The 55,863-nt window shown below is 62.6% G+C and carries 53 protein-coding genes, 2 tRNA genes and 1 pseudogene (1 of these 56 only partly in view); 28 read left to right on the forward strand and 28 right to left on the reverse strand.

The window, feature by feature from the left end:
• Positions 1-862: 862 nt before the first annotated feature.
• The gene (locus tag NAV27_RS07245) at positions 863-1,075 is read left to right on the forward strand and encodes an AbrB/MazE/SpoVT family DNA-binding domain-containing protein (RefSeq protein ID WP_102828787.1); all 213 of its coding nucleotides are present in this window, start codon (positions 863-865) and stop codon (positions 1,073-1,075) included.
• 431 nt (positions 1,076-1,506) lie between these two features.
• Here the strand turns inward: NAV27_RS07245 and NAV27_RS07250 are convergent, their stop codons facing one another.
• Together NAV27_RS07250 and NAV27_RS07255 are read right to left on the reverse strand one after the other, a co-directional pair.
• The gene (locus NAV27_RS07250; RefSeq protein WP_167138119.1) at positions 1,507-1,971 is read right to left on the reverse strand and encodes a hypothetical protein; all 465 of its coding nucleotides are present in this window, start codon (positions 1,969-1,971) and stop codon (positions 1,507-1,509) included.
• A 320-nt stretch (positions 1,972-2,291) separates the two neighbouring features.
• On the reverse strand, positions 2,292-2,984 hold the full coding sequence (locus NAV27_RS07255) for an SOS response-associated peptidase family protein (protein WP_102828788.1): 693 nt from the start codon (positions 2,982-2,984) through the stop codon (positions 2,292-2,294).
• A 101-nt stretch (positions 2,985-3,085) separates the two neighbouring features.
• Here NAV27_RS07255 and NAV27_RS07260 point away from each other — a divergent pair, with 101 nt between their 5' ends.
• Together NAV27_RS07260 and umuC are read left to right on the forward strand one after the other, a co-directional pair.
• On the forward strand, positions 3,086-3,469 hold the full coding sequence (locus NAV27_RS07260; protein ID WP_102828789.1) for a LexA family protein: 384 nt from the start codon (positions 3,086-3,088) through the stop codon (positions 3,467-3,469).
• A 29-nt stretch (positions 3,470-3,498) separates the two neighbouring features.
• Positions 3,499-4,755, forward strand: a complete 1,257-nt coding sequence (gene umuC, locus NAV27_RS07265; RefSeq protein ID WP_008569995.1) for a translesion error-prone DNA polymerase V subunit UmuC — start codon at positions 3,499-3,501, stop codon at positions 4,753-4,755.
• Positions 4,756-4,814: 59 nt separating this feature from the next.
• Here the strand turns inward: umuC and NAV27_RS07270 are convergent, their stop codons facing one another.
• From NAV27_RS07270 to NAV27_RS07300, 7 genes are all read right to left on the reverse strand, one after another.
• On the reverse strand, positions 4,815-5,267 hold the full coding sequence (locus tag NAV27_RS07270; RefSeq protein ID WP_102828790.1) for a cytochrome c: 453 nt from the start codon (positions 5,265-5,267) through the stop codon (positions 4,815-4,817).
• Positions 5,268-5,467: 200 nt separating this feature from the next.
• A complete protein-coding gene (locus NAV27_RS07275; protein ID WP_232249099.1) occupies positions 5,468-6,991 on the reverse strand; it encodes an efflux transporter outer membrane subunit in 1,524 nt (507 codons plus the stop codon).
• Positions 6,988-8,106, reverse strand: coding sequence for an ABC transporter permease (locus NAV27_RS07280; protein ID WP_010792190.1), 1,119 nt, complete (start codon positions 8,104-8,106; stop codon positions 6,988-6,990). Before NAV27_RS07280 ends, NAV27_RS07275 begins: the two co-directional genes overlap by 4 nt.
• Before the next feature lie 4 nt (positions 8,107-8,110).
• Complete coding sequence (locus tag NAV27_RS07285; protein WP_102828791.1) at positions 8,111-9,280, reverse strand: ABC transporter permease; 1,170 nt, start codon at positions 9,278-9,280, stop codon at positions 8,111-8,113.
• Complete coding sequence (locus NAV27_RS07290; protein WP_102828792.1) at positions 9,277-11,049, reverse strand: ATP-binding cassette domain-containing protein; 1,773 nt, start codon at positions 11,047-11,049, stop codon at positions 9,277-9,279. Before NAV27_RS07290 ends, NAV27_RS07285 begins: the two co-directional genes overlap by 4 nt.
• Before the next feature lies 1 nt (position 11,050).
• Complete coding sequence (hlyD, locus tag NAV27_RS07295; protein ID WP_102828793.1) at positions 11,051-12,091, reverse strand: secretion protein HlyD; 1,041 nt, start codon at positions 12,089-12,091, stop codon at positions 11,051-11,053.
• On the reverse strand, positions 12,088-12,663 hold the full coding sequence (locus NAV27_RS07300; RefSeq protein WP_439794564.1) for a TetR/AcrR family transcriptional regulator: 576 nt from the start codon (positions 12,661-12,663) through the stop codon (positions 12,088-12,090). Before NAV27_RS07300 ends, hlyD begins: the two co-directional genes overlap by 4 nt.
• Before the next feature lie 429 nt (positions 12,664-13,092).
• On the opposite strand from NAV27_RS07300, the pseudogene NAV27_RS07305 reads away from it, so the two are divergent.
• From NAV27_RS07305 to NAV27_RS07325, 5 genes and pseudogenes are all read left to right on the forward strand, one after another.
• Positions 13,093-17,130, forward strand: a pseudogene (locus NAV27_RS07305) (UvrD-helicase domain-containing protein); the annotation flags it as partial.
• Between the two features lie 497 nt (positions 17,131-17,627).
• Positions 17,628-18,947: a CHASE2 domain-containing protein gene (locus tag NAV27_RS07310; protein ID WP_180981430.1), complete on the forward strand. Its 1,320-nt coding sequence runs from the start codon at positions 17,628-17,630 to the stop codon at positions 18,945-18,947.
• Positions 18,944-19,300: a hypothetical protein gene (locus NAV27_RS07315; RefSeq protein WP_179484042.1), complete on the forward strand. Its 357-nt coding sequence runs from the start codon at positions 18,944-18,946 to the stop codon at positions 19,298-19,300. The genes NAV27_RS07310 and NAV27_RS07315 overlap by 4 nt, the downstream gene beginning before the upstream one ends.
• Entirely contained in the window at positions 19,297-20,757 is a 1,461-nt protein-coding gene (locus NAV27_RS07320) for a M48 family metalloprotease (RefSeq protein ID WP_180981431.1), read from the forward strand. Before NAV27_RS07315 ends, NAV27_RS07320 begins: the two co-directional genes overlap by 4 nt.
• A 104-nt stretch (positions 20,758-20,861) precedes the next feature.
• Positions 20,862-21,617, forward strand: a complete 756-nt coding sequence (locus NAV27_RS07325; protein WP_102828797.1) for a hypothetical protein — start codon at positions 20,862-20,864, stop codon at positions 21,615-21,617.
• A 521-nt stretch (positions 21,618-22,138) separates the two neighbouring features.
• Here the strand turns inward: NAV27_RS07325 and NAV27_RS07335 are convergent.
• Positions 22,139-23,053, reverse strand: a complete 915-nt coding sequence (locus tag NAV27_RS07335) for a hypothetical protein (RefSeq protein ID WP_102828798.1) — start codon at positions 23,051-23,053, stop codon at positions 22,139-22,141.
• A 404-nt stretch (positions 23,054-23,457) separates the two neighbouring features.
• On the opposite strand from NAV27_RS07335, the gene NAV27_RS07340 reads away from it, so the two are divergent.
• Complete coding sequence (locus tag NAV27_RS07340) at positions 23,458-25,296, forward strand: hypothetical protein (protein ID WP_146029396.1); 1,839 nt, start codon at positions 23,458-23,460, stop codon at positions 25,294-25,296.
• A gap of 505 nt (positions 25,297-25,801) precedes the next feature.
• Entirely contained in the window at positions 25,802-26,884 is a 1,083-nt protein-coding gene (gene dinB / locus NAV27_RS07345) for a DNA polymerase IV (protein ID WP_102828800.1), read from the forward strand.
• A gap of 215 nt (positions 26,885-27,099) precedes the next feature.
• Here the strand turns inward: dinB and NAV27_RS07350 are convergent, their stop codons facing one another.
• The 12 genes from NAV27_RS07350 to NAV27_RS07405 all read right to left on the reverse strand — a co-directional run bounded on the left by NAV27_RS07350 (position 27,100) and on the right by NAV27_RS07405 (position 36,041).
• Complete coding sequence (locus NAV27_RS07350; protein WP_008569946.1) at positions 27,100-27,507, reverse strand: META domain-containing protein; 408 nt, start codon at positions 27,505-27,507, stop codon at positions 27,100-27,102.
• Positions 27,504-27,938 carry a hypothetical protein gene (locus NAV27_RS07355; RefSeq protein ID WP_102828801.1) on the reverse strand — a complete coding sequence of 145 codons (435 nt, stop codon included), beginning with the start codon at positions 27,936-27,938 and terminating at the stop codon, positions 27,504-27,506. Before NAV27_RS07355 ends, NAV27_RS07350 begins: the two co-directional genes overlap by 4 nt.
• A 77-nt stretch (positions 27,939-28,015) precedes the next feature.
• A complete protein-coding gene (locus tag NAV27_RS07360) occupies positions 28,016-28,822 on the reverse strand; it encodes a dienelactone hydrolase family protein (protein WP_102828802.1) in 807 nt (268 codons plus the stop codon).
• Positions 28,823-28,953: 131 nt separating this feature from the next.
• Positions 28,954-29,550: a cytochrome c3 family protein gene (locus tag NAV27_RS07365; RefSeq protein ID WP_054095156.1), complete on the reverse strand. Its 597-nt coding sequence runs from the start codon at positions 29,548-29,550 to the stop codon at positions 28,954-28,956.
• A gap of 10 nt (positions 29,551-29,560) precedes the next feature.
• Positions 29,561-30,049, reverse strand: coding sequence for a nitrate reductase cytochrome c-type subunit (locus NAV27_RS07370; RefSeq protein WP_043299184.1), 489 nt, complete (start codon positions 30,047-30,049; stop codon positions 29,561-29,563).
• Positions 30,050-30,060: 11 nt separating this feature from the next.
• On the reverse strand, positions 30,061-32,565 hold the full coding sequence (napA, locus tag NAV27_RS07375; RefSeq protein ID WP_102828803.1) for a nitrate reductase catalytic subunit NapA: 2,505 nt from the start codon (positions 32,563-32,565) through the stop codon (positions 30,061-30,063).
• Positions 32,566-32,826, reverse strand: coding sequence for a chaperone NapD (locus tag NAV27_RS07380; RefSeq protein WP_102828804.1), 261 nt, complete (start codon positions 32,824-32,826; stop codon positions 32,566-32,568).
• Between the two features lie 73 nt (positions 32,827-32,899).
• Positions 32,900-33,076 (reverse strand): periplasmic nitrate reductase, NapE protein, encoded by a 177-nt coding sequence (gene napE / locus NAV27_RS07385; RefSeq protein ID WP_008569939.1) that lies wholly within the window; start codon positions 33,074-33,076, stop codon positions 32,900-32,902.
• A gap of 274 nt (positions 33,077-33,350) precedes the next feature.
• On the reverse strand, positions 33,351-33,845 hold the full coding sequence (locus NAV27_RS07390; RefSeq protein WP_102828805.1) for a SprT family zinc-dependent metalloprotease: 495 nt from the start codon (positions 33,843-33,845) through the stop codon (positions 33,351-33,353).
• Between the two features lie 41 nt (positions 33,846-33,886).
• Positions 33,887-34,558, reverse strand: a complete 672-nt coding sequence (locus NAV27_RS07395) for a Yip1 family protein (RefSeq protein ID WP_102828806.1) — start codon at positions 34,556-34,558, stop codon at positions 33,887-33,889.
• A gap of 149 nt (positions 34,559-34,707) precedes the next feature.
• Positions 34,708-35,307, reverse strand: a complete 600-nt coding sequence (locus NAV27_RS07400) for a Yip1 family protein (protein ID WP_008570765.1) — start codon at positions 35,305-35,307, stop codon at positions 34,708-34,710.
• A gap of 140 nt (positions 35,308-35,447) precedes the next feature.
• Entirely contained in the window at positions 35,448-36,041 is a 594-nt protein-coding gene (locus NAV27_RS07405; RefSeq protein WP_054095151.1) for a DNA-J related domain-containing protein, read from the reverse strand.
• Positions 36,042-36,174: 133 nt separating this feature from the next.
• On the opposite strand from NAV27_RS07405, the gene ttcA reads away from it, so the two are divergent.
• The gene (gene ttcA / locus NAV27_RS07410; protein ID WP_008569930.1) at positions 36,175-36,999 is read left to right on the forward strand and encodes a tRNA 2-thiocytidine(32) synthetase TtcA; all 825 of its coding nucleotides are present in this window, start codon (positions 36,175-36,177) and stop codon (positions 36,997-36,999) included.
• A 30-nt stretch (positions 37,000-37,029) separates the two neighbouring features.
• On the opposite strand, the gene NAV27_RS07415 is transcribed toward ttcA, so the two are convergent.
• Positions 37,030-37,722 (reverse strand): MOSC domain-containing protein, encoded by a 693-nt coding sequence (locus tag NAV27_RS07415; protein ID WP_054095150.1) that lies wholly within the window; start codon positions 37,720-37,722, stop codon positions 37,030-37,032.
• Positions 37,723-37,831: 109 nt separating this feature from the next.
• Between NAV27_RS07415 and NAV27_RS07420 the strand changes: the two genes are divergently transcribed.
• The 4 genes from NAV27_RS07420 (at position 37,832) to NAV27_RS07435 (ending at position 40,742) form a co-directional block, all read left to right on the forward strand.
• Positions 37,832-38,275, forward strand: coding sequence for an HIT family protein (locus NAV27_RS07420; RefSeq protein WP_102828807.1), 444 nt, complete (start codon positions 37,832-37,834; stop codon positions 38,273-38,275).
• A gap of 97 nt (positions 38,276-38,372) precedes the next feature.
• Positions 38,373-39,338 carry an ABC transporter substrate-binding protein gene (locus NAV27_RS07425; protein ID WP_180981432.1) on the forward strand — a complete coding sequence of 322 codons (966 nt, stop codon included), beginning with the start codon at positions 38,373-38,375 and terminating at the stop codon, positions 39,336-39,338.
• A complete protein-coding gene (locus NAV27_RS07430; RefSeq protein ID WP_102828809.1) occupies positions 39,335-40,096 on the forward strand; it encodes an ABC transporter permease in 762 nt (253 codons plus the stop codon). The genes NAV27_RS07425 and NAV27_RS07430 overlap by 4 nt, the downstream gene beginning before the upstream one ends.
• On the forward strand, positions 40,089-40,742 hold the full coding sequence (locus tag NAV27_RS07435; RefSeq protein ID WP_102828810.1) for an ABC transporter ATP-binding protein: 654 nt from the start codon (positions 40,089-40,091) through the stop codon (positions 40,740-40,742). The genes NAV27_RS07430 and NAV27_RS07435 overlap by 8 nt, the downstream gene beginning before the upstream one ends.
• A 3-nt stretch (positions 40,743-40,745) precedes the next feature.
• On the opposite strand, the gene NAV27_RS07440 is transcribed toward NAV27_RS07435, so the two are convergent.
• On the reverse strand, positions 40,746-42,011 hold the full coding sequence (locus NAV27_RS07440; protein WP_102828811.1) for a DUF445 domain-containing protein: 1,266 nt from the start codon (positions 42,009-42,011) through the stop codon (positions 40,746-40,748).
• Between the two features lie 217 nt (positions 42,012-42,228).
• Positions 42,229-42,627 carry a hypothetical protein gene (locus NAV27_RS07445; protein WP_008569921.1) on the reverse strand — a complete coding sequence of 133 codons (399 nt, stop codon included), beginning with the start codon at positions 42,625-42,627 and terminating at the stop codon, positions 42,229-42,231.
• A gap of 337 nt (positions 42,628-42,964) precedes the next feature.
• Here NAV27_RS07445 and NAV27_RS07450 point away from each other — a divergent pair, with 337 nt between their 5' ends.
• Positions 42,965-43,156 (forward strand): hypothetical protein, encoded by a 192-nt coding sequence (locus NAV27_RS07450; RefSeq protein ID WP_102828959.1) that lies wholly within the window; start codon positions 42,965-42,967, stop codon positions 43,154-43,156.
• 113 nt (positions 43,157-43,269) lie between these two features.
• Positions 43,270-43,707: a 3-isopropylmalate dehydratase gene (locus tag NAV27_RS07455; RefSeq protein ID WP_102828812.1), complete on the forward strand. Its 438-nt coding sequence runs from the start codon at positions 43,270-43,272 to the stop codon at positions 43,705-43,707.
• 48 nt (positions 43,708-43,755) lie between these two features.
• Here the strand turns inward: NAV27_RS07455 and NAV27_RS07460 are convergent, their stop codons facing one another.
• Positions 43,756-44,127, reverse strand: a complete 372-nt coding sequence (locus NAV27_RS07460) for a DUF6746 family protein (RefSeq protein WP_102828813.1) — start codon at positions 44,125-44,127, stop codon at positions 43,756-43,758.
• A gap of 227 nt (positions 44,128-44,354) precedes the next feature.
• On the opposite strand from NAV27_RS07460, the gene NAV27_RS07465 reads away from it, so the two are divergent.
• Complete coding sequence (locus NAV27_RS07465; protein WP_102828814.1) at positions 44,355-44,903, forward strand: glutathione peroxidase; 549 nt, start codon at positions 44,355-44,357, stop codon at positions 44,901-44,903.
• Positions 44,904-44,940: 37 nt separating this feature from the next.
• On the opposite strand, the gene NAV27_RS07470 is transcribed toward NAV27_RS07465, so the two are convergent.
• Together NAV27_RS07470 and NAV27_RS07475 are read right to left on the reverse strand one after the other, a co-directional pair.
• Positions 44,941-46,188: an OmpP1/FadL family transporter gene (locus NAV27_RS07470; RefSeq protein WP_102828815.1), complete on the reverse strand. Its 1,248-nt coding sequence runs from the start codon at positions 46,186-46,188 to the stop codon at positions 44,941-44,943.
• A 169-nt stretch (positions 46,189-46,357) separates the two neighbouring features.
• Positions 46,358-47,200, reverse strand: coding sequence for a sulfurtransferase (locus NAV27_RS07475; RefSeq protein WP_102828816.1), 843 nt, complete (start codon positions 47,198-47,200; stop codon positions 46,358-46,360).
• A gap of 144 nt (positions 47,201-47,344) precedes the next feature.
• Here NAV27_RS07475 and rnd point away from each other — a divergent pair, with 144 nt between their 5' ends.
• The 10 genes from rnd to NAV27_RS07525 form a co-directional block, all read left to right on the forward strand.
• A complete protein-coding gene (gene rnd / locus NAV27_RS07480; protein WP_180981433.1) occupies positions 47,345-48,472 on the forward strand; it encodes a ribonuclease D in 1,128 nt (375 codons plus the stop codon).
• Positions 48,469-48,762, forward strand: a complete 294-nt coding sequence (locus NAV27_RS07485; RefSeq protein WP_102828818.1) for a YcgL domain-containing protein — start codon at positions 48,469-48,471, stop codon at positions 48,760-48,762. The genes rnd and NAV27_RS07485 overlap by 4 nt, the downstream gene beginning before the upstream one ends.
• 89 nt (positions 48,763-48,851) lie before the next feature.
• The gene (locus NAV27_RS07490) at positions 48,852-49,247 is read left to right on the forward strand and encodes a hypothetical protein (protein WP_008569907.1); all 396 of its coding nucleotides are present in this window, start codon (positions 48,852-48,854) and stop codon (positions 49,245-49,247) included.
• A gap of 115 nt (positions 49,248-49,362) precedes the next feature.
• Complete coding sequence (locus NAV27_RS07495) at positions 49,363-49,812, forward strand: YcgN family cysteine cluster protein (RefSeq protein ID WP_054095138.1); 450 nt, start codon at positions 49,363-49,365, stop codon at positions 49,810-49,812.
• Positions 49,813-49,868: 56 nt separating this feature from the next.
• Positions 49,869-51,089, forward strand: coding sequence for a hypothetical protein (locus NAV27_RS07500; protein ID WP_102828819.1), 1,221 nt, complete (start codon positions 49,869-49,871; stop codon positions 51,087-51,089).
• 201 nt (positions 51,090-51,290) lie between these two features.
• Complete coding sequence (gene alaS / locus NAV27_RS07505; RefSeq protein ID WP_102828820.1) at positions 51,291-53,915, forward strand: alanine--tRNA ligase; 2,625 nt, start codon at positions 51,291-51,293, stop codon at positions 53,913-53,915.
• A 52-nt stretch (positions 53,916-53,967) separates the two neighbouring features.
• Positions 53,968-55,206 (forward strand): aspartate kinase, encoded by a 1,239-nt coding sequence (locus NAV27_RS07510; RefSeq protein WP_054095135.1) that lies wholly within the window; start codon positions 53,968-53,970, stop codon positions 55,204-55,206.
• A gap of 180 nt (positions 55,207-55,386) precedes the next feature.
• Positions 55,387-55,572 carry a carbon storage regulator CsrA gene (gene csrA, locus NAV27_RS07515; RefSeq protein ID WP_003283978.1) on the forward strand — a complete coding sequence of 62 codons (186 nt, stop codon included), beginning with the start codon at positions 55,387-55,389 and terminating at the stop codon, positions 55,570-55,572.
• A 62-nt stretch (positions 55,573-55,634) separates the two neighbouring features.
• Positions 55,635-55,725, forward strand: a tRNA-Ser gene (locus NAV27_RS07520).
• 106 nt (positions 55,726-55,831) lie between these two features.
• Positions 55,832-55,863: transfer RNA gene (locus NAV27_RS07525), tRNA-Arg, on the forward strand; it runs 45 nt beyond the window's last position.

Raw genomic sequence — 55,863 nt, forward strand, 5'->3', positions numbered from 1 at the left:
TTGGAAGCCCGTTTTCGCGTAAGGTGAAAGTGTGAAACCCAGCAACGGCGAGGGCTGCAGCCACTTTCACCCTTCGTGCACAGGCGGCCTTTCACTTTCACCCTTCGCCAGAAAAACGGGGTTCATGCCGTATAAATCTATTACGAATGGTGAATTTACGAGGCGAGTAGGAAGCCGTGTCGCGTAGCGGAAGTATGCCGATGCCTGGGTAACACCAAGCAGCCGGAAAAATGCGCCGGAGGCGATAGTGGATGCGCAGGCACCGAAAAAAGCGGGAGGAATATTTCCGAACGCTGATCGAGCTGATGGGAGGGAGCGTTTTCTCAGTACGGGTAGGTGCCGGTGTGTGGTAGAGAGCTATCACCATGCCCAAGAAGGCCTATAACTGGCACTGCAGCGTCTCTAGCAGCCTATAGCTACATAGCTAGCCGTAGGCTGCCGATCTCGCGCAGCAGGGCTGTCCTGGAGTACTCAGCGCGGTTACCTAATGACAAGCCAGCACTCTTCTTGGCTTGAAGCGAGGCAACGGTTGAAATCAGCTACTGTCGCACCAAATCGGAACGATAGGTCGCGCGACATTAAATTTGGAGATAGCGATAAATTTCGCCATTGAATACCAATTTTCCAAAAAAAAATCAGCAGAGCGATAACGAAAAATCGAATTATGCAACTTTATGCGAAAAAGCATAATTTGATGACCGGGCGGTCACATTACGACCGAAAGCTGCGGCGTGTGACAGGCTGCATGCTGATAGCAGCCTGTCGTGGGGGGCCACCATCGGCCAAATGCCGCCCCCATCGTACGAAGCGGATCTGTCCGAGATGAAGCTGCCATACTGTGCCCACTGTGTGAGGACGATTTATGACTACTACACCTGAGAGTTGGCGAGTTGTATGCCAAGACCCTGGGGATGGCAGCGGAGACGTCATCGTTGAGCTTCCATCCGAGCTACTTGAGCAACTCGGATGGAGTCTGGGCGATGAACTATCAGTTGAGGCAGGGGAAGAAAACGTCTGCCTGAAACTCAAGCAACGAGCGGGAGCGTATAGTTGTGGCAATCCAGACAATGTCTGATTGCGGTTGGCTACGTCACTTCATGAGCGGCTGCTAATGGCCCGTACGCTGATGACGGGCAAGCTATTGGCCAGAAGCCAGTCAGCGAGCTCGAACGGTTTGGTTTGAGCGACGGGTTGTTTAGAACGGGCGGCGCGAAGCTTAGAACGCAGACCTGCTTTTCTCGAAGCTTAGAACGGCAGAACCCAGCAACTATGCGGGTTTGAGCCCCGTTCTAAGCTTCCCAGCGAGTGTTAGAACGGGTTGTTTAGAACGGGCGGCCCGAAGCTTAGAACGCGGACCTGCTTTTCGCGAAGCTTCGAACGTGCAGAACCCAGCACCCATGAGGGTTTGAGCCCTGTTCTAAGCTTCGCGTTCTAATACTCGGCCGTTCTAAACAACGAAAAAAAAGTGGACCTCATTCCGTATAAATCTATTGCGAGATGAGATTTTCACAAAAAGTTGGGGATTTGTGTCGCATAGCGGATATTGGTGAAGCGAGTGCGCGAACTGAATAATTCACTGTGCCGTGTGGTGGCCTGATGGGGCCTGTTCGCAACCGACCGAGGTTCAGGCGTAACGGTATTGGCTGATCGTCCTGGACGCGTCAGAAGCGAGAGCGAGAATTGAATTTTCGAGAAATTGGCCCAGGACGGTTCTTTCCCCCGATTCTTCCGAACGGGAGATTTTTCGCACTTGCGATTGGCGGCCTCCGGATACAGGAAATCCTGCAAGTCACAGACGTTGGCCTTGAATGCGGCGGAGTGAGTTTCCGCTGGGGTGATATTTGCGGCTACGCCATCCAGGGAAATGAGGCTTGCCTGTTGAGCAAGAAGTACTCCTCGGGCGGGCTGAGGTTCAAGCTGGGTACTTGCTATTTCGTTGGCTCGGCTCAACCGCCCGAGCGGCACGTCCATGGCTATCCGGTTGAGCATTGCCTTATGAATCGCATCACGTTTGAGCAGCAGAGATTGCAGGTCCCTGCCTGTGGCTGAGAGCTGTCGCCATGAGAAGGCGCCAGAACGTCGCTGTGAGCTTTTCAGGTGGGTGGTGGCTATACCGTGGTGCTCAAAGCCTCAAAAACGCACCAAGCGCTATCGTGGCTCGTTGCGGGGGTAGATCCCGACATTCGTCGCGTGTTCGAGGGCTCCACTTGGAGCAGCTTCAGGTTGGTCATCGAGGCGCCGGACGGGGTCCAGGTTCTTCGAGAGGAGCTACTGACGGAAGGGCGATGAATTTAGCTGGTTGGCTCTATTAGCGAGAGGCCTTCGTTGCGGACGTTGCCCACGGCACGGTTGACCGGAAACCATTCGAACACTTCCACCGGTAAAGCTAGGTGTCTCACGATCTCTTCGGCTCGCTCAAGTGTAAGGTCCGGCTCAATCCATTCCCTTGCCAGATCCGCTTCAAGCACGACAGACCGGCGGTCATGGATGTCCACCATGCCCTGATCGCTGTTGGCTGTGATGATCACGAAGCCATCGCCTTCGCGATCGGTCATACCGGTGCGGTCCACCTGCGCCAATGCGGCAAACCATAGCGGCTCACCATCCTTGCGGCGGATGTAGTAGGGCTGCTTTTTCTTCGGGTCCGATGGGTCTTTGACCCACTCGTACCAGCCATCCGCCGCAACGAGCGTTCGGCCGGTCGCCCAGATATCTCGGAAAAATCGGCTGGTCGCAGCCGTCTCGACGCGCGCGTTGATCGCGGGCGAGCGCTTACCCACTGCCCAGAAGGGCTGATATCCCCAAGGCAAGCGGGCCATGCGCAGGCCTGTATCGGTCTCGTAGAAGATCATCACGCGTGAACGCGGCGCGATGTTGTACCGGTTGATCGGCTCAGGGTCGATCCCGCCCTGGATGGGCTTGTCATAGCGCAGCGCATTCAGGTACTCGACTGCTGTTCGGTACTGCGTGAATCGACCACACATATCCCCTCCAGCGTGCTATCGGATGGCTGCCTCTTCTACATTGACCGCATGATGTGCTCGCGGTTTACTGTACACATATACAGTAATCGCAGAGCAGTATTATGCGCGCCACCATTCTCGGCCAGCTCGGCCCAACATCAACATTCCTGCAGTACATCGATACCCGCGTGCCCGCCGGTTTCCCCTCGCCCGCCGCCGACTATGAGGAGGTCACGCTATCTATCGATGAGCTGATCGATCTCCGAACGCCGCACGTCTACCTGGTACGCGTCGAGGGCCCGAGCATGATCGGCGCCGGTATCTACGATGGTGACGTGCTGGTGGTCAACAAGGCACTGGAGGCGCGCTCCGGCCACATCGTGGTCGCATACGTCGACGGCGGGATGACAGTGAAGCGGCTGCAGATCACGCCGGCCGGGGTCTGGCTGCAGCCCGAAAACCCGGACTACCGCGCCATCCCTGTCACCGAGTCCCTCCATGTGTAGGGTGTGGCTACTCACAATCTGCATCAACTATGTTCGCGCTGATCGACTGCAACTCGTTCTACTGCTCGTGCGAGCGCGTCTACCGGCCCTGGCTAGACAGCGTGCCGGTGGTGGTGCTGAGCAACAACGACGGTTGCGTCATCGCGCGTACACGCGAGGCCAAACGCCTGGGCATTCCCATGGGCGCGCCTTACTTCCAGTGGCGCGATCAGATGCGCGAGTGGGGCGTGGTGTGCTTCTCCAGCAACTACGAGCTCTACGGGCAGATGAGTGCCCGGGTGATGACGACGCTTGAGGGTATGTTTCCGCGGATCGAGGTGTACAGCATCGACGAGGCGTTTGCCGATCTGACAGGGATGAACGGCGACCTGGTGCCGCTGGGGCATGAGGCGCGCGAGCGAGTGCTGCGCTGGACCGGCATACCGGTTGGCGTGGGCATCGGGCCGACGAAGACCTTGGCCAAGCTCGCCAACTGGGCGGCGAAGACGTGGAGAAAGTCCGGCGGGGTGATCGACCTGCGCGACCCCGAGCGGCGCGACCGGCTGTTGCGGATGACCGAGGTGGGTGAAGTGTGGGGCGTCGGCCGGCGGCTGACTGCTCGCCTGCGACCGCTGGGTATCCAGACGGCCTGGGACCTGGCGCAGTACGACTCGCCATCGCTGCGAAAGCAATTCAGCGTGGTGCTTGAGAAAACCGCCCGCGAGTTGCGCGGAATCTCCTGCCTTGAGCTGGAGGAGGCGGTACCGCCCCGGCAGATGATCTGCTCCTCGAAAATGTTCGGCCGCCGCCTGCGCGACATCGCACCGATCCGCGAGGCGGTCGTGGCCTACGTTACCAAGGCCGCCGAGAAGCTGCGCTCCCAGCAAAGCCTGGCCGGCGAGCTGCAGGTTGCCATCCGCACCGGCATGCACAACCCCAACCAGCCGCGCTACGCCAACGCCATCAGCTGCCCGTTGCCGTATCCGACTGACGATACTCGCGTGCTGGCCGCTGCAGCCGTGCGTGGGCTTGAGGCCATCTACCGGCAGGGTTACGCCTACAGCAAAGGGGAAGTGCTGCTGATGGATCTGCGGCAGCGCGGCGAATTCACGGGTGACCTGTTCGCCGCCGCGCCGCGCCCCGGTGCCGATCGTCTGATGGCCGTGGTCGATCAGATTAACGCGCGTGAGGGCAGGGGAACCGTCCGCCTCGGGCGAATCCCGGCCACCGCGGAGTGGTCGATGAGGCGCGAGATGATGAGTCAGCGGTATACGACGAGGTGGGATGAGTTGATGATTGTGCGGTGAGGCTAGCGCCGGAGGTGCGCTGCGTTATTGGATGACTGTTATCGGCCAAAAGCGGACATTCAATAGAAATGTTTAACGAACGAGGGACGGAAACTTTGGTGGCAGGCTAGGCAGCTTTGCTGTGTCTTGGCGAAGGCCACGATGACTGCTTGGCCGTCACTCCGCTTAGCAGCTTCACCCATGGCAGTCGCGGCATCATGCACCCTTCCATCAAAGCCTCGAAACTTTCCGGCTTCTGCTCCAAGCCAGGCGAGAATGCGCATCTTTTCCGAAATAGGTGGCTCGGCATGCTTGGCAATTCTTGGTGCCAACTCGGCAACCAATGACCAATCTTCTTTGGAGATCGCGCCCGTGACGGCTTGCATATCATGGTCAAGTCTTTTCATTATGGTCCGAAGCCCCATTGGCTTTGCCGTCTCTACGGACTGCGCACCAAGTGACGTGGCGAAGGTTGCCAAAATCACGGAAAGCGAGACGGCGAAGAACGATCCTAGTTTTAAGGGCTGACTCACGAGTTTCTCCGTTGATGTTGTTGATGAAGACTTTGGGTATGACGAACGGTTGCTATGTTCGTGCAAGAAGCATTCAGGCTTGGGAAGCTCGATGTCTTCGTACGCAAGGCGCTACGTTGACAACTCGCGCATGGTGAAGAGGCGCGAAATCCTTGAGATGTTCATCGCCCATTCGCTAAACAATCCAGCCAACGCAGCGCTTAGCCATCCTCGGGCACCGTGGCGAGCCAGCTGACTTGCTGCTGCACAGCCATGGACTCGCCCCAGCCACCCCCAAGGGCCTTGTACAGCGCCACCAATTGCACGGCGGCGTTGGTATGCGCCCGCGCGGCTGCGGTTTCGGCCTCGTGCAGGCTGCGCTGGGCTGCCAGCAGTTCGACCAGGGCGATGTCACCCGCGGCGTAGCGGGCCTTGGCGTGGCCGTAGCTCACGCGCGTGGCATCCAGTGCCATGCCGCGGCGCTCCAGTGTGTCCAGCCCGCCGTGATAGTCGCCCAGCGCGCGCTCGGCATCGCCCAGCGCCGCCAGCACCGCCTGCTCGTAGGCCAGCGCAGCCTGCCGCTCGGCTGCCTCGCGTGCCCGAATTTCGGCTCGCACACGGCCACCGTCGAACAGGCGCCAGGAAATCAGCGGCAGGATGGAAAAACGCGAGCTGGATGCATCGAACCAATCGCCCGTACTGAGCGCTTGGAACCCGCCGCCGACACCGATGGAGAGTTTGGGGAACAACTCGGCCGTGGCCACGCCGATGTCGGCGGAACTCGCTGCCAGGCGACGTTCCGCAGCCAGCACGTCCGGGCGCCGGCGCAGCATCTCTGCGCGCTCGCCCACCGGCAGCGCCCGCAGCGTGCTCGGCGTCAAGGGGCCATCCAGCAGTGCCAGCTCCCGCTCCGGCGGCGCGCCCAGCAGCACGCCCAGGCTGAGTATCGCGGCGCGCTGACGCGCCTGGATATCCGGGATGAGCGCGTTGACTGCTGTCCATTGGGCGTACGCCGCCTCCACGTCGGCGGCCGACGCGTCGCCCAGCGCATGCCGCAGGCGCACCAATTCCAAGGTCTGCTGCAGCGTATCCAGTGTGGCCTGTTGTGCGTGCAACTCGTAGCGGGCGCCGACGGCGGTGAACCAAGTGCGCGCGACCTCGGCCACGATGCGCATGCGTATGCCCTGCGCCTCGGCTTCGGTCGCCTGCAGGCGGGCGCTGGCGCCTTCCAGCGCCCGCCGCTTGGCCCCGAACAAGTCGGCCTCCCAGGCCGCGTCGAAGCCCGCGTCGTAGATGGTCTGCGTGGCGTCAAGGCCGGGGATCGAACCTACGGGCAGGGGTCCGTTCTCGCTTTGACGGCGCCGGTTGACGCTCGCGCCAGCGGCGGCGGTGGGCAATGCCTCGCCGGCCACACGATCGCGCAGGGCGCGTGCCTCATCGATGCGTGCCGCAGCGTGGCGCAGATCCAGGTTCTGTGCCAGCGCCGTGGCCATCAGGCGATCGAGGATGGGATCGTCCAGTGCAGACCACCATTGGCTCAAGTCTGCGGACTGGGATTCGCTTGCCAACGGCAAGCTCCAGCCGCTGCCGACGTCGACCGGCGGCGGCTCGCGGTAGTCGGGGCCCACGCTTGCGCAGGCAGTCAGCAGCACGCAGGACAGGGCCAGCACGAGCGGACGCGCGCGCCCAGGGGTCAGGCCGGTGACGGTTGCGCGAAGAAAGGGAGTGCGGGGCTTGGATTTCATTGCAGGCGTCCTCGGACGAATACGGTGGCCATGGTCAGCGTGGCGAGGGCGATGACCGCCAGCGGCCACAGGCTGGCGAGAATGTCACCGGGCGGCATGGCCTTGAGAAAGCTGCCTTCGACGATGATGAGGAAATGGGTCAGTGGGATGGCCTGAGCCAGCCATTGCAGGACGACAGGCATGTTTTCCACAGGCGTCGCAAAGCCGGACATCAGCACCGCCGGCACGCCGATGGCGAACGCTCCCAGGATGGCCTGCTGCTGCGTCATGCTGACCGCGGAAATCATCAGACCGATGCCGACCACCGAGGCGATGAACAGCACCAGGCTGGCAAGCAGGAGTGCAAACGAGCCCGTAAACGGGATGCCGAACAGGAAGACGCCCGCGCTGATCATGAACAGGCCCAGCCCGGTGCCAATTGCGAGTGCCGGCAGCGACTTGGAGATGATGATCTCGGGCGTCGAGGTGGGCGACACCAGCAACTGGTCGAAGGTGCCCAGCTCGCGCTCGCGCGCGATCGACAACGAGGTGATCAAGAGCGAGCTGAACAGCGCCAGGATGCCCGTCAGGCCGGGCACGATGAACCAGCGGTAGACCAGATTCGGGTTGAACCAGTGGCGCACGACCACGGGCGTTGGTGCCTGGGCGTCGGGCACGACCTCGGCGCCGACATCGGCGGCGATTGTGGACAGATAGGCCACGGTGATCTGCCCGGAGTTGCTGCGCCGGCCATCGACCAGTACCTGCGCGCGGCCACTTTCGCCGGCGGCGATGGAGCGCGAGAAATCCACCGGGATGGCGAGCGCGGCGATCACCTCGCCACGGTCGATCAGCTCGTGGAGCTGCTGTTGGCTGTCGACATGCCGGACGTGGGTGATGAAGCGGGCGCTGTCCAGGCGCTGTACCAACTCGTGCGACCAGCGCCCCGCATCCTGATCGTAGACGGCGATATCGACGTTGCGCACTTCCAGCGTCGCGGCAAAGGCGAACACCAGCAACTGCAGGATCGGCGGCACGAACACCACCATGCGGCTGCGCGGGTCGCGCAGGACGCTGAGCACTTCCTTGATGAACTGGGCGCGCAGGCGGGTGAACGAGAATGCGGAAGTCAACATCGCGTCACTCCAGGTTCTTGCGCGTGGCGCGCTTGGCGATCACGAAGAACAGCCCCCCGATCGCCGCCATGGCCGCCAGGTTGGACAGGAACACGGCCCAGATGTCGCCGGCCAGGAACACCGTCTTCAGCGAATCGACGAAGTAGCGCGCCGGAACCACCAAGGTGATGGCGCGGATCGGTGCCGGCATGGCGTCGATCTCGTACAGAAAGCCCGACAACATGAAGGCCGGCAGGAAGCCCGTGAACAGCGCGATCTGCGCTGCCAGGAACTGGTTGCGTGCCAAGGAGGAAATCAGCAGACCCTGACCCAGCGCCGGCACCATGAACACCGCCGACAGCAGCAGCAGCGCCGCCAGCGAGCCCCGCATCGGGACCCCGAACACGAACACCGCCAGCGCCGCCGCACCCAGCGTGGACAGCATGCCGAGCACGAAGTACGGCAGCAGCTTGCCGATCAGGATTTCGGCCACCGAGGCCGGCGTGGACAGCACCGCCTCCATGGTGCCGCGCTCCCATTCACGCGCCACCACCAGTGCAGTCAGCATGGTGCCGATGATGGTCATGACGATGGCGATGGCACCGGGAATCAGTGCGCGGCGGCTTTCCAGCTCGGGGTTGAACCAGTAGCGCGGTTCCAGCATGACGGCCTGCGCTGGTGCTCCGACGTCCAGTCCGGCACGCCAGGACTGGACAACGCCGCGGGCGTAGTTCTCGACGTAGTTGGCGGTATTGGGGTAGGAGCCGTCGGTGACGATCTGCACCAGCGGCTCGCTGCCACGCTGGGCCAGCCGCTGCTCGAAATCCTGCGGGATCACCACGTAGCCGCGCAGGTCGCCTGAGACCAGCTGGTCGGCCACTTCGCGCCGGTCATGGGCGAAGTGGGCATCCAGGAACTTTGTGCCGGCAAAGGCCGCCGCAAGCTCCTGCGCTGCAGCGCCGGGCGACTCCAGCACCACGCCGACGCGGACATCCTTCGCATCCAGCGACACCGCATAGGCGAACAGCAGCAGCAACACCACCGGCAGCACGAACGCGATCAGCAGCGTCGAGGGGTCGCGCAGCGCCTGGTAGCTTTCCTTGGTGACCAGGGCGATCAAGCGCCGCAGATCAAAATGGCGCAGGTCGGTCTGCTGTGGTCCATTCCCGTCCTTGTGCTTTGTGGTGCCGTTCATGTGGCGGCCTCCAGCTCGCGGTCCGCCGACTCCACCAGGTGAATGAAGGCGTCCTCCATCGTCGGGTCGGGTCGTTCGGGGCTGACCGCCGAACGTTTGAGCGCGTCGGGCGTATCCAGCGCAATCAGTTGCGCACGCGAGAGCATGGCCACGCGGTCGCAGTATTCGGCCTCGTCCATGAAGTGGGTGGTGACCATGATGGTCACGCCCTTGCGGGCCAGTCCGTTGATGTGGGTCCAGAATTCGCGCCGGGTGATCGGGTCCACGCCCGAAGTGGGTTCATCTAGGAACAGCACGGGCGGCCGGTGCATCAGCGAACAAGCCAATGCCAGGCGCTGCTTGTGGCCCAGCGGCAGGGAATCGGGCGTGGCGGACAGCCAGTCGCCCAGATCGAAGGTTTCGATCATCGCGGCAATGCGCTCGCGCCGGGTGTTGCCTTCCAGTCCGTAGACGCCGGCCGAGAATTCCAGGTTCTGCTGCACCGAGAGCAGGCCGTAGAGCGAAAACTTCTGCGCCATGTAGCCGAGCCGGCTCTTGGCTGCGCCGGTGGCGCGGCGCAGATCATGGCCCACCACATGCGCTTCGCCAGCAGTTGGTTTCATCAGGCCGCACAACATCTTGAAGGTGGTGGACTTGCCGGCGCCGTTAGGGCCGAGCAGGCCGAAGATTTCGCCCTTTTGCACCTCGAAGCTGACGTTGTCGGTGGCGGTGAACTCGCCGAAGCGCTTGGTGAGGTTTCGGCACGACACGGCAATGTCGGAACCCAGCTCAACCGGCGGCAGACGCTCGGCCAGCGTCGAAGTGCCGCCGGGGCCGCCACCGAGCAGATCGATGAAGGCGTCTTCGAAGCGCGCGGGCACCTGCGCCAGCTCCACTCGCGCCTGATCGGACAGGGCCTGGAGCTGCTCCGCTTGAGCGCCCTCGCGCAACACCACGCGCACGCCGGCGCCCTGGATCACGCCATCGCTCACGCTGGGCAGGTCGAGTGCCTGGGTCAGGACCGCTCGACGCTCGGCACCGACGTCTTCCAGACGGAAACTGCGGCCTTCGAGCTGCGCGGTCAGCTCCTGCGGCGGGCCATCGAACAGGAGCTTCCCTTGGTTCAGCAGCAGCACGCTCTCGCAGCGCTCGGCTTCGTCGAGATAGGCGGTGGACCAGACCACGGCCATGCCTTCATCGGTCAGCGCCTGCACCATGCGCCACAAGTCCTGGCGGCTGACCGGGTCGACACCCACGCCCGGCTCGTCCAGCAGCAGCACCTTCGGCCGCGCCATGAGCGCACAGGCAAGGCCCAGCTTCTGCTTCATGCCGCCGGAGAGCTTGCCGGCCAGGCGTTTGGTGAAGGGTCCGAGCCGCGTGAAGTCCAGCAGCTCGGCAAACAGATCGGCGTTGCGGTCCGCATCCATGCCGCGCAACTGCGCATACAGGCGCATGTTCTCCATCACCGACAGGTCTTCGTACAGGCCAAAGCGTTGCGGCATGTAGCCACTGGCGACATGAATGGCGTCGTTGTCCTTGACCACGTCATAGCCTGCCAAGGTGACGTGGCCGGCGTTCGGCACCAGGAGGCCGGTCAGAATCCGCATCAGCGTCGTCTTGCCGGCGCCGTCGGGGCCGACCAGACCCGTCAGCCGTCCATAGTGGATGCGCGCGCTCAAGCCCCGCAGCGCCTTTACGTCGCCGAAATGCTTGTCCACGTCTTCGATGACGATGGCAGCGTCTTCGCCCGCACCCGCAGGCACGGCGGCGATAGCAGGGCTTGCCTGCATTTCAACGCTCCCCCGCCGGGATACGGGTGCCGGCTTTCGCATCGACCTCGATCGTCACCGGCATGCCCTGGCGCAAGGCACTGTCGCTGTCGGCTTCGTCGATGACGATGCGCAGGCGGTAGACCAGATCCGTGCGCAAATCCGTTGTCTCCACCGTCTTGGGGGTGAACTCGGCGCGCGGCGAGATGAAGCCGATCTGGCCGCGATAGACCTTCTCTGATGAATCGCTTTTGACGCGCACCACAGTACCGGGCGCGATGCGCCCCAAGTCCGACTCGCCCACGTAGGCGCGCACGTAAACCGGCTTGTCCAGGCTCAGGCTGTAGACCGCGCTCTGGCTTGCGACCATGCTGCCGGGCTCCCGCACTCGTGCGATGACGGTGCCGCTACTGGGCGCCATCAACTCGGTGTCCGCCAAGGCTGTCGTGGCTTGCGCTGCGGCAGCCTGTGCGGCCGCAAGGCGAGCTTCTGCCGCGGCGATGTCTTCCTTGCGAAAACCTTCGGATGCTTGCGACAGGGCCGCCTTGGCCGCTTCGACGCCAGCGGCTGCCTGGTCGCGCGCCGTGCGGGCTGCATCGACCGTGCGCTGGCTGCTGGCGCCCGATGCCAGCAGGCCACTCTGGCGCTGGAAATTGCGCTCGGTCTCGGTGGCGAGCGCCTGGGCCTGCCTGAGGGCTTCGCGCGCCTGGGTGATTTCCTGCGGTCGCAGGCCGCGGCGCAGCTTGGCCAGTTCCGCCTGCGCCACCTGCACCTGGGCCTGTGCTGCCGCAAGTGCTTCCCGATAGGGTTGCGCGTCAAGCGCCGCCAGGCGTTCGCCGGCGCGAACGGTATCGCCCTCATCGAAAGCCATTTGCATCACGCGCCCGGGCTGACGGAAGGCCAGTTGCACCTCGCGGATGTCGACGTTGCCATACAAGAACAACTGACTGTCATCAGTACCGGCGCGCTGCAGCCAGAAGAATGCGAAACCGCCGGCAATCGCAACGAGGGCTGTAACAATGATCGTACGTCTGGCTTTGTTGGAAAAACCATTGATCTTCATTGCCCGGTCTCCGATTGGCGGATACCGCGGTGGTAAACGGCGAATACGCCCGGCGCGTCACGGCGGATGCGCGCCACATCACCCGCCAGCAACGACTGCATCACCAGCCCTTGAATTGTGCCGATGAACAAGACGGCGGCCGCGTCCACATCCAGTTCTGAATACAGCTCGCCTCGCGCCTTGCCGGCTTCGAGCAGTCGACGCAATCGCTCGCCATATTGACGGGTCAATGTCTGCACCATTTTCTTGGGAAGGGACTCTCCCGGTCGCTGCAATTCCCCGAAGAGCATCCTCGGCACACCCGGGTGTTCGGCCACGAAGTCAATGTGCGTCTTGAAGATCGCCTCAAGGGCTGCGAGCGGCGACGTGGCGCCTTCTGCGGCCTTGTCCACCCGAGCCAGCAGGCGCTCCGTGACCCAGGACATCACCGCCTGCAGTATGGCGTCCTTATTCGGGAAGTGACGAAACAGTGCGCCCTGGGTTAGCCCCATGCGCTGCGCGATGGCAGTGGTTGTGATGTCGCTGGGATTCTGTTCGGCAGCCAGGTCGACGACTGCCTCGATGGTGGCCACACGCCGCTCATCGGCTGGTAGATGCTTAGGGTGTCCGCTCATCACTTGCGCTTCCAGAAGTAAGTAATCAGTTACTAACTTATCACAACGCAGGCACGCCGCAAGAGGAAACGCTCGAAAGGAGATCACGATGAGCCGCAGAATAACTATCGGGCGGCTGGCAATGGCTGTCGCCATGCACGGTCAGGCCTGGACTGCTCAGCCATTCCAAGTCGCTATCGAGTCCATGCCAAGAGGTGGCTGGATATAAGTCTTCGGGCTGACATGCCAGAGCGCTGTCTTACGTCGCGCTCGGCTGATATCGGCCCGCAGCATGTGGTATGCCGGAACAGAGCCGCGACGCGCTAGTGACACGTGAAGAATCCAAGCAACAATCAGGACGTTGCTTGATGATTCTCAGAGGAGATTATTCAGTTAATAAATTGACTGCTTCTGGCTCGCAACGTCCAGTGCGCGGCCACCCTGAACGGCCTGCTCACCATGCCCGAGCGGGCCGAGGTGCTGGAGAAGATTCAGCTGGGGGACGTGGGCATCTTGTTGGTCTCGCCCGAGCAGTTTCGCAACAAGGCCTTCCGCCGGGCCATTGCCCAGCGCCAGGTCGGCGCCTGGATCTTCGACGAAGCCCACTGCCTGTCCAAGTGGGGCGCGGACTTTCGCCCGGACTACCTCTACGTCTCGCGCTTCATCAAGCAGTTCACCGGTGACGGCGCGCTGGCCGCCATCGGTTGCTTCACCGCCACGGCCAAGCCCGATGTGCTGGAAGACATCGAGCAGCACTTCAAGGATCAGCTCGACATCACCTTCGAGCGCTTCATCGGGACCCACGAGCGCACCAACCTGCACTTCGAGGTACTGCCTTGCGCCCGGGCCGAGAAGCGCCACCACACTCAGGCGCTGCTCGAGGACGAACTGGGCCGGAACGAGGGCGGGGCAGTGGTCTTCGTCTCCAGCCGCAAGGGCGCCGAGGAGCTGGCGGATTTTCTGATTGGCCATGGGTGGGCCTGCAAGTACTTTCATGCCGGGCTCGAGCCCCACGAGAAAAAGGACATTCAGGACGCGTTCAAGAGCGGCGAGCTCAAGATCATCGTGGCCACCAATGCCTTTGGCATGGGCGTGGACAAGTCTGACATTCGCCTGGTGGTGCATGCCGACATTCCAGGCTCGTTGGAAAACTACCTGCAGGAAGCCGGCCGGGCGGGGCGCGACCAGGGCGAGGCGCGCTGCGTGCTGCTATACGACGCCCAAGACATCGAAAACCAATTCGGCATGTGCGAGGGCTCGAAACTGACCCTGCGCGACATTCAGCAGATCCTGCGCAAACTGCGCAAGGAGAGCGAGCGGCGTAAGGGCGGCAAGGTCGTCATCACCGCCGGCGAAGTGCTGATGGACGAGCAGGTCGAGACGAGCTTCGAAGCCGGTGAGCGCGACGCCGAAACGAAGGTCGTCACCGCCGTGGTGTGGCTCGAGCGCGGGCAGTTTCTAAGGCGTGAGGAAAACCAGACCCAGATCTTCCCCGCGAGCCTGAAACTCTCGAAAGAAGAGGCCGACAAGCGCCTGGCCAATGCCAAGCTACCGGCCCGTAGGCTGGAAGAATTCAAGGCCATTCTGAGCTTTCTCTATGACGCGAACGCGGACGAGCGCATCAACACCGATGCGCTGATGGCCCTGACCAGCCTCACCTCCGAAGAGGTCACCGCAACCCTGCGGCAGATGGAGGACCTGGGCCTGCTGGTCAACGACTCCAAGCTCACCCTGTACGTGCGGCACGGTGTGGTGGGACCGTCCACACAACGCCTGCAAGCCACGCTGGAGCTGGAGTCGGCGCTGTTCGACCTGCTGCAGGAGCAGGCCCCCGAGGCCGAGAGCGGCGACTGGCAAGATCTGAACCTGCCGCTGCTGACCGCCGCACTCAAAACCGCCACCGGCAATCAGGAACTCATACCGCTGCACGTGCTGCGTCTACTCCGGAGCCTGGCTCAGGATCACGACAGCGAAACGCAATTGCGCAGCAGCTTCGAGTTGCGCCAAATCAGCCAGGACTTTCTCAAGCTGCGCATCCGCGGTGGCTACAACTGGCGGGGCATTCAAGGACTGGGGGAGCGCCGTCGTGCCCTCGCCGCGGTGGTGCTTCCGTTTCTGATCGGCAAGCTGCCGCCAGGCTCGCGCAGCAAAGATCTGTTGGTCGACACCACGTTCGGTGAACTCATGGACCTGATCGATCAGGACCTGGACCTGCGCAGCCGCATCCCGGAATCCCAGCGCCGCAAAGCCATCGAGCACGTACTGCTCTATCTGCACAAACAGGACGTACTGACCCTCAACCACGGCATGACGGTGATGCGTCGCGCCATGACCATCGAAGTCGAGCCGGACAAACGCACCGGGTACCTCAAAGACGACTATCAGCGCCTGGACGAGCACTACCGCGAGAAGCGCATTCAGGTGCACGTGATGCGCGAGTATGCCGAGGTAGCACTGGGCTCGATGCGCGAAGCCCGCGACCTGGTCAGGCACTACTTCACCCTGGCCAAACAGGAGTTTATCCGACGCTACTTCGCTGGCCGCGAGGAGGTGCTCAAGCTTGCCACCAGCGAAGAGTCCTGGCGCAGCATCGTCGAGAAGCTGAGCGCCGCGCAGCGGGTCATCGTCTCCGACGACGATGACGTCAACCGCCTGGTGCTGGCAGGCCCCGGCTCGGGCAAGACACGCGTTATCGTTCACCGCATTGCGTATCTGCTACGCGTACGCCGGGTTCCGGCACGCTGCATCGTCGCGCTGACCTTCAACCGGCATGCCGCGAATGAGATCAAGCAGCGCCTGCTGAAGCTGGTCGGGCCTGATGCGTTCGGGGTCAACGTCATGACCTATCACCGCATGGCCATGCGCCTAACGGGAACCCGCTTCGAACGCGGCGAGACGGTCGAGGAGGGGCGGCTCGCCCAGGTGATGAGCGAGGCCGTCGAGCTGCTCGAAGGCAAGCGTCAGGTCGAGGGCGAGGATGACCTGCGCGAACAGTTGATGCGGGGGTACCGCTACATCCTGGTCGACGAGTACCAGGACATCGACGACCTGCAATACCGCCTGGTCAGTGCCCTGGCAGGGCGCAAGGCCGAGGAAGAAGGGCGCCTGTGCATCTTGGCGGTGGGCGATGACGACCAGAACATCTATGCCTGGCGCGACACCAACAACCGCTACATCGAGCGCTTTCGCGAAGACTACTCGGCGTCGACCAGCTATCTGGTCGACAACTACCGCTCCAGTGCCTGCATCATCGAAGCCGCCAACAGTGTCATCGGGCGTAACCCGGATCGCCTGAAACAGGATCATCCCATTCAGATCGACACGGCCCGTCGTGAACGACCCAAAGGTGGCGACTGGGAGAACCTGGATCCGGAGCGGGCAGGGCGGGTGCTGCGTTTGAGGGTCGACGCCGAAGACGAAACACGCGCAAACGTTCAGGCCCAAGCAGCGATGGCCGAGCTGCAACGGCTGCTCACACTGGACACTGAGGACTGGCAAGGCTGCGCCGTACTGGCGCGCGCACACCAGTACTTGCTGCCGGTTCAGGCTTGGTGCGAGGCGCACGGCGTGCCGTACTGCCTGGCCGCTGACAAGGACAGTGCATTGCCACTGACGGCCCAGCGGGGCTTTGTGCGTGCGGTCGAAGGGCTACGCGCGATCACCGAACCGGTCACGGCGGCCGAAGCATGGCCACGTCTGAGCGAGACGGCCGTTGCTCCGGATTGGTACGGCTTCTTCATGACCGCATTCGACCAGCTTACTGCCGAGTTCGGGCAATGCCCGCTCGCCGCCCACACGCTGATCGACTGGCTATACGACTACGCACGCGAGCTGCGCCAACAACCAAAACAGGGGCTGTACCTGGGCACGGTGCACTCGGCCAAGGGGCTGGAGTTTCGGCACGTGGTGGTGCTGGACGGTGGTTGGTCCTCGCAGCCCGACACCCTGAGCGACGAGCGCCGACTCTATTACGTGGGTATGACCCGCGCCGAGCAGACGCTGACGCTGTGTGAATTTCCGGGCGGCAACCCCTTTGCGCGCAACCTGACCGAAGAGGTAATGGGACAGCGCTTCGCCGGCGAGCCCATGCCAGAACTCGATAAGCGCTACCTGCAACTGTCGCTCAAGGACATCGACCTGGATTTTGCTGGGCGCCAGCCACCGAGCTCAGCGGTCCACAAGGCACTTGCAAGCCTGGAGCCGGGCGATCCCCTCACAATCCAGCCGCAGGACGACCGCTACCTGATCCTGGACGCCCACGATCGAATCGTTGGCCGCACCGCCAAGTCCTTCGAGCTCGACCTCGATGTCGAGCACTGCGAAGTGGCGGCGATCCTGGTACGCCACACCGATCGGTGTGATGAGCAGTATCGGGCCTGGCACAAGTGCGAGCAGTGGGAGTTGGTAGTGCCGAGGGTGTTCGGTGTGAACCGAAACTGCGGATAGCGCAGCTCAGTATTCTACCTGCTGTTGTTTCCATTCTGCTTGAGCGCTGAATCGTATAGCACGCTATATCCCGCCAGGATTATTCCGGTCCATCGACAGCTCGGATCCGCAACAGGCTCAGCTGGCGCACCCAGGGTCGACCTGCGACAAATTGCGGACTGGGTCGTGCTTTTCCTGTGATATCGTTATGATATCAGTTGGTTGGAAAACTTGACTGGCGCAGTTGGCCAATATGTGGGCGGACAGGGATGCCGAACAGCGATAAGCAAGAGCAAGGTCCGGGTGTCGTACCTGGGCAAATGAAAGGCATCGAAGACTATGTTGGCCTCCTGGTAAAGTTCATAGCCAGGTGCAAGCGACCTCGTCAATTACTGAGGTCAGCGATTGAAAGTTTGCGCCAGCGCAGCCGAGCGCTTGCGAGCTATATTGCAAGCTTTCGCGACCCGCGACTGAAGACTGTACCCCGGCATATGGTCGCGAGGTCGACCTTTTCCCGCATGACGGTCATCTTCTTAGCCATGATCGTACCGGCTTGGCTGCTGGAAGTAGTGGATCCGTTCGGGCTTTCAGGCGTCGTCGACGGCCACTCCCAGAAGATCGTGCAACAGGTCGCAGCACCGTTCTATCCAGCGGCCGGCCAGCCGCGGGTTGCTGTAGTACTGATCGACGAATCGGCACTGGCCTCACGCGGTGAAAGTTGGCCGCCTCGTTATTTGTACTACGAAGAGGTCGTTCGCCGCGTTGCCAAGCAACGACCGGCCGCGATTTTCCTGGACGTCCTCCTCGAGGATCACCGCACTTACGACACCTCCCTTTCGCTCGCACAAAAGGCGCTTGCTGAGACCCTCGACGAAACCGGTGTGCCGCTTTATCTCGCAGTGCTCGACGATGGCCGGCGCAACTTGTTTGCAAGCGTGCCGGGTACCCAGTTGGCGATGGCGGGCTGGAGTGGCTACGGAGCTGACTACCCGCTTATGGTGGACCGGGCTCATTGGTTCGGAACAACTCCATCAGGCGCCGTTGGCCAATGTAGTTCTGAAGGGCTTCCAACCGCCGCGTTCGCTTTGTATAGACATCTCTGCAAGAGTGGAGCCCAGGAGGGCTGTCCTAGCGGTCCCGTTTACGGCGAGCAAGGTGCGTTCTGCGCACCGCTAGTTGTCCAGTGGGGGTACAACACTGCGCCGGAGATTCGCTCGCGCGATCTATTATCGAAAAGCCAATGCGCGGCAGCCGAAACCAGCTCAACAAGCCGATTGGTCGATTCTGCGCGCATTCTATGGTCGAGCTTGCTGGCTAGCTTCGACCAGGATGCCGAGGCACTGAGTCGTCAAACGTGCCCTTACACCGTGACGATACGTGAGGAGGATCTGGGTACTCCCCGCGCTCGCGACGTTCTGAAAGACCGCGTTGTGTTGATTGGGACGAGCCTAGCCGGCATCCATGATTTGGTAGCGAGCCCGGTGCATGGGGCGCTGCCGGGCGTCTATCTACATGCCATGGCGCTAGACAATCTCCTGCTATGGGATGACCAGTACTTCGCTCGAGCAGAGGGCACCTCGGTGCTTCTGGTTCTCGGGCTCCTGTTGGCCTGGGTATCGGCTGCGCTTATCCAAGCCAACCCAGCACGCCTCGATTTTCTGCTGCATGCGTTTGCCGCAGCGCTGGTACTAGGCGTCAGTGCCTTTTCCTACCTCGTACTTCACCGCCCACCACTCGACTGGCTTGGCCTGCTACTGATTTTCGAACTTGCCCGGAGGATTCTTAAAGCCTCCGATACAGGACGAGTGCCAACCAACACGTTAAGGAAGATCGCATGATTCGAACGGTAATTCGCCTCGCTTTGGTCGCTGGGTTGCCGCTGACCTGTCTTGCCGAACAGAAAGTCACCGCAGTGTCTGTCGATCCGGTCAGCGTTTATGAACTACAGAAGGACGGCTTGTTTGTCCGTAGCGGCAAGTTGGCACTGAACGAGCTGCCATTACCGATCCCTGTGCTCGAGCAGAGTCCCAGAGGCTATTTGAAGGTCCCCCACAACGGGCGAGAGGTTTGGCTCGATAGCATGGATGCGGAGGTGTTTCCGCCCCCTGGAATCGGCAACAGCGGATGCGTGCCGATTCGGCATGGATCAATGGCTGCTGTATCCCGAGGTGCCGGGGAGGGATGCCCATGAAGCGCCTCAGCTGTGTAGTGCTATGGTTTGCCGCGCTAGGCGGTTGTGCTCAGATTGAAGTCCCCAAGCTTTCCATCGTGAAGGATGATCCTTCGCTGACCCTGTTCGATGCGCGGTTTCCAGGTGCTGCATCAGCACAAGACCGGGTGAGCCAGCAACCCACCCAAAGCTATCTTTTGCAGCATCGAGCGCTTGGGACCGCTGAGCATTCGCAAATAGATGACTATACAAACGCGGTCCTCAAAAGACTCCAGCGTACCTTGCCGGGCGCGCCTGCCGAAGCGCGGGTCTATGTAACGCCCACTACCGAGTTCAGTGCTGCGAGCTATGAAGATGGGGGCATCTACATACCCTACAAAGTCTTCAGTGCGCTTGAGAGTGAAGATGAGTTGGCGGCTTTGATCGCCCATGAGTATGCGCATGTTTTGCTGGCTCACCACAAGACGAACTGGCTAGATACCGCCTCCGGTCTTCTTTACAGCGCAGGAAAGATGTATATCGGCCAGCGCAAGGCGGACCTCGTGGAGAACGACCTGCTGCGTATGCTCGCCATTAATGAAGCAGGCCTCGGCCTGTCCCAAATTGGATTGATCCCGGGATTAACGCGCGCGCAGGAGGATGAGGCGGACCGACTCGGCGTTGATCTAATGATTCGCGCGGGTTACTCCTATGTCGGTGCGCACAAACTGCTTACTCGGATCAAAACGTGGGACGACATTACCAGGGCGCAGCGCGAAGCCCGCAGACAGGACTACGTGCGGTTATTCAAGTCAAGTGATAACAGTGCACTCGCCAAGGCGCTCGACGGCCAGGTAGATAAACTCGAGGACCAGGTTACAAAGCTTCTCGCACAGTGGAGTCGGCACCATGATGCGGGCGAGACCCGAATCGACAGTTTGCGCAGCTACCTCAAACAACACTACGACGACGCTAACCGACCGCCGCTTCGCGTTGCTGAATACCAAAGCGTAATGGGCACGTCGAACGCTCGCCATTTCTTCAGCGGTCTTGATCAGGCTCATCACTCGTCGCTCGCGCTGATGAAGCAAGACCGAAAGAGCGCGATGACATATGCGCGCCAGGCCGAGCGCAGTCCGGCATCCAGTGCAGCCTACTCACGCCATGTGCTAATCAACTCGCTGACTGTCAACGGACGCGGGCGCGATGCGGTGACGGCGCTGGAAGAACTGGTTTCAGGGGACCGCGCGCTCTACAACGATAACCTGCTTTTGGTTGAGGTACTGCGTAAGCAGGATCCAGAGCGGGCACTCGCGCTCGCGCAGCGCAGCTACGACCGTTTCGGAGAGCCAGCCGATCTGCTGCCCGATCTCATTACACTGAACAAGCAGCTCAACCGAAATTGGTTCGTGATGAAGTTCTACGGCGTATGCGCTGCCAAGGCGATGGCTGCGACAGACAACGCATTGCTGGATAGCTGCAATAAAGCCAAAGGCTAGCCTAGGTCTATCTTGATGATAGACCGCTAACTTTGCTCCTTCGGTTGATGTCTCGATTGTTGGCTGAAGAAAGGCCACAACGTAAATGCTGTCGCGGAGTTCGTATGAGAGAGTTTAAGATAGTTTTTGTTTTCGTATGTTTTCTTAGTTTGCTTGGTTGCGCCGTAAGTAAAGTAGACGCGACGAAGATGGACGTGAGCGCCATTCAGTTTAGTGAACGGTTGGTGAAGGAAATGTCAAATAAGCTTGACAAGTTAGTCACTCCACTCCGAGCTCAAAAACTAGAAACGCAACAATATAAAGTTTACCATAATAATTTTTTTCCCATCGCCGGCGGTGAGAAAGGGGTGCGAGAGAGTCTGGCCTCCTATTGCACAATGGTTGGTGGCCGCTTCAGTGATGGTGCCTGCGAAGATGCCCAAGAAAATCTCATCTTTTATGCGCGGGTAAAATTCACTGGAAATTATGGCGGTTATAAAGAGACAACCCTCACGGTTATTGAGTCTGCCAATTTTAGCAATCAGGAGTTTTTAAGTAAGGCGCAAGAGCTTGGTTACGAGAGAGCGTGGGTCAAGCAGGCTAGGCAGCAATACGCCGCGCAGGTTGCAAGGGAAGAATACGAACGAGAAATGATAGAGAAAGAACACGAAGCAAAGATGATAACCGCGATGGGTCGAGGAACTAAGGTATGCAAGAATAATCGGAACTATAATTACGTCGGGTTCGTTGAGGATGTTACCGAACAGAATATCAAGATATTCGTTCAGACCATACACATGATTGGCTCGCCGGGGCTTCAACCGGGTGGATTCAGACCATATATCACCTGGGAGCCGGCTCGCGATTGGTATCGTTGTTAAAACTCGTCGCCGAAGCGAAACGAGTATAAGTTGTTTTGCTCGATCGGTTATTAGCCGGCGCCGTGAGTGACGCGTGGCTCACTCGGATAGCTGTGCAGATCGAAAACAGTTTTTCCTTAGCAAGTCAGCAGGACAAGCCTCGGGTTCACGACCATTCGCATCGGCGAGGACTGGTCGGAAGCCGAGGTCGAGGCCACAGTACGCGACTACTTTCAGATGCTGCGTGCCGAGGCAGCTGGCATTGCCTATAACAAGTCCGAGCACAACCAGGCGCTGTGTGCTCAACAGCCGTAGCAAGTCCTCGGTCGAGCTCAAGCACCAGAACATCAGCTGCCTGGACCGGCCGTGAATTCAGCTGATCCCAACCCCCCTCGTTGGGTTGGCTGTAAGCAGGTATTCGTCGACGGTCGGGAACTATTTCCACAGCTTGCCCCGTTGGTGGTCGAGGTAGGCGAGTACCAAGACCCGCAATACATAGGCCATGATGCCCACTACGGCGATCACAATCAGGATCTGGAAAATCACGAAGCCGCTCCTTGCCGAGGGTGTGACTGTTCCTGGCTGCCGGCCCCGTTGCTGCGATTGACGGGCGCAGCACGACTGTCGGCCCTATCGTTTGCCGCCGGCTCGATGAACATTAAGGCGTTGCCATGATCCAGCACCATCGGCGGCGTCCGCCCACCTTCCGGCCGGCGCTTCGGAGAGATGTAGAGGAACACGGTCTCCGGTAACGCATGGCTGATCTTTCTCGCCAGTTCGATTGAATGAATGGGATCGGCACCCAGGCAGCCGACATCGAACGATGGGTACTGGATCTCGTGTCCCGCAAGAAAGCCGTAGGCAGACCCGCCGTTACCTATGAAGGTGGGCGTCGGCTTCGGACCTACGGTCTGCGTCTTGTACACCTGGTAGGACACCCCACAGTTCTTTCCATCCAGATCGAAGTCCAGTCTTGTTTCCAGGAATGGGTAGAACAGGGCCAACCGCTCCTGGTGGGCTTTTTCTATGTGGTAGGCAATGCCTTCGGCGTTCAGCGTCGTTTCGATTGCGTCGAGGACGAGCTTCGACAGGACGAGCGCAGCCTCGTCCCTGTCTTTGGCCTGCTCTTCAGGAATCCAGGCCAGAAGGGCATTGCGGTCCATCTGCGCGGGCGGGGAGAACACGAAGCTCAGCAAGCCGAGTCCCACGGCATCGCCCATGGCAAGGTCCAGTCCGTTGGCGGACTCGAAGGAGAGGGCGCTAGTGGTGACGTCCAGCAGCCCACTGATACCCGCCCCAGGTATCTTGTCGGCGGGATAGTCCTCTGCCTTGGACAAGCCGGCTGCCTTGGCGACGTTCAATGCGCGGCTGTCGCTGGGGTCGTAGACACGGGGCTGGGTTGCACAGCCGCCGAGAAATAATGTCACGGCCAGCGCGAGTGCAGGTGTACGGATCATTGATGTCCCTATCATGAGCGCTTGAAAGGGGAGACAGAGTAGGGTGATGTCTACGTGCCATCAAGTGCGCTTTTGGCGCAGGGTCACCCTTTAACGCCACGGTCGGCCGTGTGATAGCCGGATCCACAGCCCGCGCGCTCACCGTTGATTGCGTTTCCGACGCCCAAGGAGCCAGCGCTGGCTTCGACATGCTGTTTACTCTCACCGGCGACCTGGCCCAGCGTGTCCACCTCAAGCCCACCGACTACCGGGCGAGCTTTAAGGACATGGTGGAATAGCGTTGTGGCTGCCGTCGGCCAGGAGCTGCCACCCACGATGAGAGCAGCTTTTAAGCCGCCCTGCTCCACTAGACAGATCTCATGTAGTTTTAATAGCGTTCTGCCATCTTCTTCATTGGGGTCTGGATGATGCGCGCCATCACAGCCTTTGCTGCCTTAGTTGTTCTTCAGTCCGCCCTTTTCGGTTGCGTCGCCTCAGCGGTTGATCCGCAACACCTCGGCCCACAGACGCCTCCGCCCAGCTTCACCGTCGACCCGCAGGCCAACCCGGAGGTATGGGGGGTCTATTCCCGCCTCGTTGGGCATCGCTACGCCCCAGCAACCGGTGGTTTTCCGGGTTTTGAGGTGCGCTGGAGCGAGCCCGGTAAAGCCATCATTGAGACCAGCTTGTTCTTAGAGGGCGCAATCGTTGGGCCGGATGTGAAATGGAGCCGGACTATTCGCCCGGGCAGCAAGCCCGGCGAACTGAATATGGACTTCAATGGCACGCCGTGGCTCGGCACGATCGAATCGGATGGCTCAGTGGTGTTTAAAGCGGTTACGCCGCGAGCGGGTGAATTTCCTTACCGGATTCGCCTGTCATCGCGTGGCGAGATGCTTGTGCAGAATATGCAGTGGGTGAATGGCTCGCTGTCGAATGTCATCTACTCGACGCCCTATCCGGTCGAATCCGTGCCGGGTGGTCCGGACCCAGCCGTGGCTGAGGTACCGGGCGTCGCAACGCCTCAGCCCCCTACCGACGCGGGCGTGAAGCCGTTGGTGCTGGGGCAAAAGATCATCGGCAAGCTGGATGACAACAGTCAGAAAACCTCGATCATGCGAACGCGCTATGACCTCTACCGTCTGCCAGCGCGCAAAGGTGAAAGCGTTGTAGTGGGCCTCGATTGCGATATCTACAGTTTCTACGGCTGCTACTACACATTCGTAAACCTGCGCGAAGGCTACGGCAACACCTACGAAGCGATGATCGATGCACCAAAGCGCAAGGCCTACCGTTTCACCCTCACTGAAGACCATCAGGTGCTGAAGGTGGAGAGCAATGGCAGGCTCGATTATGGCTTGGTGGTCGAACAGGGAGCAGCAGGCAATGCACTGTGGGCGGTGACTCAGGCCGAGCGGACTTCCTTCGATCAAGCAAAAGCACGGCAAGACGCCGCAAACAGCGCCGAGAACGCGCAATTATTAGGTGCCGTAATGCAGGGTTTGAGTCAGGGACTGACAGCGGCCAACCAGGCAGCCAGCGCCAACGCTGCTCAATCCAGTGCCAGCCTGGCCGCCACACTCGTCCAGGCCCGAGCACAACCGCCGGTAAGTCCATCCGTGCAATCCAGCCAAACGTCCAGTTTATCGAGCGGCGATAGCTCCGCGCAGGACGCCCAGGTGGCAGCCCTGATGGCGCAGAACCAAGCACTGATGCGCGAGATGGGCATCGAGAGCGAGGCCAATGCCATGGCGGCGGCCATGTTGGCGCAGATTGAGCGCCAGCAGGCTTCGGGGCGTGCGCAAAGCGTTGTCGAAGAGCAGGAAGACGAGGCTCCAACCGCCAAGCCCGAGAAGCCTGTCGCCGAGGCTGCACCCGCGAAAGATGGCGGACTCATCAAGACGGTCAATGGCCAGAGCTACAGCGTCGGTGCAACGCTCCCGGCGCAAATCGAGGGTCGTTACCTCTATGAGGGTGAAGGCGAGCCCATCGTCTTTATCGGATCGGGAAGCATGCAAAGCCGCTTTCAGCCCCACCAAGACCCCGAGATACCGATGACCGCCTGGATCGTGCAAGGGCCGGATGGCAGTCCTCTGCGCGAGAAGGGAGTCGGTGAGCGCTACCAGGTTACTCTGGTGGTCGAATATGGTGCCGGCGGTGGTGGAAACTATCCCGAAGGTAGTTTGAACCTGCTGCCCGTTGTGGTCGCGCCCGATATGAATAAAGCCTTCATCCTCGGCGAGCGGATCAAGAGCGGCCTGTAACCGCCGTGCTCGGCAAGCGCATTCAAGTCGACCTCCAGTCGATCCGCCTTGCCACCTCCAGCGCAACTTCTTGCGCTCCGAGCAACTGTCGACCAAGTTCTGGTGAGCGCACAGCAGAATTCTGAATCGCCTCCGGTTTCGTAGATGCTAGATGACCGCTTTTGGCCGATAGCGGCCATTCATCGCCGGTACAACTTTTGCCTTGGTAGGGAAAAGCTCCCTTTTTCGGGCTGTCTTGATTCGGTCCGTCGAGGTGCTCGCTCTGCTAGTAGCATTTTGCGCTGGAAGTACGCGACTGCTATCAGATCAGGCGCGTGTCAGCGATGGCCCACGGCGCGAAGGGTGAGCAGCAGTGCCAGCTGGAGAGGCGCTGGTCTTGAGGGTATAGTTGATGGCGCCGGAGGTAGTCGGCGCCTATGTTCTTGGGCTTGTTAGTCGGATACCTACTGTTTCGCAGTGAATAAAAAAGCGGGTATCAGAGCGGGTACTAAACCCGTAAGCCCTGATGAATCCATTGAAAAATCAACCGCTTACCCGTCAAAGAAAGATCATCCATATCGATTGCGACTGCTTCTATGCCGCGATCGAGATGCGCGACGACCCGGCGTTGGCCAATCGGCCGCTGGCGGTCGGCGGTGCCGCTGATCGGCGGGGAGTCATCGCGACCTGCAACTACGAAGCGCGCGCCTACGGTGTGCGTTCGGCGATGGCTTCGGTGCATGCGCTCAAGCTCTGTCCCGACCTGCTCATCCTGCGCCCGCGGATGGATGCCTACCGGGAAGCCTCGCGGGAAATCCATACGATCTTTCGTACCTATACCGACCTGATCGAGCCGCTGTCGCTGGACGAGGCGTATCTCGACGTATCGGCCTGCGAGCACTTTTCCGGCAGTGCCACGCGCATTGCCCAAGACATCCGCCGTCGGGTCTGGCAGCAGCTGCGGATCACCGTCTCGGCCGGTGTGGCGCCGAACAAGTTCCTCGCCAAGATCGCCAGCGAGTGGAACAAGCCCGATGGGCTGTTCGTGATCACGCCGGGCGAGGTGGAGGATTTCGTCAGGGAGCTGCCGGTCAATCGCCTGCATGGCGTCGGCCGTGTAACCGCCGAAAAGCTCGGCCGACTCGGTATCCGCAGCTGCGGCGATCTGCTTGCCTGGGACAAGCTGCAGCTGGTGCGTGAGTTCGGCGCCTTCGGTGAGCGGCTGTGGAACCTCGCTCGGGGAGTCGATGAACGCCCCGTGCAGGTGGAAAGCCGACGGCAATCGGTCAGCGTCGAGCAAACCTACGATCAGGACCTGCCGGATCTCGCCGCCTGCCGCGCGCAGCTGCCGGAACTGCTGGCGCAGCTCGAGCGGCGGATGGCGCGGCTGGACAGCGGTTACCGGCCGGGTAAACCGTTCGTCAAACTCAAGTTCCACGACTTCACCCAGACCACCCTGGAGCAGGCCGGCGCCGGCCTGGCGCTGGAGGATTACGCCGATCTGCTCGCCGGCGCATTCGCCCGCGGTGCGCGGCCGGTTCGCCTGATCGGCGTCGGGGTGCGGCTGATCGATCTGCGCGCGGGCTTCGAACAGTTGAAACTGTTCTGACCGTCATTGCGGCCGCGGCGGCGAATCAAAGGGGGGATTGCCCGGCCTGCCTGTACCGAGGTCCCCGAAACTGTCTGAGGACGTTTTTGCACAGTCTGTGCCAGCCCGTGATGAGCGGCGTGGCGCGGGCGTTCAGGGCGTGTCAGGTCGACGCGGATGCGTTCGCGCGCGAGGGTGGTGCGCAGATCGGCTGATCTGCGCGGTTTTGGCGCAACTCAGCCTTGCTCGGGCCAGAAACGTACTGCGGTGCCGTCACTGGGCCACAGGCGCAACTGGTCGATGTTGGAGACGTCCCAGCGTTCCACCCGCGAGAGGATGTCGAGGAAGTGCTGTTCCTGCTCCATGATCTCTTCGGCGCATAGCTTGCGCGTGCTACCCAGGTTGCTGAAGCGAATCTGCTGGCCGTCGAGTTCATAACTGCCGAACCAGTGGTTGCAGCCGGCATTGCCGTACGCACGACCGTCGCTGAGCGTGAGCGAGACGGGCGTACGACCGATCACCGGGTCGTCGCCGATCCATTCGGCGATGTAGGTGACGTCCTTCTGCAACTTCAAGGGCTCGACGGCGCAGCCCGCGAGACCTACGGCGAGCAGGGTAGCGGTCAGGGTGTGCGAAACGTTCATCTGGCCTCCTGGCAGTTCGGGCAGAAATGGCTGCCGTCCCGTTCGCGCCAACCGAGCTCGACGATGCGCGCCTGCGCCGCCGGTGCGCGCGCCGACTCGCCGAGCGCGGCGTCCACGGCGAATTCGAAGTCGAGGCGTTTGCCGCAGCCGTCGCAATCGACCTGCCAGTTGAGGATCGCCAGCTCGCGGAACACCGGGCCGTGGCAGACCGCTACCCATTGCCCGGGCGGGCTGATCAGGTGGCGGACCTTGTCCACGGTCAGACGTTGCGACAGATCGCGGCTGCCCTTGAGCGTGACGATCAGGACGTCGCCACTGCGGATCGAGCCGCCGTTGCCGGTGACCTGGTAGCGGCCCGGCGCCAGGGCGCGGCATTCGGTGAGGGTGTGCGCGGGATTGAGCAGGGTGTAGCGGAAGTCGTGTTCGGCCATGACTCGGGATCGGCAAGAGAATCAGGCGGCCATGCTACCACGTCGCCCCGCCGCGCCGGGCGGTGGGGCGGGCGGAGTCATTGCGCTGCGGTGGTTTGCGCGGTACCGAAGGTCTGTTCGAAGAAGCGCTGCATGTCCGCCCAGGAGCGTTCGTCCGCGGCCTTCTGGTAGGCCACGTCGAGGCCGTCCTTCTGGTGCGTGTCGGCAGCCGGGTTGCTGAAGCCGTGCTTGGCGCCGGGCAGGTTGACGAACTGGTAGTCGGCGCCGGCCTTGACCATCTCCACGTTCAGTGCGGCGATGTCATCGGTGCTGATCATGCTGTCCTCGCTGCCATGCTCGACCAGCACGCGCGCCTTGATGCTGCCCGGGACGGCGCGCGTCTGGGTGGCGAGCGCACCGTGGAAGCTGACCACGCCTTCCAGCGGTACGCCTTGGCGCGCCATGTCCAGCACCACCTTGCCGCCGAAGCAGTAGCCGATGGCGCCGAGCTTGGCGGTATCGGTCTGCGGTTGTGCCTTGAGCAGGTCGAGCCCGGCGACGAAGCGGTTCCGGGCGGCGTCGGCGTCCTTCAGTGCGGTCTGCATGAAGGCCATCGCATCCTTGGGGTGTTCGGTGTTCTTGCCCTCACCGTACATGTCGATGGCCAGGGCGCTGTAGCCGAGTTCGGCGAGATCGCGCGCGCGGCGCTTGGCGTAATCGTTGAGCCCCCACCATTCATGCACGACCACGATGCCCGGGCGCGGGCCGTCAATGGCGTCGTCATAGGCGAAGTAGCCCTTCATCTGCGTGCCGTCGGCGGCGGTGTAGGGGATTTCCTGGGTCTGGACCGCGGCGTTGGCGGTGAGGCTGGCGACCATGAGCAGGCCGAACAGGCAATGGCGCATCGGGGACTCCTTGACGGGCGAGCGGACGGGCAATGAGTGGTGTGTCACAAGAATAGCGGCTGTTGGACTGACTGCGGGCGCAACGGTTCGGCAGGCACCAGGCCGTAGCCTGGAACCTGCACGCCGTGTGCTTACCAGCCCGGTACGCCGTGCATGTCCGGCAGCTTGTGGGCGATGCCCTTGTGGCAGTCGATGCAGGTGGCCTCGCCGCTGGCCAGCGCGGTGGAGTGGAACTTGGCGGCGCGTGGGCTCTGGCGGGTGAAGTCCATGTAGTCGAAGTCGTGGCAGTTGCGGCACTCCAGCGAATCGTTGGCCTTCAGCCGCGCCCACTCGTGCTCGGCCAGCTCGCGGCGCTTGTCGAGGAACTTCTCGCGGGTGCTGATGGTGCCGAAGATCTTGCCCCAGACCTCTTTGGAAGCCTGCATTTTGCGCGCGATCTTGTCGGTCCATTCATGTGGGACGTGGCAGTCCGGACAGGTCGCGCGCACCCCGGAGCGGTTGCTGTAGTGAATGGTGTCCTTGATCTCCACGTAGACGTTGTCCTCCATCTCGTGACAGGAGATGCAGAAGGCCTCGGTGTTGGTGGCTTCCAGCGCGGTGTTGAAGCCGCCCCAGAACACGATGCCGGCGATGAACCCGCCCAGCACCAGCGCGCCCAGGCTGTAATGCACGCTCGGGCGGCGCAGGACGGTCCAGTAACGCTTGAGAAACGGCAGTATCGACTTCATCGGCGGGCCCTCACGGTGTGTTGCCGGGTTGCGAGGTTTCCCGGTACAGCAGTTCGTCGATGTTCTTGAACTCGTTCTCCACCAGCGGCTTCACGTCCTGCTGCGGTACGTGGCACTGCGTGCAGAAGTAGCGCCGGGGCGCCACGGCGGCCAGGGTCTGGGCGTCGCGGTCGGTGTAGTGGGTGATGCTGATCATCGGCGACTGGGTGCGCGCGCTGTTCTCCCGGCTGTGGCAGGACAGGCATTTGTTGGCGTTCTTGTCGACGTGATAGCCGCGGATGGTGTGCGGGATGGTCGGTGGCTGCTCCGGGTAGTTGCGCTCGCGGCGCAGGTCCTTGTTCTCCTCGTCGTGCAAGGGCGGCGGGGTGAACTCCTGAGTCAGGGTGCCGCCGGGACGACGCCCGTCCGGCGCCGGGGCGTCCAGCGGATAGTTGGTTTCGGCGGCGATGGCCAGGCCGAATACCGCGAGCAGGCTCAGCGGCAGTAGACGAAATTTCATGGCGGCTCTCCTCAGGCGATGCTGACCACTTCGATCTTGACGGCGCATTTCTTGTAATCGGTCTGCTTGGAGATCGGGTCGGTGGCGTCGAGGGTGACTTTGTTGATCAGTTTGTTGGCGTCGAAGAACGGCACGAAGATCAGCCCCTGCGGCGGTTTGTTACGTCCGCGGGTTTCCACCCGCGCCTGCATCTCGCCGCGTCGGCTGATCACTTTCACCACGCTGCCGCGCCGCGCGTTGAGCTTGCGCGCGTCCTCGGGGTGCATGTAGACGAGCGCATCGGGCACCGCACGGTGCAGTTCGTCGACCCGCTGGGTCATGCTGCCGGTGTGCCAGTGTTCCAGCACGCGGCCGGTGCTGAGCCAGAACGGATAGTCGGCGTCGGGCACCTCGGCCGGTACCTCGTAGGGCAGAGCGAAGATGATCGCCTTCTTGTCCGGGTAGCCGTAGAACTGCACGCCGCTGCCTTTCTCGACGTAGGGGTCGTGGCCTTCGCGATAGCGCCAGCGGGTTTCCTTGCCGTCGACGACCGGCCAGCGCAGGCCGCGTTCCTCGTGATAGGTGTCGAACGGCGCCAGATCATGACCGTGGCCGCGACCGAACTCGGCGTATTCCTCGAACAGGCCCTTCTGCAGGTAGAAGCCGAAGGCCTCGGCCTCGCGGTTGCGAAAGCCCGTGGCGATATCGGCGGCGGGGAAGCGGTCGACTTTGCCGTTCTTGAACAGCACGTCGAACAGCGTCTTGCCCTTGAGTTCCGGTGCCTTGGCCAGCAGTTCTGTGGGCCAGACCTCGTCGACGCTGAAGCGCTTGGAGAATTCCACCAGCTGCCAGAGGTCCGAGCGCGCCTCGCCGGGTGCATCCACCAGCTGATGCCAGAACTGCGTGCGCCGTTCGGCGTTGCCGTAGGCGCCTTCTTTTTCCACCCACATGGCACTCGGCAGGATCAGGTCGGCGGCCTGCGCCGAGACGGTCGGGTAGACGTCGGAGACGATGACGAAGGTCTCGGGATTGCGCCAGCCCGGCAGGGTTTCCTGCATCAGGTTGGGGCCGGCCTGGATGTTGTTGGTGACCTGCGTCCAGTACACCTTGAGCTTGCCGTCCTTGAGCATGCGGCTTTGCTCGACGGCGTGGAAGCCGGGCTTTTCCTGGATGGTGCCGTCGGGCAGCTTCCAGATCTTCTCGGCGGTGGCGCGGTGCTTCGGGTTGGTCACCGCCATGTCCGCCGGCAGGCGATGGGAGAAGGTGCCGACCTCGCGCGCGGTGCCGCACGCCGAAGGCTGGCCGGTGAGCGAGAAGGGGCTGTTGCCCGGCTCGCTGATTTTCCCGGTGAGCAGGTGGATGTTGTAGATCATGTTGTTCGCCCAGACACCGCGGGTGTGCTGGTTGAAGCCCATCGTCCAGAACGACATGACCTTGGTCTTCGGGTCGGCGTACAGCTCGGCCAGCGCGCGCAGGCGCTCGGCCGGAACGCCGGACTCCTGAGCCGCGTGTTCCAGGGTGTAGGGTTTGAGGAACTCGGCGTAGTCCTCGAAGCTGATGTCGCTCCAGGTGTTGGCGACCTTGGCGTTCTCCGCCTTCAGTTCGCGCGGGTCGGTGGGGCGCAGGCCGTAGCCGATGTTCTGTGCGCCTTTGGCGAAGCGGGTGTGCTTGTCGATGAAGTCCTTGTTCACCGCGCCGCTCTGGATGATGTGGTTGGCGATGTAGTTGAGGATCACCAGATCCGTCTGCGGGTTGAACACCATCGGAATGTCGGCCAGCTCGAAGCTGCGATGCTCGAAGGTCGACATCACCGCGACCTTCACATGCGGCGCGCTCAGGCGCCGATCGGTGACGCGCGTCCACAGCACCGGGTGCATCTCGGCCATGTTCGAGCCCCAGAGCACGAAGGCGTCGGCCACTTCGATGTCGTCGTAGCAGCCCATCGGTTCGTCCATGCCGAAGGTGCGCATGAAGCCGAACGCCGCCGAAGCCATGCAGTGCCGCGCGTTGGGGTCGATGTTGTTGGAACGGAAGCCTGCCTTCATTAGCTTGTTGGCGGCGTAGCCTTCCCAGATCGTCCACTGGCCGGAGCCAAACATGCCGATGGCTTCAGGGCCGCCGGCCTTGAGCGCGGCCTTGTACTTCTCCTCCATGATGTCGAACGCCTGCTCCCAGCTGATCGGCTGGAACTCGCCCTGCTTGTCGAACTTGCCGTCCTTCATGCGCAGCAGGGGCTGGGTCAGGCGGTCGCTGCCGTACATGATCTTCGACAGGAAGTAGCCCTTGACGCAGTTGATGCCGCGGTTGACCTCGGCCTTGACGTCGCCGTGGGTGGCCACCACGCGGTTCTCGCGGGTGGCCACCATCACGCTGCAGCCGGTGCCGCAGAAGCGGCAGGGCGCCTTGTTCCAGTTCAGGTTGGTGGCGTCCGCCTCGGTGATGAGGTTGGCCGCGCTGGTGGCGATCGGCATGCCGGCGACGGTGGCGGCGATGGCTGCCGCGTTGGCCTTGGCGAATTGACGACGGGTCATGCTCATTCAGGCTTCTCCTTCGAGGCCGAGAAGTTCTTCGTGGTAGATCAGCGCGGCGTTGAGCACGCCCGGCAGCTGCTGGATCTGGTCGATGGCGTTCAGGATGTGGCGTTCATGCTCGGATTCGAGCACCACCACCAGCTTTCCGGCGGTGCTTTCCTGATGCAGTTCGAGGTTCGGCAGACGGCGCAGGTTGGCCTTCACCGCCGGCAGCAATTCGGGGCGGCAATGCACCAGCAGGCTGGCGATATGCAGGGTGTGATCCATCGGTAATGTTCCGGCTGATCGAGGGCTACAGGACGCGGGGCCCCGGTGAAAAACAAGGCTAGCGCGGCGGCTGTCAGGCCGGTCCCGGCGGACCGAAGAACATCTGCGAAATCCAGACGATGAAGCCGTACCCGCTGACCAGCGCGATGCTCAGCAGGGGAAACAGGAAGACGATGAGGAAGATGAACAGGCGGGTTTCATCGCGCTTCTGCGAGGGCGACGAGTCAGGCGTATCGGGTGTTGTTGTCATTTTCGTACTCCGAACCGACGTGCAGGGCAGTCTAGTCAGTGACCTCCGGATGGCAATCGGCGTTCATCCGATTAGCGTGCGACGCACGCTCCGCCGCATGAACGGCGGCGGGCGCGCAGATTAATTCTGACAGCGCAATGTTGCGACTTTTCGACGCAGGGGCGATGGGTTTTCACGGATTCGCGTGCCGCGGTGCGCGCGGCCACGGTTACATTCGGTAATGCATTTTCGGACGGGACGCGCAGGGGACGGTCGCCCGAGCGGCGCTGCGCCGTTACTCGACGCGTTGTTGGCCGGTGAAGACCAGCGTCGTCCGGCAACTGCGGCAGAGGTAGCGACGGCCCTTGCGCACCAGCGCATGACGTCGCGCGGTGAAGGGGAAATCGCGCTCCGTGCAGGCGCAGCGATACAGGTACAGGGTGCGCTGGCGTCGGGTGATCGCGTAGCTGTGGCAGCGCTCCGGCGGCAGTTCGTAGACGCCCTGCATGATCAGCCGCCATTCCGCGCCATGTGGCTGGATGTGCGGGCCGAAGACGCGGTGGGCGATCAGGTGGGCGACTTCGTGGGCAACGGTCTGCCTGAGAAAGTGCTCGCTGTTCTCCCGGTACAGCTGCGGATTGAAGCGCAGCAGGTTTTCCTGCAGGTGCGCCACGCCGGCCTTCTGCCCGCGCAGGCGGAAGCTCACCTGCGGGCGTTCGAAGCGTTGCTTGAAGAAGGCCTCGGACTGCTGGTAGCAGGCTTCGACACGGGCATTGAGTCGTTCGGGCATGGGGGCTCCACCGCGGGTGGCGCATTATGCCAAAGCCGGCTTCAGCGCTGCAGGCCCGGCGGCTCCTGGCGCGGACGTTCCTCCTGCGTGCCGTAGCTCTGGTCCTGTACCAGATTGCGCTCGTAGTTCGGGTCGAGTACCAGCATCCAGAACAGGATCATCGGAATCTTGATGTTGACCAGCACCAGCAGGCCGACACCCCAGGCGCTGGCGGCATAGAGAAAGCTGTTGCGGCTGTCGAGGCGCATGAACGTCGGCAGCCCGACCAGCAGCAGATAGGTCGAATAGAGCCCCGCAGCAATCAGCACGACCAGCGCGAGCCAGCGCGTCGGATACAGCGCGCCGAGGCCGGCGAGGAAGAACGGCGTGATGACGTAGGCGGTGAAGCCGACACACTGATTGAATGTCGGTCGTGCCTCGAACGAGCGCGACATCCAGCGCAGAAACCAGCCCATGACAAAGGTGCCGAGGATGATGCTGAGGTAGATCACCACGCTCAGTTGCAGCGCGCTGCGCGTATCCAGGCGGATGCGCTCGTCCTCGACCAGGCTCCAGCCGACGAAGCGCGTGCCGATGAACATGCAGACCGCCGGCAGCAGGGCGAACAGCAGCAGGTGCAGCAGGTAGTGGGAACTGTTACTGGCTTCGTCGCGCCGGATGTCGGTCCACGCCTTGTCGGGGCGGGTCAGCAAGGTGAACAGGTGCGGGGTCATACCGAGTCTCCATCTGCGGGCGGGAGAGGCCGGCCGTCGTAGCGGGCGCGGTCGCGTTACAGATGTAGAGCGGCGGATGCGGCAAGGGTTTCGCCACCAGACATGCAAGGGCCGCCCAACGGCGGCCCCTGTCGGATGCTGCTGAAGACTCAGCGCACGTAGACCGGCCCGAAGCCCATGCCCCAGGTGATCACCGAGATCGCGATGATCGCCACCAGCACCACCAGCCCGACGGCCAGCACCGAGCTGGAGAACATGAAGCCCTCGTCCTCCGGGATGTTCATGAACTTCGGCAAGCCGACGTATAGCAGGTAGGCGGTGTAGCAGATCGCCGCGGTGCCCACCAGCATGAACAGCCAGACATGCGGGTACAGCCCCGCCAGACCGCCGATGAACAGCGGCGTTGCGGTGTAGGCGGCGAAGGCGATGCATTGGCTGAGCGTCGGACTGGCATCGTAGGTGCGCGCCATCCAGTGGATGAAGCCGCCCATGACCGCGACGCCCGCGAGCATGGCGAGGTAGGAGAGGATCGCCAGCTGCAGACAGCTCGCTTCGGTCAGCTTGACCGGCTCGCCGCCGCCGATGCTCCAGCCGACCTGAGTGGCGCCGATGAAGGCGGATATCGCTGGAATGGCTGCCAACAGCAGCACATGCCCCAGGTACATGCGGCCGATGGATTCATTCTCGCCGCGGATCTCACGCCATTCCTGGCCGGGATGGGTGAACAGGCCCCACACGTGATTGATCATGCCAGCGTCTCCTCTGCTATGGGTCGGCCGCGGCGCCTGGCAATTCGTCCGAGCGACGGCAGCGTGCGACCTTATGCCGCAGTATAGGGAGGCGTGCCGCGGATGCAGGCGCTTGGTTAGAGCGAATCGAAGCTAGGTGGTCAGCGGTAATAGCGCTGCAGAATTTCCAGCGCCAGGTTGATCGATTGCAAACGCTGCGTGCTACCGCCGCGGTCGGGGTGATGTTGGCTCACCAGCTGGCGATAGCGCTGCTTGATGATGTGCATGTCCAGCGGCTGGGCGAGACGATCCAGCTCGAACAGCTCCAGCGCCGCGCGCTTGTCCTCGCCGCCCTGCATGCGCGTCCAGAAGCTGGCCAGCAGACGCTCGACGGCGGGCTCGTCGGTGTCGCGCAGGTTGCTCAGGTCCAGGTAGTAGGCGCGCAGCGGGTCTTCTTCGACCAGCGCGCAGGTGCCGGCGTCGTAGGGATGCAGTTGGATGCATAGCGCCGTGATGTGCAGATGCCCGCCGGCGTCCTGCCAGAGCTGGTCGCGCAATTGATAGAGCGCGTTGAACAGCAGGAAGTGGGTGCGGAACAGCACCAGCTTGTCGGTCAGCGGCAGGTTGGGAATGTGCGTGCAATGGCGCCGCTTGAGCTGCTGGATCAGCTCGAATTCGCTGAAGCCTTGCGGTTGCTCGCGCAGCAGGATGAGCAGTTGTGCCGGCAGGTCCATCGCGGGGGAGAGGTCGTCCATGCGCGCAGCCTAGCACAGCGCATCACCGGCCAAGGCTGCGGCGCTTCACAGCGTCGCGCCTGCCGGATGGGCTGGGGCCGCACGCGCTTTGCGCGTAAAATGCGCGGCTTTCGCATTCCTCCGGATTTCCAGCATGGGCACCCTTTCGGTCAACCAGAACAAACTGCAGAAGCGCCTGCGCCGCCTGGCCGGCGAGGCCGTCACCGACTTCAACATGATCGAGGACGGCGACAAGGTCATGGTCTGCCTGTCCGGCGGCAAGGACAGTTACACCATGCTCGACGTGCTGCTGTATCTGCAGAAGGTCGCGCCGATCAAGTTCGAGGTCGTCGCGGTGAACATGGATCAGAAGCAGCCGGGCTTCCCCGAACACGTCTTGCCCGAATACCTGAAGGGCCTCGGCATCGAGTACCACATCATCGAGAAAGACACCTACTCGGTGGTCAAGGAGAAGATCCCGGAGGGCAAGACCACCTGTTCGCTGTGCTCGCGCCTGCGTCGCGGCACGCTGTACACCTTCGCCGACGAGATCGGGGCGACCAAGATGGCGCTCGGGCATCATCGCGACGACATCCTGGAAACCTTCTTCCTCAACATGTTCTACGGCGGCACGCTCAAGGCCATGCCGCCCAAGCTGCTCTCCGATGATGGCCGCAACGTGGTGATCCGTCCGCTGGCCTACTGCAACGAGGCGGATATCGAGGCCTACTCGAAGATGAAGGAGTTCCCGATCATCCCCTGCAACCTCTGCGGCTCGCAGGAAAACCTGCAGCGCCAGGTGGTCAAGGAGATGCTGCAGGAGTGGGAGCGCAAGTCGCCGGGGCGCACCGAGATCATGTTCCGCGCGCTGCAGAACGTGGTGCCCTCGCAGCTAGCCGACCGCAACCTGTTCGACTTCAAGAGCCTGCGCATCGACGACAGCGCCACACCGCGCTTCGTCGACGTGATGAGCCTGTAACCAGCGCCGTGCCAGCTCGCGCCGGGCCGCTCAGGCGTCTGGCGCGCCGTACAGGCGCTTGCTCCAGTCTTCCACCGCGTTGACCTCCAGCCTCCGCTCCACCAGCTTGCGCCAGTTCGGCACCAGCGGCAGCTCGGCCAGCTCCTGCAGGGCGGTGTGGTCGAGGGTGTGGCGGTAGAGCACGTCCATCACCCTGGTCAGCGACCAGCGCGGGTAGGGGCGCTGCTCCAGCATCAGGCTCTGTCCGGCCTGCAGCTCGCCGGGCTCCAGCACTTGGTAATACCAGCCGGTCATGCCGCTCTGCTGCACGCGTAGCGCCATGTCGGTGACGCCGAAACGATCGTTGAGCTTCCAGCATGGCTGGCGCGACTGCGCCACCTGCAGCAACACGTCGCCGCAGCGCAGCACGTCGCCCAGGCATAGATCGGCCTCGCTGAGCCCGCGGGTGCTGATGTTCTCGCCGAACGCACCGGGCTGATCGAGCACCGGCAGCCGGCCGAGCTGCTCGATCCAGCGTTGGTAGTGCTCGTAAGGATAGTGATGCACGGCCTTGTGGATGCCGCCATGCACGCGGCGATCACCCTGTTCGTCGCCGGCCAGCCCCTCGACACCGACCGCCAGCGGCCCGGCCACCGGCTGCTTGGCGATGGCGCTGTGGCTGCCCGGGCGGGTATAGGGGACGGCCTTGCCGACGAGCAGGTGTTCGATTCTGGCCAGTTGCATGCGCGGCTCCTTGGCTGAGTGGAAGATCGGGCCGACGGCCGCGGCGACGCTTGGCCTGGCCGCGGGCTCCGGCTATGGTCTGCGTTCGTCCTCAGCCTGGAGAAGTCCGGTGTCCCTGACCGCCAGTTACGACCCGCAGAACATTTTCGCCCAGATCATCCGCGGCGACGCGCCCTGCTACAAGCTCTACGAGGATGACGAAGTGCTCGCCTTCCTCGATCTGTTCCCACAATCCTTCGGCCACACGCTGGTGATCCCCAAGCGCTCGGCGGCGTGCAACATCCTCGACGTTGACAGCGATGCGCTGGCTGCGGTGATGCGCGCGGTGCAGAAGCTGACCCGCGCGATCGTCGCCGAGCTGCAGCCGGACGGCGTGCAGGTCGCGCAGTTCAACGGCGCACCGGCCGGGCAGACGGTGTTCCACATCCACATGCACATCGTCCCGCGTTACGCCGGCGAGGGGCTGGGCATCCACGCCGCGGGCAAAGCCGATCCGGCCGAGCTGGAAAAACTGCAGGCGCGTCTGCAGCAACGCATCGCCGCGCTGGCCTGAGTCATGCGGCGAGTCGTGGCGCGCCGCGACCATCGCAGCAGGCAACAGGCACCAAAGTACAATTCGTGCGCCACAGGTGGCTTCGTAACCTGCGGGCATGATGCCTTCATTGCCCGTCCTCATCCGTTCCCTGTTGCGCCTGATGCTGGTGCTGCTGCCATTGTGCGCGCAGGCGCAGGAACTGCCCGTGCTGACCCTCAGCGTGCTGCAGTTCGGCACACCGCACTGGGAGCTGGAGCACCTCAAGCGCCAGCAACTGGACCGCGCCAATGGCTTCGAGCTGCGGGTGCGGCTGGTGGCTGATGTGCCCGCCTCGCGGCTGGCGCTGTCCAGTGGCAGTGCCGACGGTGCGGTAAGCGACCTGCTCTGGGCGCAGGCGCGCTACCAAGCCGGCGCGGCCTACCGCTACCTGCCGTTTTCCGCGCAGATCGGCGAAGTGCTGGTGCCCACCGGCAGTGCCATTCGCCAGCTGGCGGACCTGCGCGGCAAGCGCCTCGGCGTTGCCGGCGGCCCCGATGGGCTCGGCTGGCGGTTGTTGCAGCAGGCGGCCGCAAGGCAGGGTATCGACCTGGCGCGGGAGGCGCAGGTGCAGTACGCCGCGCCACCGCTGCTCGGCCAGGCACTGCGCCGCGGTCAGCTGGACGCGCTGCTGACCTTCTGGCATTTCTCCGCGCGCATGCGCGGCGAGGGCGGGGTGCAGCGCGCATTCGGCCTGGCCGATCTGTTGAAGGCGCTTGAACTCGATGCGCACTTGCCGGTACTCGGCTATCTGTTCCCCGAGCCCTGGGCGCAGAGCAACGAAGACCTGCTGCAGCGCTTCGCCCGCGCCCTGCGCCAGACCAAGGACGAACTGGCCCGCGAGCCGCAACACTGGCAGGCGCTGCGTCCGCTGATGCGCGCCGAGAACGACTCGGTGTTCGCCGCCTTGCGTGACAGCTTCGTCGAAGGCATTCCACAGCCATTGGATGCGGCGCGTCTCGCCGACCTGCAGCGACTGCTGGTGCTGACCGGTGCCGATCCGGCGAGACTGATGCCTGCTGCGGCGTTCCAGAGCGCCCCATGAACGGCTCGCGCTGGGCGTGCTGGATCGCCCTGCCGGTGCTGCTGGCGCTTTGGGCGGTGGTGGCGCTGGTGGTGCAGACGCCCTTGCTGCCGAGTCCGGCGGCGGTGCTCGAAACGTTCTGGCAGGCCGTGCAGAGCGGCGAGCTGCCCGAACACCTGCTGGTGACCCTGCGCCGTGTGCTGTTCAGCTTCGCCCTGGCGATGACGCTGGGCACGCTGCTCGGCGTGTGGATGGGCCGTTCGCGGCTGGCCAATGCGTTGCTCAATCCGGTGCTGGTGCTGTTTCTCAACCTGCCGGCGCTGGTCACCATCATCCTGCTGTATGTCTGGTTCGGCCTGGAGGAGGCGGCGGCGGTGCTGGCGGTGGTGGTCAATAAGGTGCCGAACGTGGCGGTGACGGTGCGCGAAGGCGCGCGCAGCCTCGATCCCAAGCTTGAACAGATGGCGCGGGTCTATGGCTTCAGCCGCTGGCAGCGGGTCGTCGATGTCTGGCTGCCGCAGCTGTTTCCCTACCTGATGGCGGCGACGCGCGGCGGGCTGGCGCTGATCTGGAAGATTGTGCTGGTGGTGGAGCTGCTTGGGCGTTCGGATGGTATCGGCTTTCAGCTGCACATGGCCTTCCAGGTATTCGACGTGGCCAGCATCCTCGCCTACAGCCTGGCCTTCATCGCCGTGGTGCAGCTGATCGAGCTGGCGCTGCTGCAACCGTTGGACCGGCGCGCCTCGGCCTGGCGCGAAGCGGGCGTGCGTCATGCTTGATCTACGCTTGGACGGCCCCGGCGTTGGCCATCCGGTACTCGGCGTGATCGAGGCCGAGGTGCGCGCCGGCGACCGCATCTGTCTGCTCGGCCCATCCGGTGTCGGCAAGACCACGCTGCTCAACGCCATTGCCGGTCTCGATCCGCAGCTCAGCTCGCAGATCCAGCGCCGGGCGGGGCTGCGCGTCGGCTATCTGTTCCAGGAACATCGCCTGCTGCCCTGGCGCACGGTGCGGCAGAACCTTGCAATGGTCAGCGCGAGTGCGGCGGACAGCGAGCGGCTGCTGGCCGAGGTGGGGCTTGCCAGCGCTGGCGATTGCCTGCCGGAGCAGCTGTCGCTGGGCATGGCGCGCCGCGCGGCGCTGGCGCGCAGCCTGGCGATCAAACCCGACCTGCTACTGCTCGACGAACCCTTCGCCTCGCTGGACGCTGAGCGCGCCGGCGAGCTGCGCCAGCTGATCACCCGTCTGCTGGATCAGCATCCCGACACGGCGATGATCTGCGTGACCCACGATCCGCGCGATGCGGACGAGCTGGCCAACCGCCTGTGGTACCTGAGCGGTACGCCGGCGACGCTGCGCTGCGACGAGCGCCTCGCCGGTGCAACCAGCGCCAGCCAGATCAGCGCGCGGCTGCGCAGCGCCTGAGCATCAACCGGCGACGAGCTGCGTCAGCGCATGTAGCAGCAGTCCGACCAGCCCGCCGACCAGCGTGCCGTTGATGCGGATGTACTGCAGGTCCTTGCCGACGCTCTGCTCCAGCTGCTCGACCAGTTCGCGGCTTTCCCAATTCTCCACGCGCTCGGCGATGTAGGCGCCGATCTGCCCGCGATAGCGTTCCAGCAGGCCGGGTGCGGCGGCCAGCAGTTGTTCGTTGATCCAGTTGCGCATGGCCTGGTCGGCCGCCAAACCGTCGCCCAGGCCGCGGCACAGCGCGACGATGCGCCGGCCGATGCGCGAGTCGGTGCTGGCCAGGTCGCTTTCCAGCCATTGCGTCAGCTCTGTCCAGAGGTCGCGGAAATAGGCGCTGGTGGCCGGGTGGTCCAGCAGCTGCGCGAGGATGCGTTCGACTTCCAGCGCGTAATCCGGATCCTGTTCGAGGCGCTCGATGTATTCGCCGACGTGCTCGTCGAAGCGTTGGCGGATCAGATGTTCCGGGTCGACGGCGATCTCGGCGATCAGCGCGGACAGGCCGTCGACGAACTTGTTGGCTGACCAACCGCTGACCGGCCGGCTCAGGCCCAGATAGCGCAGCGTGCGGATCTCCCGGCTGATGGCGTCGGCCACCAGCGTGCGGGTGTCCTCGTCCTGCATGATCGAATCCAGACGCAGCAGCAGCTCGTCGAGCATCGCCTGATGCCGGCCCTGGCCGGTCAGCACGCGCAGCGCCTGGGCCAGCGGCGGGGCGAGGTCGAACTTGCGAACGCGGCCGATGACCTTGGCCTCGACGAAGGTGCGCACGCGCTCGTCATGCAGCGCGGCGAGACCGAAATGCGCGATGCCGGTGAGCTGGCGACCGACCGCTTCGGCATTCGCCGGGTGGCGCAGCCAACCCGCCAGGCGCGCGGCGAGGTCCAGTTCCTGCAGCTTGGCCAGCACCAGCGGCGTGGCGAGGAAATGCGTGGTAATGAAGCCCGACAGGCTCTGCCCGATGCGCGTCTTGCTGCGCGGAATGATCGCCGTGTGCGGGATCGGTAGGCCGAGCGGGCGGCGAAACAGCGCAGTGACGGCGAACCAGTCGGCGATTGCGCCGACCATTGCTGCCTCGGCGAACGAGGCGAGGTAGCCCCAGGCGGGGTGCGCGGCCTCGAAGCGGGTCGCGATGACGTAGAGCAGGGCGGCCAACAGCAGCAGCAGGCCGGCGACCAGCTTCATGCGCGAAACCGGCGATTGCCAGGCGCTGATCAACAAACGCATGGGATTCCTCGTCGTTGATGGTGGGCAGGTGTGCAATGGACAGTGAAGCAGGGATGCGCGGTCGGTATCGATAGCAGATGGGTGTGCCGGCTTTAGAACGGCTTCGGTCCGCCGGCTGCGTTGCGATGCATGAGTGGGCTGAAGCCCACCCTACGGTCCGTTGTGAAACCGTAGGGTGGATGTCGCTATGAACAGCCACCGAAATGACGCGGTGCGATCAGAGCTGTTCTTCTTCCTCGCGGATCAGAACGTACTGGCCTTCGGCGTCGCTCAGGCAGTCCCAGACATAGAACATCGAGACTTTGCCCGGCTGCTCGATGACGGCCGCATAGTCGCCGGGCACAACGGTGAAGTAGGCGCCGGAGTCGGGTGCGGCTTCGCAGGCGATGCGCGCGACGACAAAGGCTTCTGGCGCGGTGCCGTCGAAGTAGTCGTCACGGTCCTTGGCGTCCCATTCGGCGGGTGCTTCGAAGGGGCCGCTGATGATGATGCGCGCGTCGCCGAGGTCCTGTTCTTCCGCTTCCTCGTCGTATTCGTCGGGGCGGTACAGGGTGCATTCCAGGGCGTCCGGGTTTTCGAGAATGGCCGCGCGGGATTGGGGGGTGAGTGTCTGCATGGAATCTCCGACTGCGGTTGGGTGTGAGCGGCCAGTGTGGTGGAGCCGCCAGGGCAGTGCAATCGGAAGCGTGGTCGCACGTTTCGGTGAAGCCCCGCGGCGCCGGTGCAGCCCGGCGTCACGGGTGGGTTGCCTGGTCAGCCCTCAGGCGCGGAAACGATCGACCTGGGTGCGCAATTCGGCGGCCAGCAGACTGCCGCCTGCAGAGCTTTAGTCCTGGTCGGCGAGACGTCGCAAGCGGCAGCCTTCTGACCGCCGGCAGGAGGCATGTCGAACGTCGCGCGGTTTGCCGTCTCCAATGGCTATCGACAGCCAAACCCGCAGACCCGAGGACGCCATGAATCCCAACGACGATCAGCCGAACGAAGAGCCCGACGTGACGATGACGAACGCTGGCGAGAAAAACCCCAGCGAGGATCCGGATTTCGACGACAAGCCGTCTCCTCGGGACAAGGATGATAGGGAGCCCGAAGTGCTGCCGGATGATCCCGATATCCTCGGCAACGATGGTTCCAGCGGCCCCGGCTGATGTTGCGTGCCCGACTTCAGGTGATAACGCGCAGAGCGGCCGCGCTTTTTGCGTGCTGGCGATGAATGCTTGGCCTAGGCTTGTCGCTTCGCTGTGTCGCCGAGGAATCGCCCATGCGCCTGCCGTCTACCGTCTCTTGCCTGCTGATTCTGGCGGGCTGCTCGTCGTGGCAACCGCAACCGGAAGAGATCAAGCCGGTGCCCGCAGAGCGTGTCCTGGCCTTCCAGCAACCATTGGAAAATGCCGGCGAGATAGTGGTCACACGCGATTTCGGCTGGCGCGGTGGCGGTTGTTACATCGCGCTGCTGATCGACCGAGAGCTGGCGGCGCGCATCCATGTCGGTGAACGGGCACGTTTCCAGGTTCCGGCAGGCGCCCGTATCGTCGGTATCGGCACCGACCCGCTGGATGACAGCCTGTGCGGCAAGCTGAGTCTGCGTCGCGAGAAGCTGGCGAGGGTCGTGGCAGGGCAAACGCTGGAGTTTCGCGTTATCAGCGGCAACGATGTCGGCTTCGACATCCTGCCCGTCGCCCCTGACGCCGAACGCTGAGCCTGAGAAAAGTCCGTTAGATCGACGGGCTTTTTTCATGCTGCCTGCTTACTTGATGACGGTGCGCGCGGTCTTCAGGTATTCGGTCGCGTGCTCCCGTACCTCGTCGGCCTGGCGGGCCTCCGAGCTGATGTGAATCTCCTCGAGGGTGTCAGTCAGGCCGTCCATATCCTCGTTGATCTTTTCCAGTGCGTTTTGCAGCGTGTAGGTCAGCTCGTGAATTTCCTGCAGGCGTTCCGGTGTCGGTTCCTGTGCCAGCGCTTTTTCGAGTCGCTGGTTGTATTCGGAGAAATTGGCGACGGCCTCGGTCAGCGTGCGAGATGGAACGCCGTGAACCGGTGCGGCGCCGTCGTTGGCGAAGGTGCTGGAGGCGATGGTCGCGGCGAGTGCCAGGGCGGCAGTCTGGATGAGCGTTTTCACGGCAGGTCCCTCTGGTAATAAGGCGCGCGAAAGTACCATCTGCCAATTCTGTCGCTGTGCAGTAGTGCACAGTTTTGCGCAGGCGAGCGCCCCTGCGATGTTTAGCTGCTGCTCGAGCGGTTTGGTCGCACAAGGGGCACGGCTGCTGTTGGCCTCGGGCGCGCAGAGCGATTGCCCGGCGATTTGCCGCGGAGTAGCGTGGTCATCCAACCTTGCGGAGATCAGTCATGAAGGCCCTGACCCTCATCGCCTTGCTTGCATTGGCATCACCGATTGTTCCGGCGTTGGCCAGTGAATGCCCGGCATTGCTGCAGCATGAACTGCCCAAGCTGCGCTCGAAGGAAACCATCGATCTATGCCAGCAGTTCCAGGGAAAGGCGCTGGTCGTCGTCAACACAGCCAGTCACTGCGGTTTCACGCCTCAGTTCAAGGGGCTCGAGGCGCTCTATCAGCGCTACAAAGGCCAGGGGCTGGAAGTACTGGGCGTGCCGTCGGACGATTTCTTTCAGGAGTCCGATGACGAGGCCGAGACGGCCGAGGTGTGCTACGTGAACTACGGCGTGACCTTCGCCATGACGCAGACGCAGCCGGTACGCGGCAGCGATGCCACACCGCTGTTTCGCCAACTGGCCGAGCAGGCCGGCGTGGCGCCGCGCTGGAATTTCTACAAGTACGTCGTAGACCGCCACGGCCAGGTGGTGGCGTACTTTCCCAGCAAAGTGAAGCCGGACGATCCGCGTTTGCTGGCAGCGGTGGAGCAGGCGCTGCAGCGCTGAAATCGAAAAGCCCCGGCAGGACCGGGGCTTTTTTGCATCAGAAGCGGTAGCTCAACGACGCACCAAAACCGTGGGCGCTGTTTTCGTAGGTGGCGTTGTAGACGCCACGGGTGGGGCTGCTACGGCGAATCTTGGTGTCCTCTTCCCACAGGTAGGAGTACGCCAGATCGACGGTAACGTCGGCGGTCGGATTCCATGCCACACCGAAGCTCACCGCCGTACGGTCGCCGGATGGGATGCGTGGCGAGCGGTGGGTGTTGTTGGTCGGGCTCTGATCGAAGGCCAGGCCGCTGCGCAGGGTCCATTGCTGGTTCAGCTTGAAGGCTGCACCCAGCGCATAGGACCAGGTGTCGTGCCAGTCCTGCTCTTCGATGATCGGGTCCAGACTGCCGCCTTGCAGCGGGCCCGGAAGCGACTCGTTCTCGATGATGATCGCCTCGAAACGGCTCCAGCGCGTCCACATGGCGCCTGCGTACAGGGTCCAACGATCATTCAGCTCGTGAGTCAGGGAGACGTCGACCGATTCCGGGGTGGTCAGATCCAGGGACGCGTCGTATTTGCCGGCGAACGGACCGAAGCCTGCTCCGCTGAGCTTGGTGTCGCCTTCAAGGGTGTATTCGACCTTCGAGTGGTAGGTCACGCCCATACGCGTGTGCGGCGTGAACTCATACAGCACGCCTGCATTGAAACCGACGGCGGTGTCATCGCCTTTGACCTTGACCCGGCCGCCGTTGAGTGTGGCGCTCTGCAGCTCACCATCGATGCGGTTAAGGGTCGGGCCGATGCCGAACGACAGCTTTTCGTTGAAACGGTAGCTGATGGTCGGCTGCACGGTGATTACGCGAACCTCACTGTAGTCACCGAAAAAACGCCCCTGGAAGCCGCTTTCATAATCGGTTGCCAGGCCGAACGGCACATAGACGCCGACGCCCAGCGCCCATTTGTCGTCGATCGGATTGACGTAGTAACCCATCGGCACAGCGGTCGCGGGCACCATATCGCCGTCATTGGAACCGGTGGCCGGGAAGCTGCTGGTGTCGTCGATATCTGTGTTCGCTTTGATCGCCGCTGCGCCGAAGCTGACTTCTTCGCGGGTCAGGCGGGACATGCCGGCCGGGTTGCCGAACAGGGTGGTGGCGTCGTCGGCCGAAGATGATCGGCCGGCGTAGGAGGTGCCCATGCCACTGATGCTCTGTTCGTTCAGGGCAAAACCAGCGGCCATGGTCTGGCTGGACATTGCGCCCACGGCCAGGGCTAGAGCGGTCTTCAACCATGTTGTTTTCATTGTTGTACTCCTTAGAAAAAACGCGCCGGAACCTAGCAATCTTTTCTGACGAGCCGCAAATGAAACAGTGCAATTTTTCGTAAATCACACGACGATCGGTCGTGAAAAAACACGAGTTGAGGGCGAAAGCCGAATATTCCGAACCTGACTGGTCGGTCTGATAGCGCCGTCAGGCGAACGGTCGCGCGGGGTCGGTGATCCATTCGCTCCACGAGCCGGGATACAGTCGTCCCAGCGGGTAACCCGCCAAGCTCAAGGCGAACAGGTTGTGGCAGGCGGTCACGCCCGAGCCGCAGTAGGCGATCACCTCGCCGGTATGGCCTTGCAGCAGGGTTGCGAAGCGTTCGTGCAGCTGCGTCGGGCAGAGGAAGCGCCCGTCGGCCGCAAGGTTGTCGGTGAACGGCGCGCAGATTGCCCCCGGGATATGCCCGGCAACCGGGTCGATCGGCTCGACTTCGCCGCGAAAGCGCGGCAGCGCGCGAGCGTCCAGCAGCGGTTGGGCGAGCGTGTCGAGTTCGGCGAGCAGCTGCTGCGCCTCGATGATCAGACTGTTGTCGGGCGAACCGGAAAAGTTGCCGCTCCGTGCCGCGGCTGGCCGTGTGTCGAGTGGCAGGTTGACCGCGCTCCACGCCTTGAAACCGCCATCAAGCACGAACACATCTTCGCGCTTGCCGAGCCAGGCCAGCAGCCACCAGGCACGTGCGGCAAACGCGCCGGGGCCGTCGTCGTACAGCACGATCTGGCTGTCGTTATCGATTCCCCAGCTGCGCAGGCGAGTGACGAGTTCCGCGGCGTCTGGCAGCGGATGACGGCCGGTCGCACCCTTGATCACCGGGCCGGACAGGTCCTGCTCCAGATCGGCGAACTGCGCCCCCGGAATATGGCTCAGCGCATGGCTGCGTCGGCCGTACGCCGGGTCCTCCAGCGCGAAACGGCAGTCGAGAATGCGCAGTTGCGGCTGCTGCAGGCGTTCGGCCAGTTGCTGCGCGCTGATGAGTTGGGCAAGAGACATGGGCGGGCTCCGGTCGGCGATGAGTGCTGCACACTAGCAGGCCAGGCGCGCACGATGAATGCCCCCGGCGCGCGACGGCCGCGATATATACTGCGCGCCTCGTTCGGCCGCGCGCCGGTCGTCAGCCGAATCAAGGAGGGCCGTGTGGCCATCGAAACTCAATGGGTCCTGGATGATGCGCATCTGGCCCGCCTCTGCGCCGAGTGGCGGCAACTGCCCTTCGTGGCGCTCGATACCGAGTTCATGCGCGTCGATACCTTCTACCCGATTGCCGGTCTGGTGCAGATAGGCGATGGGCGATGCGCCTATCTGATCGATCCGCTGACCGTAAAGGACTGGCAGCCGTTCGCCGCGCTGTTGCAGGACACTGCCGTGGTCAAGGTGTTGCACGCCTGCGGTGAGGACCTCGAGGTGCTGTCGCGTCTGACCGGGCAACTACCGGCGCCGCTGTTCGATACGCAGCTGGCGGGCGGCTACCTCAATCTCGGCTTTTCCATGGGCTATTCGCGCCTGGTGCATGCGGTGCTGGGGCTCGATCTGCCGAAGGATGAAACCCGCTCCGACTGGCTGCAGCGCCCGTTGAGCGAGATGCAGATGCGCTACGCGGCGGAGGATGTGCAACATCTGGCCGAACTGTATGCCGCGCTGCTACCGCGCCTCAGCGAAGACAAGCAGCGCTGGGTGGTGGAGGATGGTGCCGAGCTGGTCGCCAACCTGCAGCGTGAAACCGATCCGGACGAAGCGTATCGCGAGGTCAAGCAGGCCTGGCGATTGCGACCGCAGCAACTCGCCGTGCTCCGTGTGCTGACGGCCTGGCGCGAGCGGCAGGCGCGGGCGCGCAATCAGCCGCGCAACCGCATCCTTCGCGAGGCGAGCCTGTGGCCGCTGGCGCGCACGCAGCCGAAAGACCTGGTGACACTGGCGCGTATCGAAGACATGCATCCGCGCACGGTGCGCCAGGATGGCGAGACGCTGCTCGAACTGATTCGTCAGGCCGCCGCGCTGTCGGCGCAGGAATGGCCTGCCGCGTTGCCCGAGCCGCTACCGTTGGAAGCTGCGTCCGTCCTGAAGAAGCTGCGTGCCGTCGGCCAGCGTACGGCGAAGGAATTGGATATCGCGCCGGAGATCATGCTGCGCAAGAAGATTCTCGAGGCGCTGCTCAAGAGCGGCTATCCCGACGGTCCCTACAGTCTCCCCGAGTCGCTGCGCGGTTGGCGCCGCGAGCGCATGGGGCAGGCATTGCTCGACGTACTGGAAAAATCGCCATCATGAAACGCATCTGCTCCATCTATAAAAGTCTGCGCAAGAACGGGATGTACCTGTATGTCGACAAGCGCGACGCGCTCGCGCGCGTGCCCGAGGGGCTGCTAGCCGCATTCGGCGCGCCGCAGCTCGCATTCGAGCTGGTACTGACGCCGGAGCGCCAGCTGGCGCGCGAGGATATCGGCAAGGTGCTGGCCAATCTCGAGACGCAGGGTTATCACCTGCAGATGCCGCCCGCGGAAGATGATTACATCGAGCACTTGCCCGAAGAGCTGCTGCGCATGAACGACCCGCTGTGACAACGTTACGCAGTCGGACTTGATCGGAGTCGGGTTGCGTGCGGTTTTCAGGCCTATGCTAAAAGTCCCCTGAACAAAGGAGACGGTTCATGAACATCCAATCGTGGTTACTCGGTTCCCTGTTCGCCGGCCTGGCGCTGACGGCCCAGGCGCAAGACGCACCGGCCGCGGCCGACAATTCTGCGGCCTGGCAGCAGCACTGGCAGCAGATGCAGGAGTATCGGCAGGCCTGGCAAGCGGCGAAGACCCCGCAGGAACGGCAGAAACTGCAGGCTGAACACTGGCAGAGCATGCAATCCGGCATGGGCATGATGGGTGGCTGCCCGATGGCTGGCGGCCCCGGCATGGGCATGAAGGGCGGCAAAGGCATGATGGGCGGGGGCATGATGGGTGCGCCGACCAAGGAGATGCTTGATCTGCGTATTCAGCACATGGAGCAGATGCTCGAGCAGATGCGCAGCCATCGTCAGATGCTCGACCAGTAACGACCCCGCGCGCGTTCGGGCCGCGCCCTGCGGCCCGAGTCGCACGCCATCCGGTCGCGCTTGGCCCGCCACGGGCCAATGGCTAGACTCACAGTTTTCTGGAGCCTCAGTCGTAATGGCCGCCAAAGTCGAACCCTTCTGGAAGCGCAAAACTCTCGCCGAACTCGACGCCGAGGAGTGGGAGTCACTGTGCGACGGCTGCGGTCTGTGCTGCCTGCAGAAGCTCGAAGACGAAGAAGACGGCAGCGTCTATTACACGCGTATCGCCTGCAAGCTGCTGGATCTGGATAGCTGTCGCTGCAGCGATTACCCCAATCGCCGTGCCAGCGTGCCGGACTGCATCCAGCTCAATGCCCGGGATGCCGCGCAATTCAAATGGCTGCCGCCGACCTGCGCCTACCGTCTGGTCGCCGAGGGAAAGGATCTGCCGCTCTGGCACCACCTCGTCTGTGGCGATCGCAACGCGGTGCACGTCGAACGTATATCGCAAGCCGGCCGGATGCTCGCTGAAGGCAGCGTTGCCGAAGAGGATTGGGAGGATCACCTGATCTTTCGCGCCGGATGAGTCCGGCGCTTGTCCGATGTCTACCCGCCACCCCTAGTCCCGGAGTCATAGCCCTGATGCGCGTTCATGTGCTTTCCCTGCTTGCCGTTCTGCTGCTCGGCGCGACACCGGCGTGGGCCGGACAGCGGGTCGATCTCGATTACCTCGTGCGCTTTTTCCCCGAGCAGGACCAGGCCGAAGTGCAACTGACGCTGGAAAAAGGCGAGGTAATACGCAGCCTGGATTTGAACCTCGGCGACGAGGGTTACTACAGCGACTTCCAGGCGGATGGCGAATGGCTGCAGCAGTCGCCTGAGCGGGGTATCTGGCGGCCGGCGAAGGGCAAGGCTCGGCTGACCTACCGCGTGCGCATCAGCCATCCTCGCGACAACGGTCGTTTCGATGCGCGGATGACGGCGGACTGGGCGCTGTTTCGTGGCGATGATCTGGTGCCGGCAGCGCGGCTCGATGAGTTGGAGGGGACGAAACTGGTTTCGCGCCTTAGCTTCGAGCTGCCCGAGGGGTGGAAGAGCGTCGAAACCGGTTGGCCGCGTATCGGCAAGAACCGCTTCCGTATCGACAACTCCGAGCGGATCTTTGATCGCCCCACCGGCTGGATGCTTGCCGGCAAGCTGGGCAGCCGTCGCGCGCGGCTAGGCGAAACCGATGTGACGGTTGCCGCGCCGGTGGGCGAGGGCGTGCGGCGCATGGATATCCTCACGCTGCTGACCTTTGTCTGGCCGGAGCTGCAGAACGTATTTCCGCGCGATCCGGACAAGCTGCTGATCGTCGGCGCCGGCGATCCGATGTGGCGTGGCGGGCTCTCCGCGCCGAATTCGCTTTATCTGCACGCCGATCGCCCTCTGGTCAGTGAGAATGGCACCAGCTCGCTGGTTCACGAGCTGGTACATGTCTTCAGCCGCATCAGCGACACCGATCGCAGCGACTGGATCAGCGAAGGTCTGGCCGAGTACTACGCCATCGAACTGATGCGTCGTGCCGGCGGCATGAGCGAGGGGCGCTATCAGGCGGTGCGCGAGCACCTGACGGATTGGAGTCGCGGAATCACCAGTCTGCGTACTGAGCAAGCCACCGGGCCGGTTACCGCGCGGGCGGTGTTGCTGCTGCAGGAGCTGGATCGGGAAATTCGCCAGCGCAGCAAGGGGCGGCATTCGCTGGACGATGTCAGCCGCGGGCTGATGCGTCTGGACAAGGTCAGCACCGATGACTTCATCGATATCACCGCGGCGCTGCTCGGCGGTGCCTCCAAGGTGCTTGCCACGCCGCTGTTGCGATGAGGTCGGCGCAGCGCAAAACGTGCGTTGCGCCTGCGGTCAAATGGGTTGATTCAATCGCATTTATCCCCTATACCCGGTGCGCCGTGCCGATATAATGCGGCCCTTTGCCGATATCCGTTTGGATGGTTGCATAACGGCACCGCGGTGCTGACGCACCGTGCCGTTTTGCGGCGTTCGGCGGCAGTCCTCTGGAAGAAATCTATGAAAAGCGCAGAAATCCGTGAAGCCTTCCTGAGCTTCTTCGAAGAGAAGGGGCACACCCGTGTGGCCTCCAGTTCGTTGATTCCGGCGAACGACCCGACGCTGCTGTTCACCAACGCCGGCATGAACCAGTTCAAGGACTGCTTCCTCGGCCTGGAGAAGCGCGCCTATACCCGCGCCACTACTAGCCAGAAGTGCGTGCGTGCCGGCGGCAAGCACAACGACCTGGAAAACGTCGGCTACACCGCGCGTCACCACACCTTCTTCGAGATGCTCGGCAACTTCAGCTTCGGCGATTATTTCAAGCGCGACGCTATTACCTATGCCTGGGAATTCCTCACCTCCGAGAAGTGGCTGAACCTGCCCAAGGAAAAGCTCTGGGTGACCGTCTACGCCACCGACGACGAGGCCTACGACATCTGGACCAAGGACGTCGGCATTCCCGCCGAGCGCATGGTACGCATCGGCGACAACAAGGGCGCGCCCTACGCTTCGGACAATTTCTGGGCGATGGGCGATACCGGCCCGTGCGGCCCGTGCACCGAGATCTTCTTCGACCACGGCGAGCATATCTGGGGCGGCCCGCCCGGCTCCCCGGAAGAGGACGGTGACCGCTACATCGAAATCTGGAACAACGTGTTCATGCAGTTCAACCGTACCGCGGACGGCGTCCTGCACCCGCTGCCGGCGCCGAGCGTGGATACCGGCATGGGGTTGGAGCGCATCAGTGCCGTGCTGCAGCACGTGAACTCCAACTACGAAATCGACCTGTTCCAGAGTCTGCTCAACGCGGCAGCTGAGGCCATCGGGTGCGCCAACGAAGGCCAGGCCTCGCTCAAAGTGGTCGCTGACCACATCCGCTCCTGCGGCTTTCTGATCGCTGACGGGGTGACCCCGTCCAACGAAGGGCGCGGCTACGTGCTGCGGCGCATCATTCGCCGCGCCTGCCGTCACGGTAACAAGCTGGGTGCCAGAGGTAGCTTCTTCTATCGCATCGTTGCGGCGCTGGTTGCCGAAATGGGCGAGGCTTTCCCTGAACTGAAACAGCAGCAGGCGCATATCGAACGCGTGCTGAAGAACGAGGAAGAACAGTTCGCCAAGACTCTCGAGCAGGGCCTGAAGATTCTCGAGCAGGACCTGGCTGAACTGTCGGGCAGCATCATTCCTGGCGATGTGGTGTTCAAGTTGTACGATACCTACGGCTTCCCGGTGGACCTGACCGCGGATATCGCTCGTGAGCGGGAGCTTACCCTCGATGAGGAAGGTTTCGAGCGCGAAATGCAGACTCAGCGCGAGCGCGCCCGTTCGGCCAGTGCCTTCGGCATGGACTACAACAGCCTGGTCAAGGTCGAGGGCGAGACACGCTTCACGGGCTACCAGGGTACGGTCGGTCAGGGCACGGTGTTGGCGTTGTTCAAGGAAGGCATGGCGGTGGATAGCCTGAGCGCCGGCGAGGAGGGCGTGGTGGTTCTGGACCAGACGCCGTTCTATGCCGAATCGGGCGGTCAGGTCGGTGACTGCGGCTATCTCGCGGCCGAAGGTCTGCGCTTCGATGTGCGCGACACCAGCAAGGTGGGTGGGGCGTTTCTGCACCACGGCATACTCGATAGCGGCAACCTGCGCGTCGGCGCCAGCGTCGATGCGACTGTTGACGCCTCGGTGCGCCAGGCCACCGCGCTCAATCATTCGGCCACTCACCTGCTGCATGCCGCACTGCGCGAGACGCTCGGTGAGCATGTGAGCCAGAAGGGCTCGCTGGTCGATAGCCAGCGGCTGCGTTTCGATTTCAGCCATTTCGAGGCAATCAAGCCCGCACAACTCAAGGCCCTGGAAGACAAGGTCAACGCCGAGATCCGTCGCAACACCGCGGTTGATGTCGAGGAAACCGACATCGACACCGCCAAGGCGAAGGGTGCGATGGCGCTGTTCGGCGAGAAGTATGGCGACACCGTGCGAGTGCTGAGCATGGGTGGCGGTTTCTCGGTGGAGCTGTGCGGCGGCACCCATGTGTCGCGTACAGGCGACATCGGCCTTTTCAAGATCGTCAGCGAAGGCGGCGTAGCTGCCGGGGTACGGCGCATCGAGGCGGTGACTGGAGCCCAGGCGCTGGCATATCTGAACGATGCCGAGGAGCAGTTGAAGGAAGCGGCGAGCCTGGTCAAGGGCAGTCGGGAAAACCTGCTCGACAAGCTGGCCGGTGTGCTCGAGCGCAACCGTCAGCTGGAAAAGGAGCTGGAGCAGCTCAAGGCCAAAGCGGCCAGTGCTGCTGGCGATGACCTTGCCGGTTCGGCAATCGAACTGCAGGGGGTGCGAGTGCTGGCGGCGCGCCTGGATGGGCTGGATGGCAAGGCTCTGCTCGCACTGGTCGATCAGCTCAAGAACAAGCTCGGCAGTGCGGTGATCCTGCTCGGCGGCGTGCAGGATGACAAAGTGGTGCTGGTGGCGGGCGTGACCCAGGATCTTACGGCTCGATTCAAAGCGGGCGACCTGATGAAGCAGGCCGCGGCAGCAGTGGGCGGCAAGGGCGGCGGGCGTCCGGATATGGCTCAGGGCGGCGGTAGCGAGCCTGGGCGGCTGGACGATGCCCTCGGTCTTGCGCGCTCTTTCGTCGAGCAGGGGCTCTGAGGCGAGCTGGACGGTTTAACGACTGCCCTCGAAGGGCTTAGGCGGTAATGAAATGGCTTTGATCGTACAGAAATTTGGCGGCACTTCGGTCGGTTCCGTTGAGCGCATCGAGCAGGTGGCCGAGAAGATCAAGAAGTTCCGCGACGGCGGAGACGATATCGTCGTCGTGGTATCGGCCATGAGCGGTGAAACCAATCGGCTTATCGATCTGGCCAAACAGATCAGCGATCAGCCGGTAGCGCGCGAGCTGGATGTGATGGTCTCCACCGGCGAGCAAGTGACGATTGCCTTGCTGGCTATGGCGTTGATCAAGCGCGGTGTGCCGGCGGTTTCGTTCACCGGCAACCAAGTGCGCATTCTGACCGACAGCGCGCACACCAAGGCGCGCATCCTGCAGATTGATTCGCAGCGCATCCAGCGCGAGCTTAAGGCGGGGCGTGTGGTGGTGGTGGCCGGCTTCCAGGGTGTGGACGGAAAAGGCAATATCACCACGCTCGGTCGCGGCGGTTCGGATACGACGGGCGTGGCACTGGCCGCCGCGCTCAAGGCCGATGAGTGCCAGATTTACACGGACGTCGACGGCGTCTATACCACCGATCCACGGGTCGTCGCCAAGGCCCGGCGCCTGGACAAGATCACCTTCGAGGAAATGCTCGAAATGGCCAGTCTGGGCTCGAAAGTGCTGCAGATCCGCGCCGTCGAGTTCGCCGGTAAGTACAGCGTGCCTCTGCGCGTGCTGCATAGCTTTCAGGAGGGTCCCGGGACCCTCATCACCCTTGATGAAGAGGAATCCATGGAACAGCCGATCATCTCAGGCATCGCCTTCAATCGCGACGAAGCCAAGCTGACCATCCGTGGGGTGCCGGACACGCCCGGCGTGGCCTTCAAGATTCTCGGTCCGATCAGTGCTGCCAATGTCGAGGTCGACATGATCGTGCAGAACGTGGCGCACGATAACACCACGGACTTCACCTTCACCGTGCATCGCAACGACTACAACAGCGCATTGCAGATTCTGCAGACCATTGCGAACGAGATGGGCGCTCGGGAGGTTATCGGTGATACCGATATCGCCAAGGTGTCGATTGTCGGGGTAGGCATGCGCTCGCATGCTGGCGTTGCGAGTCGCATGTTCGAGGCGCTGGCGAAGGAGAACATCAATATCCAGATGATCTCGACTTCCGAAATCAAGGTTTCGGTGGTCATCGAGGAAAAGTATCTCGAGCTCGCCGTGCGCGCGCTGCATACTGCATTCGAACTGGATGCCCCGGCTGCGAAAACGGCCGAGTGAAGCACAGAAGGCGCGTCTAGTACGCGCCTTCTGTCGTATTGGCTGTGGCGCGAGGAACTTTACCGCCTCGCCAGAAGGTCAATAGCTGGTGCAAGCTTTACGCTAAGCGTGTCGCGGCGCATTATCCGCCTTTTATTTTGCAGACTGCTTACTGACTGAATCCGTTTTAAGGAGAAAGGAATGCTGATTCTGACTCGCCGGGTCGGAGAGACCCTGATGGTGGGTGACGATGTGACTGTCACTGTTTTGGGTGTGAAGGGGAACCAGGTACGCATCGGTGTGAATGCACCCAAGGAGGTTGCAGTGCATCGCGAAGAGATTTATCAGCGCATTCAGAAAGAGAAGGATCAAGAACCAAGCCACTAATTTTTATGTAATTTCTGGCTTTGCAAACGGGGTAAAGATGGTTATGATGCGCCCCGTGTTGCGGAGAGGTGGCCGAGTGGCCGAAGGCGCTCCCCTGCTAAGGGAGTACACCTCAAAAGGGTGTCGGGGGTTCGAATCCCCCCTTCTCCGCCATTTTGCGTTCTAGGGTTTTAGTTTTCGGGTACCTGCTTTCAGTCGAAAGCGCCAGGGTAAAATGCTTGACCGACATGCTCAACTCCCTATAATGCGCACGCTCAGCGCACTCATAGCTCAGCTGGATAGAGTACTCGG

Origin of the sequence: Stutzerimonas degradans, assembly GCF_024448505.1 — a bacterium.
GTDB lineage: Bacteria > Pseudomonadota > Gammaproteobacteria > Pseudomonadales > Pseudomonadaceae > Stutzerimonas > Stutzerimonas degradans.

What these genes read in the sequence shown, in the direction of transcription:
- NAV27_RS07245 (WP_102828787.1), top strand. Translation starts at nt 863, where the DNA reads ATGACTACTACACCTGAGAGTTGGCGAGTTGTATGCCAAGACCCTGGG.
- NAV27_RS07250 (WP_167138119.1), bottom strand. Translation starts at nt 1,971, where the DNA reads ATGGACGTGCCGCTCGGGCGGTTGAGCCGAGCCAACGAAATAGCAAGT.
- NAV27_RS07255 (WP_102828788.1), bottom strand. Translation starts at nt 2,984, where the DNA reads ATGTGTGGTCGATTCACGCAGTACCGAACAGCAGTCGAGTACCTGAAT.
- NAV27_RS07260 (WP_102828789.1), top strand. Translation starts at nt 3,086, where the DNA reads ATGCGCGCCACCATTCTCGGCCAGCTCGGCCCAACATCAACATTCCTG.
- umuC (WP_008569995.1), top strand. Translation starts at nt 3,499, where the DNA reads ATGTTCGCGCTGATCGACTGCAACTCGTTCTACTGCTCGTGCGAGCGC.
- NAV27_RS07275 (WP_232249099.1), bottom strand. Translation starts at nt 6,991, where the DNA reads ATGAAATCCAAGCCCCGCACTCCCTTTCTTCGCGCAACCGTCACCGGC.
- NAV27_RS07280 (WP_010792190.1), bottom strand. Translation starts at nt 8,106, where the DNA reads ATGTTGACTTCCGCATTCTCGTTCACCCGCCTGCGCGCCCAGTTCATC.
- NAV27_RS07285 (WP_102828791.1), bottom strand. Translation starts at nt 9,280, where the DNA reads ATGAACGGCACCACAAAGCACAAGGACGGGAATGGACCACAGCAGACC.
- NAV27_RS07290 (WP_102828792.1), bottom strand. Translation starts at nt 11,049, where the DNA reads ATGCAGGCAAGCCCTGCTATCGCCGCCGTGCCTGCGGGTGCGGGCGAA.
- hlyD (WP_102828793.1), bottom strand. Translation starts at nt 12,091, where the DNA reads ATGAAGATCAATGGTTTTTCCAACAAAGCCAGACGTACGATCATTGTT.
- NAV27_RS07310 (WP_180981430.1), top strand. Translation starts at nt 17,628, where the DNA reads ATGACGGTCATCTTCTTAGCCATGATCGTACCGGCTTGGCTGCTGGAA.
- NAV27_RS07315 (WP_179484042.1), top strand. Translation starts at nt 18,944, where the DNA reads ATGATTCGAACGGTAATTCGCCTCGCTTTGGTCGCTGGGTTGCCGCTG.
- NAV27_RS07320 (WP_180981431.1), top strand. Translation starts at nt 19,297, where the DNA reads ATGAAGCGCCTCAGCTGTGTAGTGCTATGGTTTGCCGCGCTAGGCGGT.
- NAV27_RS07325 (WP_102828797.1), top strand. Translation starts at nt 20,862, where the DNA reads ATGAGAGAGTTTAAGATAGTTTTTGTTTTCGTATGTTTTCTTAGTTTG.
- NAV27_RS07335 (WP_102828798.1), bottom strand. Translation starts at nt 23,053, where the DNA reads ATGATCCGTACACCTGCACTCGCGCTGGCCGTGACATTATTTCTCGGC.
- NAV27_RS07340 (WP_146029396.1), top strand. Translation starts at nt 23,458, where the DNA reads ATGATGCGCGCCATCACAGCCTTTGCTGCCTTAGTTGTTCTTCAGTCC.
- dinB (WP_102828800.1), top strand. Translation starts at nt 25,802, where the DNA reads ATGAATCCATTGAAAAATCAACCGCTTACCCGTCAAAGAAAGATCATC.
- NAV27_RS07350 (WP_008569946.1), bottom strand. Translation starts at nt 27,507, where the DNA reads ATGAACGTTTCGCACACCCTGACCGCTACCCTGCTCGCCGTAGGTCTC.
- NAV27_RS07355 (WP_102828801.1), bottom strand. Translation starts at nt 27,938, where the DNA reads ATGGCCGAACACGACTTCCGCTACACCCTGCTCAATCCCGCGCACACC.
- NAV27_RS07360 (WP_102828802.1), bottom strand. Translation starts at nt 28,822, where the DNA reads ATGCGCCATTGCCTGTTCGGCCTGCTCATGGTCGCCAGCCTCACCGCC.
- NAV27_RS07365 (WP_054095156.1), bottom strand. Translation starts at nt 29,550, where the DNA reads ATGAAGTCGATACTGCCGTTTCTCAAGCGTTACTGGACCGTCCTGCGC.
- NAV27_RS07370 (WP_043299184.1), bottom strand. Translation starts at nt 30,049, where the DNA reads ATGAAATTTCGTCTACTGCCGCTGAGCCTGCTCGCGGTATTCGGCCTG.
- napA (WP_102828803.1), bottom strand. Translation starts at nt 32,565, where the DNA reads ATGAGCATGACCCGTCGTCAATTCGCCAAGGCCAACGCGGCAGCCATC.
- NAV27_RS07380 (WP_102828804.1), bottom strand. Translation starts at nt 32,826, where the DNA reads ATGGATCACACCCTGCATATCGCCAGCCTGCTGGTGCATTGCCGCCCC.
- napE (WP_008569939.1), bottom strand. Translation starts at nt 33,076, where the DNA reads ATGACAACAACACCCGATACGCCTGACTCGTCGCCCTCGCAGAAGCGC.
- NAV27_RS07390 (WP_102828805.1), bottom strand. Translation starts at nt 33,845, where the DNA reads ATGCCCGAACGACTCAATGCCCGTGTCGAAGCCTGCTACCAGCAGTCC.
- NAV27_RS07395 (WP_102828806.1), bottom strand. Translation starts at nt 34,558, where the DNA reads ATGACCCCGCACCTGTTCACCTTGCTGACCCGCCCCGACAAGGCGTGG.
- NAV27_RS07400 (WP_008570765.1), bottom strand. Translation starts at nt 35,307, where the DNA reads ATGATCAATCACGTGTGGGGCCTGTTCACCCATCCCGGCCAGGAATGG.
- NAV27_RS07405 (WP_054095151.1), bottom strand. Translation starts at nt 36,041, where the DNA reads ATGGACGACCTCTCCCCCGCGATGGACCTGCCGGCACAACTGCTCATC.
- ttcA (WP_008569930.1), top strand. Translation starts at nt 36,175, where the DNA reads ATGGGCACCCTTTCGGTCAACCAGAACAAACTGCAGAAGCGCCTGCGC.
- NAV27_RS07415 (WP_054095150.1), bottom strand. Translation starts at nt 37,722, where the DNA reads ATGCAACTGGCCAGAATCGAACACCTGCTCGTCGGCAAGGCCGTCCCC.
- NAV27_RS07425 (WP_180981432.1), top strand. Translation starts at nt 38,373, where the DNA reads ATGATGCCTTCATTGCCCGTCCTCATCCGTTCCCTGTTGCGCCTGATG.
- NAV27_RS07430 (WP_102828809.1), top strand. Translation starts at nt 39,335, where the DNA reads ATGAACGGCTCGCGCTGGGCGTGCTGGATCGCCCTGCCGGTGCTGCTG.
- NAV27_RS07435 (WP_102828810.1), top strand. Translation starts at nt 40,089, where the DNA reads ATGCTTGATCTACGCTTGGACGGCCCCGGCGTTGGCCATCCGGTACTC.
- NAV27_RS07440 (WP_102828811.1), bottom strand. Translation starts at nt 42,011, where the DNA reads ATGCGTTTGTTGATCAGCGCCTGGCAATCGCCGGTTTCGCGCATGAAG.
- NAV27_RS07445 (WP_008569921.1), bottom strand. Translation starts at nt 42,627, where the DNA reads ATGCAGACACTCACCCCCCAATCCCGCGCGGCCATTCTCGAAAACCCG.
- NAV27_RS07450 (WP_102828959.1), top strand. Translation starts at nt 42,965, where the DNA reads ATGAATCCCAACGACGATCAGCCGAACGAAGAGCCCGACGTGACGATG.
- NAV27_RS07455 (WP_102828812.1), top strand. Translation starts at nt 43,270, where the DNA reads ATGCGCCTGCCGTCTACCGTCTCTTGCCTGCTGATTCTGGCGGGCTGC.
- NAV27_RS07465 (WP_102828814.1), top strand. Translation starts at nt 44,355, where the DNA reads ATGAAGGCCCTGACCCTCATCGCCTTGCTTGCATTGGCATCACCGATT.
- NAV27_RS07470 (WP_102828815.1), bottom strand. Translation starts at nt 46,188, where the DNA reads ATGAAAACAACATGGTTGAAGACCGCTCTAGCCCTGGCCGTGGGCGCA.
- NAV27_RS07475 (WP_102828816.1), bottom strand. Translation starts at nt 47,200, where the DNA reads ATGTCTCTTGCCCAACTCATCAGCGCGCAGCAACTGGCCGAACGCCTG.
- NAV27_RS07485 (WP_102828818.1), top strand. Translation starts at nt 48,469, where the DNA reads ATGAAACGCATCTGCTCCATCTATAAAAGTCTGCGCAAGAACGGGATG.
- NAV27_RS07490 (WP_008569907.1), top strand. Translation starts at nt 48,852, where the DNA reads ATGAACATCCAATCGTGGTTACTCGGTTCCCTGTTCGCCGGCCTGGCG.
- NAV27_RS07495 (WP_054095138.1), top strand. Translation starts at nt 49,363, where the DNA reads ATGGCCGCCAAAGTCGAACCCTTCTGGAAGCGCAAAACTCTCGCCGAA.
- NAV27_RS07500 (WP_102828819.1), top strand. Translation starts at nt 49,869, where the DNA reads ATGCGCGTTCATGTGCTTTCCCTGCTTGCCGTTCTGCTGCTCGGCGCG.
- alaS (WP_102828820.1), top strand. Translation starts at nt 51,291, where the DNA reads ATGAAAAGCGCAGAAATCCGTGAAGCCTTCCTGAGCTTCTTCGAAGAG.
- NAV27_RS07510 (WP_054095135.1), top strand. Translation starts at nt 53,968, where the DNA reads ATGGCTTTGATCGTACAGAAATTTGGCGGCACTTCGGTCGGTTCCGTT.
- csrA (WP_003283978.1), top strand. Translation starts at nt 55,387, where the DNA reads ATGCTGATTCTGACTCGCCGGGTCGGAGAGACCCTGATGGTGGGTGAC.